The 56,714-nt window shown below is 60.0% G+C and carries 51 protein-coding genes and 1 pseudogene (2 of these 52 running past the window's edge); 31 read left to right on the top strand and 21 right to left on the bottom strand.

The genetic code is table 11. The features are described 5' to 3' along the window. The 8 genes and pseudogenes from OKC28_RS02270 to hdfR form a co-directional block, all read left to right on the top strand. Positions 1–635 carry the end of a TonB-dependent hemoglobin/transferrin/lactoferrin family receptor gene (locus OKC28_RS02270; RefSeq protein WP_270687088.1) on the top strand. Its footprint begins 1,531 nt before the window's first position, so the window shows 635 of its 2,166 coding nt (coding positions 1,532–2,166); its start codon lies off the left edge, out of view; its stop codon occupies positions 633–635. Further along, positions 635–2,696 (top strand): annotated as a pseudogene (locus OKC28_RS02265) (prolyl oligopeptidase family serine peptidase). The gene OKC28_RS02270 and the pseudogene OKC28_RS02265 overlap by 1 nt, the downstream one beginning before the upstream one ends. 38 nt (positions 2,697–2,734) lie before the next feature. Continuing rightward, the gene (locus OKC28_RS02260) at positions 2,735–5,149 is read left to right on the top strand and encodes a proprotein convertase P-domain-containing protein (RefSeq protein WP_256688105.1); all 2,415 of its coding nucleotides are present in this window, start codon (positions 2,735–2,737) and stop codon (positions 5,147–5,149) included. A gap of 55 nt (positions 5,150–5,204) precedes the next feature. After that, positions 5,205–6,572, top strand: coding sequence for an Lcl domain-containing protein (locus OKC28_RS02255; protein ID WP_256688104.1), 1,368 nt, complete (start codon positions 5,205–5,207; stop codon positions 6,570–6,572). Then, positions 6,569–7,126 (top strand): Lcl C-terminal domain-containing protein, encoded by a 558-nt coding sequence (locus OKC28_RS02250; protein WP_256688103.1) that lies wholly within the window; start codon positions 6,569–6,571, stop codon positions 7,124–7,126. The genes OKC28_RS02255 and OKC28_RS02250 overlap by 4 nt, the downstream gene beginning before the upstream one ends. A 221-nt stretch (positions 7,127–7,347) precedes the next feature. After that, positions 7,348–7,830: a serine protease inhibitor ecotin gene (gene eco, locus OKC28_RS02245; protein WP_005310087.1), complete on the top strand. Its 483-nt coding sequence runs from the start codon at positions 7,348–7,350 to the stop codon at positions 7,828–7,830. A gap of 301 nt (positions 7,831–8,131) precedes the next feature. Beyond that, complete coding sequence (gene maoP, locus OKC28_RS02240) at positions 8,132–8,494, top strand: DUF413 domain-containing protein (RefSeq protein WP_256688102.1); 363 nt, start codon at positions 8,132–8,134, stop codon at positions 8,492–8,494. Further along, the gene (hdfR, locus tag OKC28_RS02235) at positions 8,494–9,369 is read left to right on the top strand and encodes an HTH-type transcriptional regulator HdfR (protein ID WP_017412115.1); all 876 of its coding nucleotides are present in this window, start codon (positions 8,494–8,496) and stop codon (positions 9,367–9,369) included. Before maoP ends, hdfR begins: the two co-directional genes overlap by 1 nt. Positions 9,370–9,440: 71 nt before the next feature. On the opposite strand, the gene tyrA is transcribed toward hdfR, so the two are convergent. The 6 genes from tyrA to glpT form a co-directional block, all read right to left on the bottom strand. After that, positions 9,441–10,568, bottom strand: coding sequence for a bifunctional chorismate mutase/prephenate dehydrogenase (gene tyrA, locus OKC28_RS02230; RefSeq protein WP_113720671.1), 1,128 nt, complete (start codon positions 10,566–10,568; stop codon positions 9,441–9,443). Between the two features lie 118 nt (positions 10,569–10,686). After that, positions 10,687–11,760 carry a 3-deoxy-7-phosphoheptulonate synthase gene (locus tag OKC28_RS02225; protein WP_021138526.1) on the bottom strand — a complete coding sequence of 358 codons (1,074 nt, stop codon included), beginning with the start codon at positions 11,758–11,760 and terminating at the stop codon, positions 10,687–10,689. Positions 11,761–12,111: 351 nt separating this feature from the next. Beyond that, positions 12,112–13,194, bottom strand: a complete 1,083-nt coding sequence (gene glpQ / locus OKC28_RS02220) for a glycerophosphodiester phosphodiesterase (RefSeq protein WP_219593665.1) — start codon at positions 13,192–13,194, stop codon at positions 12,112–12,114. 102 nt (positions 13,195–13,296) lie between these two features. Continuing rightward, the gene (gene glpD, locus OKC28_RS02215; RefSeq protein ID WP_270687076.1) at positions 13,297–14,784 is read right to left on the bottom strand and encodes a glycerol-3-phosphate dehydrogenase; all 1,488 of its coding nucleotides are present in this window, start codon (positions 14,782–14,784) and stop codon (positions 13,297–13,299) included. 311 nt (positions 14,785–15,095) lie between these two features. Next, positions 15,096–15,854 carry a DeoR/GlpR family transcriptional regulator gene (locus tag OKC28_RS02210; protein WP_005310067.1) on the bottom strand — a complete coding sequence of 253 codons (759 nt, stop codon included), beginning with the start codon at positions 15,852–15,854 and terminating at the stop codon, positions 15,096–15,098. Positions 15,855–15,955: 101 nt separating this feature from the next. Next, on the bottom strand, positions 15,956–17,314 hold the full coding sequence (gene glpT, locus OKC28_RS02205; RefSeq protein ID WP_021138522.1) for a glycerol-3-phosphate transporter: 1,359 nt from the start codon (positions 17,312–17,314) through the stop codon (positions 15,956–15,958). Between the two features lie 488 nt (positions 17,315–17,802). On the opposite strand from glpT, the gene OKC28_RS02200 reads away from it, so the two are divergent. Together OKC28_RS02200 and glpK are read left to right on the top strand one after the other, a co-directional pair. Beyond that, positions 17,803–18,651 carry an MIP/aquaporin family protein gene (locus OKC28_RS02200; protein ID WP_021138521.1) on the top strand — a complete coding sequence of 283 codons (849 nt, stop codon included), beginning with the start codon at positions 17,803–17,805 and terminating at the stop codon, positions 18,649–18,651. A gap of 54 nt (positions 18,652–18,705) precedes the next feature. Next, on the top strand, positions 18,706–20,208 hold the full coding sequence (gene glpK, locus OKC28_RS02195) for a glycerol kinase GlpK (protein ID WP_005310059.1): 1,503 nt from the start codon (positions 18,706–18,708) through the stop codon (positions 20,206–20,208). Between the two features lie 265 nt (positions 20,209–20,473). Here the strand turns inward: glpK and OKC28_RS02190 are convergent, their stop codons facing one another. Continuing rightward, positions 20,474–21,376 (bottom strand): LysR substrate-binding domain-containing protein, encoded by a 903-nt coding sequence (locus OKC28_RS02190; RefSeq protein WP_256688100.1) that lies wholly within the window; start codon positions 21,374–21,376, stop codon positions 20,474–20,476. Positions 21,377–21,568: 192 nt separating this feature from the next. On the opposite strand from OKC28_RS02190, the gene OKC28_RS02185 reads away from it, so the two are divergent. The 8 genes from OKC28_RS02185 to OKC28_RS02150 all read left to right on the top strand — a co-directional run bounded on the left by OKC28_RS02185 (position 21,569) and on the right by OKC28_RS02150 (position 26,976). Continuing rightward, positions 21,569–21,955, top strand: a complete 387-nt coding sequence (locus tag OKC28_RS02185; RefSeq protein WP_270687071.1) for a DUF6404 family protein — start codon at positions 21,569–21,571, stop codon at positions 21,953–21,955. A 74-nt stretch (positions 21,956–22,029) separates the two neighbouring features. Further along, complete coding sequence (locus OKC28_RS02180; protein WP_256688098.1) at positions 22,030–22,248, top strand: hypothetical protein; 219 nt, start codon at positions 22,030–22,032, stop codon at positions 22,246–22,248. A 245-nt stretch (positions 22,249–22,493) separates the two neighbouring features. Beyond that, a complete protein-coding gene (locus OKC28_RS02175) occupies positions 22,494–22,865 on the top strand; it encodes a DUF6404 family protein (protein WP_219598711.1) in 372 nt (123 codons plus the stop codon). A 50-nt stretch (positions 22,866–22,915) separates the two neighbouring features. Continuing rightward, on the top strand, positions 22,916–23,521 hold the full coding sequence (locus tag OKC28_RS02170) for a DJ-1/PfpI family protein (protein ID WP_005310045.1): 606 nt from the start codon (positions 22,916–22,918) through the stop codon (positions 23,519–23,521). A gap of 40 nt (positions 23,522–23,561) precedes the next feature. Continuing rightward, entirely contained in the window at positions 23,562–23,924 is a 363-nt protein-coding gene (locus OKC28_RS02165) for a VOC family protein (RefSeq protein ID WP_256688097.1), read from the top strand. Positions 23,925–24,112: 188 nt separating this feature from the next. Beyond that, positions 24,113–24,409, top strand: a complete 297-nt coding sequence (locus OKC28_RS02160) for a putative quinol monooxygenase (RefSeq protein ID WP_270687066.1) — start codon at positions 24,113–24,115, stop codon at positions 24,407–24,409. Positions 24,410–24,524: 115 nt separating this feature from the next. Then, a complete protein-coding gene (gene dkgB / locus OKC28_RS02155; RefSeq protein ID WP_099992527.1) occupies positions 24,525–25,328 on the top strand; it encodes a 2,5-didehydrogluconate reductase DkgB in 804 nt (267 codons plus the stop codon). A gap of 475 nt (positions 25,329–25,803) precedes the next feature. After that, the gene (locus OKC28_RS02150) at positions 25,804–26,976 is read left to right on the top strand and encodes an MFS transporter (RefSeq protein WP_256688095.1); all 1,173 of its coding nucleotides are present in this window, start codon (positions 25,804–25,806) and stop codon (positions 26,974–26,976) included. Positions 26,977–27,045: 69 nt separating this feature from the next. Here OKC28_RS02150 and cydX read toward each other — a convergent pair whose 3' ends face one another. From cydX to OKC28_RS02135, 3 genes are read right to left on the bottom strand one after another with little or no spacing between them, the layout of a single operon-like run. After that, the gene (gene cydX, locus OKC28_RS02145) at positions 27,046–27,159 is read right to left on the bottom strand and encodes a cytochrome bd-I oxidase subunit CydX (RefSeq protein ID WP_005310033.1); all 114 of its coding nucleotides are present in this window, start codon (positions 27,157–27,159) and stop codon (positions 27,046–27,048) included. Between the two features lie 24 nt (positions 27,160–27,183). Continuing rightward, a complete protein-coding gene (gene cydB / locus OKC28_RS02140) occupies positions 27,184–28,311 on the bottom strand; it encodes a cytochrome d ubiquinol oxidase subunit II (protein WP_270687060.1) in 1,128 nt (375 codons plus the stop codon). Further along, positions 28,311–29,882: a cytochrome ubiquinol oxidase subunit I gene (locus tag OKC28_RS02135; RefSeq protein ID WP_270687057.1), complete on the bottom strand. Its 1,572-nt coding sequence runs from the start codon at positions 29,880–29,882 to the stop codon at positions 28,311–28,313. The genes cydB and OKC28_RS02135 overlap by 1 nt, the downstream gene beginning before the upstream one ends. A gap of 120 nt (positions 29,883–30,002) precedes the next feature. On the opposite strand from OKC28_RS02135, the gene OKC28_RS02130 reads away from it, so the two are divergent. Next, positions 30,003–31,445, top strand: a complete 1,443-nt coding sequence (locus OKC28_RS02130; RefSeq protein ID WP_270687055.1) for an aminotransferase-like domain-containing protein — start codon at positions 30,003–30,005, stop codon at positions 31,443–31,445. 42 nt (positions 31,446–31,487) lie between these two features. Here OKC28_RS02130 and OKC28_RS02125 read toward each other — a convergent pair whose 3' ends face one another. Continuing rightward, entirely contained in the window at positions 31,488–32,138 is a 651-nt protein-coding gene (locus tag OKC28_RS02125; RefSeq protein ID WP_005310022.1) for a tellurite resistance TerB family protein, read from the bottom strand. Positions 32,139–32,339: 201 nt separating this feature from the next. On the opposite strand from OKC28_RS02125, the gene OKC28_RS02120 reads away from it, so the two are divergent. From OKC28_RS02120 to OKC28_RS02110, 3 genes are all read left to right on the top strand, one after another. Further along, positions 32,340–32,810, top strand: coding sequence for an acyl-CoA thioesterase (locus OKC28_RS02120; protein ID WP_021141144.1), 471 nt, complete (start codon positions 32,340–32,342; stop codon positions 32,808–32,810). Positions 32,811–32,894: 84 nt separating this feature from the next. After that, positions 32,895–33,050, top strand: coding sequence for a pleiotropic regulatory protein RsmS (rsmS, locus tag OKC28_RS02115; RefSeq protein ID WP_005310018.1), 156 nt, complete (start codon positions 32,895–32,897; stop codon positions 33,048–33,050). 40 nt (positions 33,051–33,090) lie between these two features. Further along, on the top strand, positions 33,091–33,558 hold the full coding sequence (locus OKC28_RS02110) for a GyrI-like domain-containing protein (RefSeq protein WP_256688091.1): 468 nt from the start codon (positions 33,091–33,093) through the stop codon (positions 33,556–33,558). A 31-nt stretch (positions 33,559–33,589) separates the two neighbouring features. Here OKC28_RS02110 and OKC28_RS02105 read toward each other — a convergent pair whose 3' ends face one another. Beyond that, complete coding sequence (locus OKC28_RS02105; RefSeq protein ID WP_005310011.1) at positions 33,590–34,432, bottom strand: LysR family transcriptional regulator; 843 nt, start codon at positions 34,430–34,432, stop codon at positions 33,590–33,592. A 109-nt stretch (positions 34,433–34,541) separates the two neighbouring features. On the opposite strand from OKC28_RS02105, the gene OKC28_RS02100 reads away from it, so the two are divergent. The 3 genes from OKC28_RS02100 (at position 34,542) to OKC28_RS02090 (ending at position 38,524) form a co-directional block, all read left to right on the top strand. Then, on the top strand, positions 34,542–35,066 hold the full coding sequence (locus OKC28_RS02100; RefSeq protein ID WP_256688090.1) for a nucleoside deaminase: 525 nt from the start codon (positions 34,542–34,544) through the stop codon (positions 35,064–35,066). Beyond that, positions 35,059–36,294, top strand: coding sequence for a cyanate transporter (locus OKC28_RS02095; RefSeq protein WP_270687049.1), 1,236 nt, complete (start codon positions 35,059–35,061; stop codon positions 36,292–36,294). Before OKC28_RS02100 ends, OKC28_RS02095 begins: the two co-directional genes overlap by 8 nt. A gap of 349 nt (positions 36,295–36,643) precedes the next feature. After that, complete coding sequence (locus OKC28_RS02090; protein WP_333562720.1) at positions 36,644–38,524, top strand: exotoxin A binding domain-containing protein; 1,881 nt, start codon at positions 36,644–36,646, stop codon at positions 38,522–38,524. 87 nt (positions 38,525–38,611) lie between these two features. Here the strand turns inward: OKC28_RS02090 and rluF are convergent, their stop codons facing one another. Beyond that, the gene (rluF, locus tag OKC28_RS02085; RefSeq protein WP_059168555.1) at positions 38,612–39,646 is read right to left on the bottom strand and encodes a 23S rRNA pseudouridine(2604) synthase RluF; all 1,035 of its coding nucleotides are present in this window, start codon (positions 39,644–39,646) and stop codon (positions 38,612–38,614) included. Beyond that, entirely contained in the window at positions 39,636–39,758 is a 123-nt protein-coding gene (locus tag OKC28_RS02080) for a hypothetical protein (RefSeq protein ID WP_256688087.1), read from the bottom strand. Before OKC28_RS02080 ends, rluF begins: the two co-directional genes overlap by 11 nt. A gap of 557 nt (positions 39,759–40,315) precedes the next feature. On the opposite strand from OKC28_RS02080, the gene gdhA reads away from it, so the two are divergent. Both gdhA and OKC28_RS02070 read left to right on the top strand, forming a co-directional pair. Continuing rightward, positions 40,316–41,662, top strand: a complete 1,347-nt coding sequence (gene gdhA, locus OKC28_RS02075; protein ID WP_256688086.1) for an NADP-specific glutamate dehydrogenase — start codon at positions 40,316–40,318, stop codon at positions 41,660–41,662. A 229-nt stretch (positions 41,663–41,891) separates the two neighbouring features. Further along, a complete protein-coding gene (locus OKC28_RS02070) occupies positions 41,892–43,481 on the top strand; it encodes an alpha/beta hydrolase (protein ID WP_270687041.1) in 1,590 nt (529 codons plus the stop codon). Between the two features lie 141 nt (positions 43,482–43,622). On the opposite strand, the gene OKC28_RS02065 is transcribed toward OKC28_RS02070, so the two are convergent. After that, on the bottom strand, positions 43,623–43,991 hold the full coding sequence (locus OKC28_RS02065) for a VOC family protein (RefSeq protein WP_270687039.1): 369 nt from the start codon (positions 43,989–43,991) through the stop codon (positions 43,623–43,625). 164 nt (positions 43,992–44,155) lie between these two features. Next, positions 44,156–44,623 (bottom strand): hypothetical protein, encoded by a 468-nt coding sequence (locus tag OKC28_RS02060; RefSeq protein ID WP_270687037.1) that lies wholly within the window; start codon positions 44,621–44,623, stop codon positions 44,156–44,158. 154 nt (positions 44,624–44,777) lie between these two features. Here OKC28_RS02060 and OKC28_RS02055 point away from each other — a divergent pair, with 154 nt between their 5' ends. After that, positions 44,778–47,921, top strand: a complete 3,144-nt coding sequence (locus OKC28_RS02055; RefSeq protein ID WP_059113612.1) for a DUF3427 domain-containing protein — start codon at positions 44,778–44,780, stop codon at positions 47,919–47,921. Between the two features lie 49 nt (positions 47,922–47,970). On the opposite strand, the gene OKC28_RS02050 is transcribed toward OKC28_RS02055, so the two are convergent. After that, the gene (locus OKC28_RS02050) at positions 47,971–48,558 is read right to left on the bottom strand and encodes a histidine phosphatase family protein (RefSeq protein ID WP_270687035.1); all 588 of its coding nucleotides are present in this window, start codon (positions 48,556–48,558) and stop codon (positions 47,971–47,973) included. Between the two features lie 401 nt (positions 48,559–48,959). Between OKC28_RS02050 and OKC28_RS02045 the strand changes: the two genes are divergently transcribed. Then, positions 48,960–49,247: a hypothetical protein gene (locus OKC28_RS02045; RefSeq protein ID WP_059113593.1), complete on the top strand. Its 288-nt coding sequence runs from the start codon at positions 48,960–48,962 to the stop codon at positions 49,245–49,247. Between the two features lie 119 nt (positions 49,248–49,366). Here OKC28_RS02045 and OKC28_RS02040 read toward each other — a convergent pair whose 3' ends face one another. Beyond that, positions 49,367–49,555: a hypothetical protein gene (locus OKC28_RS02040; RefSeq protein ID WP_005309974.1), complete on the bottom strand. Its 189-nt coding sequence runs from the start codon at positions 49,553–49,555 to the stop codon at positions 49,367–49,369. A 286-nt stretch (positions 49,556–49,841) separates the two neighbouring features. Next, a complete protein-coding gene (gene speA / locus OKC28_RS02035; protein WP_017411628.1) occupies positions 49,842–51,743 on the bottom strand; it encodes a biosynthetic arginine decarboxylase in 1,902 nt (633 codons plus the stop codon). A gap of 1,077 nt (positions 51,744–52,820) precedes the next feature. Between speA and pepT the strand changes: the two genes are divergently transcribed. Beyond that, positions 52,821–54,044, top strand: coding sequence for a peptidase T (gene pepT / locus OKC28_RS02030; RefSeq protein WP_270687031.1), 1,224 nt, complete (start codon positions 52,821–52,823; stop codon positions 54,042–54,044). Positions 54,045–54,213: 169 nt separating this feature from the next. Then, positions 54,214–55,980, top strand: a complete 1,767-nt coding sequence (locus OKC28_RS02025; protein WP_270687029.1) for a lysophospholipid acyltransferase family protein — start codon at positions 54,214–54,216, stop codon at positions 55,978–55,980. Between the two features lie 107 nt (positions 55,981–56,087). Here OKC28_RS02025 and OKC28_RS02020 read toward each other — a convergent pair whose 3' ends face one another. After that, a complete protein-coding gene (locus OKC28_RS02020) occupies positions 56,088–56,399 on the bottom strand; it encodes a SelT/SelW/SelH family protein (protein WP_005309953.1) in 312 nt (103 codons plus the stop codon). A gap of 91 nt (positions 56,400–56,490) precedes the next feature. After that, positions 56,491–56,714: the end of an adenosylhomocysteinase gene (locus OKC28_RS02015; protein WP_021137850.1), read on the bottom strand. It continues 898 nt past the right edge of the window; the window shows 224 of its 1,122 coding nt (coding positions 899–1,122); the start codon falls outside the window, past its right edge; the stop codon is at positions 56,491–56,493.

Raw genomic sequence — 56,714 nt, 5'->3', positions numbered from 1 at the left:
AAACCAGCCACAGCTTCGAGTGGGGTGTGAGCGGTGAAGGGGATGAGTGGAGCATCAAGCCGGCGCTCTTCTACAACCGCTACTACAACTTCGTCGACTGGCGCCAGGTGGGCTTCCGTCTGAGCGACGGCGTCATGCTGCGCCAATACCGCAACGTGGCCAAGTCCGAGACTTGGGGCGCCGAGATCGCCGCCAGCTACTGGCTGACCCAGCAGTGGGAACTGGCCACCAAGTTCGGCTGGGTGGATGGCAAGGACAGCCAGGGCGAGTCACCGCGCAACCTGACCCCGCTGGAGGGCAATACCCGCCTCAGCTATCAGGCCAACGACTGGAGCCTGGGGCTGCAAGCCGATTATGCCGCCGCCATGAGCCGGGTGCCCACTTGCGGCAACAGCCTGACCCAGCAGCAGAGCGAGTGCATGAAGAGTGCGGGCTGGCTCAGCTTCGCCCTGACCGCCGACTGGCAGATCACAGACGCCCTCAAGGCCAACCTCAAGCTCGATAACCTGCTCGATACCCGTTACACCCGCTATCAGGATGTGGCTGGGCAGGAAGCGGGCAGCGATGCGGGACTCTACACCCAGACGGGCCGCTACCTGAGCGCCAGCCTGCGCTACACCTTCGTGGGGATCTGATGCACGCGCTATTGATAATGACGGCTCTGCTGGCCAATCCGGCAGCCTCCCCCACCGAGGCCGCGGGCATGACGGCAACCACCACGGCACCACAGCGCGCGCCAGCCATTGCCAAGCGTCCCCTGTTGATGAAGGGCAAGGTAGCGCGGTGGGATCCCTATAGCGGCTGGCGTGACGACAGCCGCCAAGATCCCGCCCTGCTGGCCATGCTGGCCGAGCAGAACCGCTGGACCGAGCAGCAGCTCGCCAGCCAGCGGCCGCTGGAGCAGGCGCTGCAAGCCGAGTGGCAGACACAGCCGCGCGGCGAGCCCATGCCCGCCGAGTGGCACACTGAAGCGGGCAGCCAGTGGCGGATGGAGGCCGACGGCAGCCTGTGGCAACGGGCTGATGACAAGGCGCAGCCCCGTCAGCGACTGGCGCCGCGTCAACCGGCGAGCGGCTATTACGAACTCGCCGGCTGGGCACTGCACCCGAACGGACGCCGGCTGGCCCTGGCCGAAGATCTGCGTGGCGATCTGGACTACCGCATCACCCTGCTGGATCTGGATAGCGGCAAGACACAAACCACTCTGGCGCACAGGGCCGCCGATCTGCTCTGGAGCCTGGACGGCAAGACCCTCTACACCCTTGCCAACGAGCGCCGCACCCTACGCCCATGGCAGCTGTGGGCCTGGCAGGATGGCAAGGAGCGGCTAATACACCAGGAGGCCGATCCCGCCTGGCTGCTCAGCCTCTATGGCACCACTGACAAACGCCACCTGCTGCTGCAGAGCAACAACCACGACAGCTCGGAGCAGTACCTGCTGGACGAGGGAACCCCCTCTCTGCTCAAAGCCCGTCAGGCCGGTGTCGAGTACTACCTGGATACCCAGGGGGAGCGAGTGCTCATCAAGAGCAACAAAGATGGTGCCCTCGGCCTTTATCAGGTGACCAGTCTGGCACAGGTGGCCGAGGGGCACTGGCAACCCCTCTGGTCCGGCGAGGACAAGAGCCTGGAGAAGTGGCGCCTGTTTGCCGACCATACTGTCCTGCAATACCGCAAGGCAGGGGACGACTGGCTCGATGTGCTGGATTCAAGCGGCCAGCTCAGCCAGCGTGTGCATCTCACCGAGGGGGCTGGCACGGCCTGGATCCAGGGCGCTCATGACCCGGCCAGCCAGCAGATCCTGATCCGCCGGCAAGGGATGGCCGAGCCGCCGCACCAACGCTGGCTCAATCTCGCCAGCGGCCAGTGGCAAGCTGGCGCCCAGGCGCAGGCCCCCTCCCCCTACCGAAGCGAGCGACGCTGGGTGGTGGGCAAGGATGGCGTCAAGGTGCCCGTCTCTCTGGTATGGCGCACCGACATCACCAAGCCCAAGGCGCTGCTGCTCTACAGCTACGGCGCCTATGGCACCCCCATGCGCCCCTACTACCAGCCCCAGGTGCTGAGTTTGCTGGATCGCGGTTTTGTCTACGCCATCGCTCACGTGCGCGGCGGCGGCATGCTGGGAGACGACTGGTATCTGGCAGGTCGCGGCCGGCAAAAACAGCACAGCGTGGACGACTTCCTGACCGTGGCAGAGGCGCTGGCCCTGGATCCGGCCATCGATCCTGCCCGGCTGTTCGCCATGGGCGGCAGTGCCGGCGGTCTGCTGGTGGCGGCGGCGCTCAATCAGGCGCCAACCCGCTTTGCCGGCGCCGTGTTACAGGTGCCCTTCGTCGATCTGCTCGGCACCATGAGCGATCCCGAACTGCCGCTCACCCGCCAGGAGTACGCCGAGTGGGGCAATCCGGCCATCCCCGCCGACTATGCTGCCATGCGTCGCCTGACGCCCCTATGACAACCTGCAACGACAGCCCTATCCCCCGGTTTATGTGACGGCCGGGCTGCACGACAGCCAGGTGCCTTACTGGGAGCCGCTCAAATGGGTCGCCCGGCTGCGGGAGCACAGCACGGGCACTGGCCCCTATCTGCTGAGTACGGCTCTCGACAGCGGCCACCAGGCCAGTACCGGCAAGGCCCACCAGCAGGCAGCGCGCGAGTATGCCTTCCTGCTCACCCTGGCTGGCGCTACCCGCTGATGACGCATCCTTTTCTCATTTTTGTGTTGGAGTAAACCATGAAACCCTCTTCCCTGGCCCTCTGGCTGGCGGCAACCTTGCTCTCACAGCCCCTGCTGGCGGCCGAGTTGCAGTTCGTCGATGAAAAAACCATTGCCACCACGCCGCAGCAGTGGCTCGAACAGCGCCTCGGCGTGACGCTCGCCCCCGACTACGACAGGGCCAGCCTGCTCGGTCATCACTACAGCTTCCGCCAACTGGTCAAGGGCCTGCCGGTGGCCACCATCCAGGCTGCCGTCAGTGTCGACAAGACCGGCAAGCCCTGGCGCCTCTATCACAACAGTCGGCCGCTGCAGAGCAGCGAGCCAGGCTGTGATGTGGGCGGCAATCTGGCTCCTCTGATCGAAGAGTTGCAGGCAGCGGGCAGCGAGATCGACCCGCTGGGAGCGGTCGAAGCCTGGTACTGGCGCGACGGCGACACCCTGGTACCCGCCCTGCGCCAGCGGGTGCGCGAACACCAGGCAGGCAACGCCAAGGCTACCTATATACAGCTGTTCGCCAGTTGCGACGGCAGCCGGGAGCTGGGCCGCTGGATGGATGCGGCCAGCACCCAGGCCAGCCGCACCGCAGAGACGGGGGATGTCGTCGTCGAGGCGCGGGTGTTCGACCCTGACCCCCGCACCCAGCTGCAAGACGCCAGCCTGGTCTGGCACGACGAACTGGTACTGGCGGACGCCGCCTATCAGGACAGAGTTCCCCTGCCGGTCACACTGCAAGGGGGACGCTATCTGCTGAGCGGCCCTCACGCCCGGGTGGTGGATGCCATGGAGCCCGATACCGCGCCTTTCAGCAGTGATGACCCGCAAGCATTCCGGTTGACCCGGGACGATCGGGGCTTTGCCGACATCAACGCCTATTACCACCTTGACTTGGCCCAGCGCCACATCAAGAAGCTGGGCTTTACCGGGCTCATCCCCGGGGCCCTCGACATCGACACAGAGGCCGGCTATCAGGACAACTCCCTCTATGATCCGTTCGAGCGCAGGTTGGAGCTGGGCCGCAGCGGCGTGCCCGATGCCGAGGATCCCATGGTGATCTGGCACGAGTTCGGCCACGCAGTGCAACACCACATAGTGCCGGATCTCGGGGAGGAGGCAGACTGGGGTGCCATCGGCGAGGGCTTCAGCGACTACCTGGCCGCCAGCCACCGCCAGCGCAGCGAGGCGGGTCGCCAGTTCGAACCGGCCATGGTGTTCAACTGGGATGCACGCTTCACCGATCGTACCCCGCGCCAGCTGGATGATCTGCGGGCCCGCTACCACCCGGACTACAGCTATCCGGCCCACCGCACCATCAACGGCAGCAACGGCGATCAGTTGTGGGGCACACCGCTGTTCCAGGCCCTGCTGGCGTCGGTGACCGAGCATGGCGAAGGGGCCCGGGACGAGTTTGACCGCGTCATCATCGAATCCCACTTCGGGCTGGGCCCGGCCATTCGCATGCCACAGCTGGCCCGCATCACTGTGGACACGGCGGCGCGGCTCTACCCTGCCCGTCACTACGCCAGCCATCTGGAGCACGCCTTCCGTCAGCACGGCCTCTTGCTGGCGCCGGTCAATATCGCGCTGGTCGAGGGCAGCGCCATCGAGCTGGGACAGCGTCAATCCGTGCAACTGACCCTCACCAACCAGGGCTCGGCGCCGGTGACCCTCAATGCGCTGACCCTGACCCTGCCCGCCGGGCTGCAGGCCGATCCCTACCAATGGCAAGCCACCACACTGGCGGCAGGTGCCAGCACCACTACCACGCTGCGACTGCTGGCCCAGAGCCCGCTGGCCTGCGGCGATGAGGTGAGCCTGCCGGTAAGCCTCGTCATGACGGGGACCAGTCCGACCGAGCGCCAGTGGCAGCAGCCACTGAGCCTGCCCATAGGCACGCCCATCATCAGCCGCGCCACTGGCCAGCCGCTGCTCCTCAGCGATGCCCAGAGCGAGGAGGTACGTGGCTTGAGCCAAGCCAGCCTGCTGCTGGAGAAGACCAACGCCAAAGTGAGCGAGCAGTTGCAACTGACCTTGGATCTGCAACACGACGCCCTGGATGAGCTGGAGATCTGGCTCAACTCCCCCTCCGGCACCCGCATCCAGATCTGGGACAAGGGCTACAGCCCACTGCCACGGCTGAAAGGTGTCTTCCCTACCGAGCTGCTGCCCCTGCAAGCCTTCACCCCCTTGCTGGGAGAGCCGCTGGCCGGCAGATGGACGCTGGAAGTGGTGGACAGCAAACCCGGGCATCAGGGCCGCATCAATGGCTGGAGCATCAGCCAGCGCATCGGCGCCCAGTGTGGTGAACCCATAGCCCCGCCGGATGACGGCATCATCCACTTTCAGGTGGACGACAGCAGTGGCGGCGGTGCGGCCAACCTGCTCTGGCTGCTGCCGCTGGCGATCTGGCGCCGCCTTCGCCAGCGCGGCTGAGTAACCCACCCATATATAAGAAGAAGGGGCCCAGGCCCCTTCCCAAGGACAAGAGATGAATCCAACCTATTCCCGCCTGGCCTGCCTGCTGGCCCCCCTGCTCACCGCCTGCGGTGGCGGCGGCTCGGATGAAGCGCCGCTGGCGGCACCTGCCTATACCCTGAACGTCAATCTGCCCGAGAGTGGCACCCTGTGCGTCAATCTCAACCAGAACACCCGCTGTGACGAGGGGGAGCCCAGCGTCAGCGGCGTAGCCGGTGCCCGTCAGCTGAGCAGCACCTCCCCCGCCCTGCTGACCAGTCCGCTGCTGTTCCTGCCAACCACGGCGGCGCCGGCGCTGCTGCATCCGGCCGCCCGACTGGATGGCCAGACCCTGACTCCCAGCCTGCTCAGCACCCTGCTGCAAAGCCGCATCGCCGAGGGACATCCGCCCAAACAGGCACTCGACGAGATGCTGGCCGCGCTGGCGCCGCTGCAACCAGGCCAGGGGCTGGCCGCCCTGTCGCAACTGGCCGACTTCAACCTGGCGCTGGGGCAACTGCTGCTGGCGGTAATCGATGCCGAGCCGGAGATATCGGACCTTTCGCCCGTCCTCCTGCAAGCCTTGGTGTGGCCGGCCCTCGGCAGCCTGCTGCCCGAGCTGGCCAGCCACTTTGCCCAGCACGGCGAGCTGACCAGCCTGCAGGAGAGCGTCACCCGCCTGCTGCAACAGCAATACTCCCATCCCCTGGTCACCGGCAGCGGCGTCACCACCTACACGGATGGTGTCGACTACCTGCTCACCGAGGAGCCCGCCGACCACCCGGGCCAGGAAGCCAGCCTGAACAAGGCCCCCCTGCGCTATCGCAAGCTGGATGGCAAGGGCAAGCCCCTGCCGGATGACGCCCCCCAGTGGGAATGTGTGGAGGATCTCACTACCCGCCTCGTCTGGGAGAAGAAGCTCGATGATCCTGCCAGCCCCCGCGATCTGCACCGCACCTTCGCATGGGAGCTTGGCGACTATCACCCCACCCAGCACGAGCTTGACTACGCCTGCCCGCAAGGCGAGGCCATCTGCACTACAGAGCAATATCGCCAGTGGCTCAACACCCAGCAGCTGTGCGGCATCACCAGCTGGCGCATGCCCCACTCGCGCGAGCTGATGAGCCTGCAACACTACGGCTCGCTCGCCCGCCAGTATGGCCAGCTGGTCACCATGGATGTGCGCTACTTCCCCGATGTCGGCACCACCACCAAGGATTTCAGCGGCTACTACTGGAGCCAGACCCTGACCCCGTCCCGTCGGCTGGAGAGCGCCCCCCTGAGCGCCATCGCCCATATCTTCCTTGGCGATGACGCCGGTACCGACTACGCCACCACAGTTCAAAACAGCGATGATGCCAACGGTCTGCAACTGCGACTGGTGGCGGAGGTAACCCGATGAACCGCTTGATGCTGACCCTGCTGCTGACCCTCGGCAGCCCTCTCGCCCTGGCCACCGCCATCTGCGACGACACCATGCCCAGAACCAGCCCCACCGCCCGCTTCATCGACCGCGGCAACGGCACAGTCACGGACAGAAGCACGGGCCTGACCTGGATGCGCTGCCAGCTCGGCCAGAGCTGGCGCAACCAGAGCTGCAGCGGCGAACCGACCCGACTTTACTGGCAGCAGGCCCTGCTGACGGCAGAGCGGATCCGCACCGAACCTAGCCATGCCCTGCACAACTTTGGCGGCTACCGGGATTGGCGCCTGCCCACCATCAAGGAGCTGACCAGCGTGCTGGAGTCCGCCTGCTACAAGCCTGCGCTCAACGAAACCATCTTCCCCCGCGCCATGGCCGGTGAAGGAAAAGAGGTGAACGACGGTTACGTCTACCTCTGGTCCTCGACCCCGGTGCCGGCCAGCAAGAGCGTCGCTTATCTGGATATCACCAGCGGCGCCGTCGGCATGCGGGCGCCCGGCGCCTGGGCCAAACAGCTGCTCCTGGTGCGTTGATTGCGCGGGGGTGGCCACAGGATCCCGCTGAAAAGCGGATCCTTGTCCGGCCACCTCCGAGCTGTGCAAAAGCGCTGTACACCGAATGTGCGCCTTGTCAGAAAATAACCAGAAGACGTCATCCTGTGCCGGATCTGGCAGGATTTGCACCCCGGATCGCTGGCATGAAACGGGCAGAGCGGTTAGTCTAGCGGCGTTGAACCAATCCCCATGAGGTACAGATGAAAACCGTATTGCGTTTTAGCCTGCTGGGCGCCTTGTTGCTGGGCGGCCATGCCTTCGCCGCCGAACCGAAAAAATTTGATATCAGCATGTTTCCGGCCGCCGAAGTAAACCAGGAACGTGTCGTGATCCGCCTGCCGGAAGTCGAGAACGAAGCCGACATGATGGTCGAGCTGCAGGTCGGCAAGAAAATGATGGTCGACTGCAATGTGCCGCGTTTCGCCGGCAACCTTGAGCAGCACAGCGTCAAGGGCTGGGGCTACAACTACCTGATGCTCGGCAAGGTATCCGACCCCATCAGCACCCTGATGGCCTGCCCGGATGTCCAGAAGAAAGAGACCTTCGTCCAGATCTACGGTCAGGGCTTCTTCGTGAACTACAACTCCAAGCTGCCGTTCGTGCTCTACGTCCCGCAGGAGTATGAAGTGCGCTACCGTCTGTGGCGTGCGGACAACCTGGCCCAGCCAGCCATGATAGAGTAAGTCTCTATCGAGACCAAACCTCCCGCTTTGGTTCATGAATGACACAAAATAGAGCGCCAAATGGCGCTTTATTTTTAACCAATTTCGTCGCCCCAGACGGCCGAACCTTGACATAACCTGACATAACTCCGCTTTTTTTCTCGCTTTTTTGCTCTTGCCCTCCCCGAATGTCCACTGGATCATGGATAAATCACTTTCGATGAAAATGATTTATCCATATAGTGAAAAAATTGATTTTGCACTCTGCGACGGCCTGATGATACTTGCCCGCAAAGGTCAAACTAACCAGAAAAAGAGCACTATGAGCTTCGAATCCGACAAGCGTTTCAACGACTTCAAACATTTTCCCCGTGGCCTGCGTCGCAGTGGTGAATTCACTGTTGCCGAAGCGGACAGTCTGGAAAAATACGGCACCGCCATGCTGGCGCTCTATCAGGGCAACCTGGCGCCGCGCGATGACGTAGAAAGCGCCTTTATCGAACAGGTCAAATCCGGTGCTGCCGGCAGCAATCCCCACGCCAAGGTGTGGTTCAAGTATCTGAAGGTGATAGGTCCCAAGCGCGTGCATCGTCTGTGCACAGTCGCAGGCGGCGCCAACGAGGAAACCGGCGGCGGTGGTTTTGACGGCGGCAACGGCGGCGGCAGCAACGAGTCCATCGATTAATGGATACCGAACTGCTTCGGACCTTTATCGAGGTCAGCAAGACCCGGCACTTTGGCCGGGCTGCTGAGAATCTCTATCTGACCCAGTCAGCGGTGAGCTTTCGGATCCGCCAGCTCGAGCAGCAACTCGGGGTCAGTCTGTTTGCCCGTCATCGCAACAACATCCGCCTTACCGCGTCCGGTGAGCGTCTGCTGCCCTATGCAGACGCCATCTTGCATACCCTGGGTCGGGCCAAGCAGGACGTGGCGCTCTCCCCCGGTTTCAGCCAGCAGCTCGCCATAGGCGCGCCCGCCGTGTTCTGGGAGCTCGATTTCAACGACTGGCTCAACCATGTCTATGCGCTGGCTCCCGGCCTCGCCGTGCGGCTCGAAACCGCCTCCCGCGAGCACCTGTGCCGCCAGCTGCTGGAGCGCTCCCTCGACTTGGCCCTGCTCTCCGAGCCAACCAAGATCGACGAGATTGCCCTGCATCCCATCGGCGAACTGGTGTTTGAACTGGTGAGCCGGGATAGCACAGCCAACGCCGACAGCCTGATGCAAATGCCCCACATTCACCTCGACTGGGGCACCAGTCTGGAGCCGCAACCCAGCCGCTTGCAGAGCCTGCAAAAAACCCCCGTGCTGCACTCGAGCTCCGCCAACATGGCGCTGCAGTTCGTGCTGGCCAATGGGGGGGCCGCCTACCTGCCACGGCGGATGGTGAGTCCCTTCCTGGAAAAGGGGCAGCTGCATCTGGTGGAGGGAGGCCAGCCACTGAGCCGCCCGCTCTACCTCGCCTATCTGGAGAAATCCGATCGTCGGGAGCTGATCGATCGGCTGCTGACCCTGCCCCTTGGCTGGGATGGCGCCGATCTGCGCTTGCCGCAGCCTGAATAACCTCGGGCGATAGCACAGACAGAAAAGGGGCCGAAAAGGCCCCTTTTTTATGGTGCTTGTGTGCAATCGCATCAGCCGTGTTGGCGGCGATCGTTGGCCTGGGCCAGCAACATGCGGCTCTCGCGCAGAAACTCGTCGGCATGCTCGCCAAAGAAGCCTGATACCTGCGAGAAGGCATCGATAAAGCCGGCTCTGTCCCCCTGCTCCAAGAGCCCCAACACCTCTCCGAAGTTCTGGTAGTAGCGACGGATCATCGCCAGATTCTGCGGTGACGACAATATGATGTCGGCATAGAGCTCAGGATCCTGGGCAAACAACCGCCCCACCATGGCCAGCTCCAACCGGTAGATGGGGGAGCTTAAGTTAAGCAGGCGGTCGATGTTGGCCTGCTCCCGGGAGAGGTGCCAGCCATAGGCAAAAGTGGCGAAGTGGCGCAGCGCCTGAATGAGGGTCATGGCCTCATCGTGGGCTTTGGCTTCCACCTGCTGCAAGCGCGCGCCCCAGATGGTCATCTGATCCAGCAACCACTGACTGGCGGCCGCATCACGGCCCTGACAGCAGACGATCACCTGCTTGGCAAGGCTCGCCACATCCGGTCCGAACATGGGGTGCAGCCCCAGAACAGGACCTTTGTGCACTGCCAACATATGGGCAAGCGGCTCGCTCTTGACGCTGGTGACATCCACCAGCAGACAATCGGCGGGCAATGAACCGAGCCGGTCGATGATCTGGCAGGTGATGTCGATGGGCACGGCCACCATCACCAGACCCGCGTCGGCCAGGATCTCGTCAGCTCGCGGCCAGTCTGCTTGTTCGAGGGCCTCGACCCGGTAGCCGGAGAGGCTGAACATATGGCCGAACAAGCGGCCAAGTTGACCCTGTCCGCCTATGATGACCACTTTGCCAAGATCCGGCTTCATGCACTTGAAGCCGGTGTCTTTTTCGCTGGCATAAGATTCACGCATGACACGGCGCAGCACATCCTCGATAAGATCCCCCGGCACCCCCAGCAGTTCGGCCTCGGTACGACGGCGGGCCAACATGCTCGCCTCCCTGTCCGGTGCATAGATGGGCAGGCCGTGGCGGCTCTTCACCTCACCCACTTCCCCCACCAGGGCCAGCCGTGCGGCCAGCAGATCGATCAGCTGTCTGTCCACCGCATCAATCTTGTCCCTGAGGGCATTCAACTCTTCAGCCATATCCAGTCCCTGCTGGCGCCGCTGGCGGCGGCGCCCTGTGATTCAAGAGGCAACAAGGTATCACTGCGTGGGCAGTGATACCTCTATGGTTCAATCAGTTACGACAAGATACCACGGCTTACCGTGCAGTTCTGCCCTTGAGCGGCGCCGCCAGCTCGCGATGGCATCGCTCCAGCAGAGCGGCTGTGCTATCCCAATCGATGCAGGCATCGGTGATGGAGACGCCGTAGCGCATCTGCTCTTTGGGCTGCTCGCTGGACTGGTTGCCTTCGAACAGGTTGGATTCGAGCATCACCCCTATGATGGAGCGGTTGCCCTCCTGGATCTGGTGGATGACGTTGTCGGCCACCTTGGGCTGCAAGCGGTGATCCTTGCTGGAGTTGCCGTGACTGCAATCCACCACCAGACCGGGCAGCAGGCCCGCCTTCTCCAGCGCCTCCTCCGCCAGCGACACATTGACCGAGTCGTAGTTCGGGTGCTTGCCGCCGCGCAGGATGACGTGGCCATCCGGGTTGCCCTGGGTCTGCAGCAAGGCAACCTGGCCCTGCTGGTTGATCCCCATGAAGGCATGAGGGCTGGAGGCCGCCTGCAGTGCATTGATGGCGGTACCCAGGTTACCGTCTGTGCCGTTCTTGAAGCCCACCGGCATGGAGAGGCCGGACGCCATCTCCCTGTGGGTCTGGGATTCTGTGGTACGGGCGCCGATGGCCGACCAGGAGAAGAGCTCGGCCAGGTATTGCGGGCTGATGGGGTCGAGCGCTTCAGTCGCCAGCGGCAATTCCAGCTCCGCCAGCCAGCAGAGCAGCTCACGGGCGCGATGCAGCCCCAGCTCCACATCGAAGGTGCCATCGAGATTCGGGTCATTGATAAAGCCCTTCCAGCCGACCGTGGTGCGCGGCTTCTCAAAGTAGACCCGCATGACAATGTAGAGAGAATCCTGATAGGCATCATGCAGCGCTTTGAGTCTGGTTGCGTACTCTTTGGCGGCGTCCATGTCGTGGATGGAACAGGGTCCACAGATCACCAGCAGGCGGTGATCACGACGGTGGATGATGTCGGCGATGGTAGTGCGGGCCCCTTGCACGAAAGCCAGCGCCTGGTCGGAGATGGGTAGCTTCTCCTTGAGCTGGGCAGGCGTGATCATCACTTGTTCGGATTGGATATGGATGTTGTTCAGGGGGTCTCTTTGCATGATCTCATTCTCTCTACAGTATTTAAGCCAATTGCACTGGATGTATCAATTTATTTACACAAGTCAGTGCTTTGTTACGCAACCGCCCTCACCTTACCAAGGAAAAACAAACAATCAAGTGAAACTAGCGGATTAACTGTCTAGCAGGTGAATAAACGACCAGTGAAGCGACCTAAACAACCAGAAAGTAGCGAGTAAAAAGCCCCTGACCCGACAAAATCGTAAATATATAGTTACACCCTGATGCTGCCGTCAGTACTGCTCGACCACTATCCGACCCCTGCCCTTGCCTCCATTTTATGAAAAAAGCGGGGCACCTGGCCCCGCTTGCGTTCCCGTCTTGCTCTTCTTTTATGATTTGCCGTGTGCCTTGATGGCGTCGACCGCCTTGTCCGGGAAGTCGCTGAACACCCCGTCCACATCGGCCTGATAGAGGAAGATGTTGAGCAAATCGCTGAAATCCTTGGCGTAGGCCGGGATCTGCCCCTCATCCTGACGGAAGGTATAAGGGTGTACTTTAAGGCCAGCGGCGTGGGCCTCTTTCACCATGCCGGTAAACACAGGTTTGCCCGGGGTGCCCGGCTCCGTGACTATCATCGGCTTCCAGGGGCCTATGCCTTCCGCGTAGCCGGCGATGGTCTTCATGGCGCCCGGCTTGAACATCCAGTCATAGTCGTAAGGGGTTGCCTGGCCCTTGGCGTCATAGACCATGGTCTCGTTCCAGTCGGTCTCGGCCATCAGCTGCACCAGTTTCAAGTCCATGCCTAAGGCGGGCATCAGCTCGCTGTTGATGCGCTTGAGCTCGTTGGCATCGAAGCACTGCAGATAGACCTTGTCATCCTTCCCTGTGTAACCGTACTCCTTGAGCACGTTCAAGACGGCCTTGGAGATGTCCTTGCCTTCGTGGCGAAACAGCCAGGGGGCCTTGATCTCCGGATAGATACCTATGTTCTTGCCGGTGCTCTTGTTGAGCCCCTGGATCATCTCTATCTCTTCCTGGAAGGTGTGGATCTTGAAGCTGGACTTCCACAGCGGGAAGCGGGCCGGATAGACAGGTACCTGCTTGCCATCCACCAGCTGGAACGGCTCCGTCATGCTCAGGGAGCGCACCTCGGCCAGGGTGAAGTCCACCACATAGTAACGACCGTCCGGGCGGGCCCGACCGGGGAAGCGCTCGGCCACGTCCGTGATGCCGTCGAGGAAGTGATCGTGCATCACCACCAGCTGGTCATCCTTGGTCATCACCAGATCCTGCTCCAGATAATCGGCTCCCATGCCATAGGCCAGCGCCTTGGATGCCAGGGTGTGCTCGGGCAGATAGCCCGAAGCGCCACGGTGGGCGATCACTATCTTGCCTTCGTCGGCAGCAAGAGCGGGCAATGCAAGGGCGGCCCCCAGGCCAAGGGCTATCAGGGAGAGAGAGATTTTTTTCATGCGAGGTGCTCTTTGTTATTGTTTATTTGGTGTAGGTGTTTGTTATAGCAGAGGTTTGTTGCATTTTAACGACGGGCGGCCAAGGAGCCGCCCGCTTCTTCATCAGCTTGCCTTGGGCAGGGCGTGCTGATGTTGTTCCAGCCAGGCGTGCAGCTGCTGCTGCTCAGGCTGGGAGAGGCGAAGCCCCAGCTTGCTGCGACGCCACAGTATGTCTTCCATCGAATGGGCCCACTCGCGGCTCATCAGATAACGCACTTCCGACTCGTACAGGCCGGCGCCAAAGTGCTGGCCGCGCTCCTCGTGCAACCAGAGGCGGGCGTGGCTGCCATAGGCCTCGGCGATGCGACGGGCGTTGCGCTCATCCAGCCAGTCGAATTCGAGCATATAGGCGCGCGCCAGCTCGGTAGTGGAGCAATCAAATTCGCCACCGGGCAGACGGCTGGTGGCGGTCCAGTCCTCACCCATCTGGCTGAACCAGGGCTTGAGCTTGTTGCAGGCGGCCTGGGCCAGTTTGCGATAGGTGGTGAGCTTGCCGCCAAACACGGACAAGAGTGGCGCGCCGTCGGATTCACCGGAGAGCTCGAGGGTATAGTCACGGGTCACGGCCTGGGGGGAATCGGACTCGTCATCGCAGAGCGGTCGCACGCCGGCATAGGTCCAGATGACATCTTTGGGCGCTATCTGGCGGGTAAAGTGAGCGTTGACCACCTTGCACAGGTAGTTGATTTCGGCGTCGCTGATCTTCGCCTCGCGCGGGCTGCCCTTGTGCTCCACGTCCGTGGTGCCGATGAGGGAGTAATCCTGCTGATAAGGGATGACAAAGACGATGCGGTTGTCTTCGTTTTGCAGGATATAGGCCTCTTCGCGCTCATGGATACGCGGCACTATGATGTGGCTGCCCTTGATGAGGCGAATACCGCGCGGGGATTTCTCGTGCAGGCTCTCGTCATAGAAGGTCTTGACCCAGGGACCGGCTGCATTGACCAGACCACGGCAGGTGACGGTGAACTGCTCGCCCCCTTCCCGCTTCAGAGTCAATGTCCAGTGCTTGGAGCCGCGCACCGCCTTGATGCAGCGGGTGCGGGTCTGTACCTCGGCCCCTTTATCACGAGCCATCATGGCGTTGAGTACCACCAGGCGGGCGTCATCAACCCAGGCATCCGAGTACTCGAAGCCTTTGTTGATACCGGCGGTCAAGCCGTCCTGGGGCAGGAAGCGCACGCCGCAGCTGCCCTTGAGCTTGTCGCGCTTGGCCAGGTTGTCATACAGGAAGAGACCGGCGCGTATCATCCAGGCCGGGCGCAGGTGCGGGCGATGGGGCAGCCGAAAGCGCATGGGACGGGCGATGTGGGGAGCCATGCCGAGCAGCACTTCCCGCTCCGCCAGCGCCTCTTTCACCAGCCGGAATTCGTAATGTTCGAGGTAACGCAAACCACCGTGGATCAGCTTGCTGGAGTTGGAGGAGGTGGCAGAGGCGAGATCCTTTGCCTCGAACAGGGCAACCTTCAGACCCCGACCCGCTGCATCAGCCGCAATGCCCACCCCATTGATGCCGCCGCCAACGACGACCAGATCATAATGTTCGCTCATGTTCACCTACTCTTTCTTATTTTGTGTTGCCATGACAGCAATGTTTGATTTCGCTCATATTAGAGCATGAAAAAATGATAAACGAACATTTTATGGAGAAAATGTGATCGCGATTGTTTTGGCAATGCTAAAAATGCTGCCAGTCGGTGATCAGGACGTCAGCAAGGGGCTGGCTGGCAAAATAGCGTGCGTGGGATCGCGCTCATACCCAGGGTGGTGGTAAGCCGGAAAACAGCAGGAGGAAGAGGAAAACAGGGGAAAAAGCGGCCGCCGTCATGGCGGCCTGGTGCCAGATAGGGGTTAACGGTGACTCAGCAGATATGGCATTCGATCTGGTGCTGGGACATGAGCCGCATCAGCTTCTCCGGTGGCTCCTGATCGGTGAACAGGGCGTGGATCTGGTTGAGATTGCCCAGATTGACCATGGCATTGCGACCGAACTTGGTGTGGTCGGCGGCCAGAAACACCTGGCGGGAGTGGGCTATGATGGCCTGGGCAATCTTCACCTCGTGGTAGTCGAAATCGAGCAGAGAGCCGTCATTGTCGATGCCCGAGATACCGATGACACCGTAATCCATGCGGAACTGACCGATGAAGTCGCGGGTCGCCTCCCCCACTATGCCGCCATCCCGGTTGCGGATCTCGCCACCGGCGATGATGACGGTGAAGTCATCCTTGGCGGTGAGAATGCTGGCGACGTTGAGGTTGTTGGTCACCACGCGCAGCTCGCGGTGATCGAGCAGGGCGCGGGCGATGGCCTCCGTGGTGGTCCCTATGTCGATGAAGAGGGAAGAACCATCGGGAATATTGGCGGCCACTTCGCGGGCGATACGCTCTTTCTCCTTGAGCTGCATCACTTTGCGGGCGCTGTAGGCGGTATTGACGGTACTCGAATGCAGGGAGGCACCGCCATGATGGCGCCGGATCTTGTTCTGTTCGGCGAGATCGTTCAGATCACGGCGAATGGTCTGGGGACTGACGTCAAAGTGGGTCACCAGATCCTCCGTCGAGACAAAGCCCTGCCGCGTCAGGACGTCCAGTATCTCCAGATGTCGTTGGGTTTGCTTCACGCTTGAACTCCGATGATGAGACGAAAAAAGGCCCCGGCAGATGCGGGGCCTTTGGCAGTTTACCTGATCCCTTTTCGGATCGATAAGGGCAGGATCACGTTTTATGCCTTATCGGCAGCCGCCTTCTTGGCAGCGACGGCGATGTTCTCATGCTTGAGGGTCATGGCCAGCAGTATGATGGAGATAACGCAAGACGCGGTCAGCACCATGAAACCGCCATCCCAGCCGAAGTGGTCAACGGTATAGCCCAGCATGGCGTTGGCCGCCACTGCACCACCCAGATAACCGAACAGCCCGGTGAAGCCTGCCGCGGTACCGGCTGCCTTCTTGGGTGCCAGCTCCAGTGCATACAGACCGATCAGCATGACAGGGCCATAGATCAGGAAGCCGATGGCGACCAGAGCCAGCATGTCGACGGTGGGGTTGCCCGCCGGGTTGAGCCAGTAGACCAGCACAGCCAGGGTGACCAGCACCATGAAGAGGATGCCGGCCGGGGCACGGCGGCCCTGGAACATCTTGTCAGAGATCCAGCCGCACAGCAGGGTGCCCGGAATACCGGCCCACTCGTACAGGAAATAGGCCCAGGAGGAGTTGTCGACAGTGAAATCCTTGGCCTCTTTCAGATAGGTCGGAGCCCAGTCCAGCACACCGTAACGAATGAGGTAAACGAAGGCGTTGGCAATGGCGATGTACCACAACAGCTTGTTGTGCAGCACGTACTTCATGAAGATTTCCTTGGCGGAAAACTCCTTCTCGTGGCTGGCATCATAGTCCTTCGGATAGTCGTCCTTGTACTCCTCGATGGGCGGCAGACCGACCGATTGCGGGGTGTCACGCATCACGAAGAAGGCGATCACCGCAATGGCGGCAGCGGCAGCAGCCGGTACATAGAAGGCACTGCGCCAGTCATTGAACCAGCCCATCCCCAGGATGAACAGCGGACCAATCAGGCCACCGCCGACGTTGTGCGCCACGTTCCAGACCGCGACCACTTCGCCACGCTCTTTCTGTGACCACCAGTGCACCATGGTACGACCGCAGGGCGGCCAGCCCATGCCTTGTACCCAACCGTTCAGGAACAAAAGCACGAACATGATGGCGATGCTGGAGGTAGCCCAGTGCACAGTCCCCATCATGAACATGATACCGGCCGACAACAGCAGACCGGCAGAGAGGAAGTAGCGGGCGTTGGATCGGTCAGACACGTTCCCCATCAGGAACTTGGACAGACCATAGGCAATGGAAACCCCGGACAGGGCCAGGCCCAGATCACCGCGGGAGAATCCCTGTTCGATCAGGTAAGGCATCGCCAGACTGAAGTTTTTCCGTACCAGGTAGTAACCGGCATAACCGAAGAAGATCCCGAAAAACACCTGCCAACGCATGCGTTTGTAGAAGGGATCGACCTTGTCGGCCGGGAGCCTGTCTATGTGTGGTGCAGGCCTGAAGAGACTAAGCATGTTCTGCTTCCTTATTGTTGTTGTGGGCGGTTGAGGGTGCCCTGTCCATGCTGACCAACCAGAGGAGTCCTGATTCGAAAGCGAGCCTATTGTGCTCATATGTGAACATTTAATCTGTGATGGAGGCTCAAATATTGCAGTTTTATTACAAAATAAAGCGCCGGATGAGTAAACACTCATCAGCGGCTATCCCTTGCAGGGTAAGGGATAGCGGCACTCACTAAGTGGTATAACCCCTGTTACAACTTGCTTTCCGTCACATTTTTTTAGCAATGAATGGGATCTTGTCCACACTTCCTGCGGGGAGGGAGTGGTGAATGGCCGATTTAGGTTTATTTTCTCTCTCGTCCGAGAACGAGCGCAAACGAGCATAACGTTTGCGTCAGCTCAAAAAACAAGAAAAAACGTTTTCGGATGCAGTAATGGGACTGAAAAAACAACAAAACGGAACATCAAACCTACTCTGGGTGGATATAAGGAATAAAAGTATGAGCATACAAAGACCCAATACCCTGCTTGGCGAGTGCATCGCCGAGTTTATCGGAACCGGCCTGCTGATATTTTTCGGCGTCGGTTGTGTGGCCGCCCTGGTGCTGGCCGGTGCCAACTTCGGACAATGGGAAATCTCCATTACCTGGGGTCTGGGTGTCGCGATCGCCATCTATGTGACCGGCGGTATTTCAGGTGCCCACCTGAACCCGGCCGTGACCCTGGCGCTGATGACCTTCTGCGGGTTCGACAAGCGTAAAGTGGTGCCCTACATCATCGCTCAGGTCGCTGGCGCCTTCAGCTTCGCCGCCCTTGTCTACTTCCTTTATGGCGGCCTGTTCACCCAGTGGGAAGTGACCCACAACGTGGTACGCGGCAGCGTCGAGAGCCTCGGCTCCGCCGGCATCTTCTCCACCTACCCGAACGCCCTGCTCTCCAACATGCAAGCCTTCGCGGTCGAGCTGGTGATCACCGCCGTTCTGATGCTGGGCATCATGGCGCTGGGTGACAACAACAACGGCGCCCCCAAAGGCTTCGCCGCCGCCCTGCTGATCGGTATCCTGATCGCCGTGATCGGTGCCTCCCTCGGCCCGTTAACCGGCTTTGCCATGAACCCTGCCCGTGATTTTGGCCCCAAACTGTTTGCCTTCCTGGCAGGCTGGGGTGACGTGGCCATGACTGGTGGTCGTGACAACCCCTACTTCTGGGTGCCCATCCTTGGCCCCATCGTCGGTGCCCAGCTTGGTACCGCCCTGTATGTGAAAGTGTTGGCTCCCTGTGTGCCTGGCAACCGTGTTGCCGCCACCGAGCAAGCTGCCCAAACCGCCAAAGAAGAGGCCGCCGCATAAGAGCGGCCCTCCCCAACGTGTAACAACGTGGCAAATAAAAACGTGGAGAACATCATGTCTGCTGAAAAAAAATATGTCGTCGCTCTGGACCAGGGTACTACCTCCTCCCGCGCCATCGTGTTTGACCAGGATGCCAATATCGTCGGCACCTCCCAGCGCGAATTCACCCAGCACTACCCGAAAGCGGGCTGGGTAGAGCACGACCCCATGGAGATCTGGGCGACCCAGTCCTCCGTCTTCACCGAAGTACTGGCCAAGACTGGCCTGCGCAGCGAAGAGATTGCCGCCATCGGCATCACCAACCAGCGTGAAACCACCGTCGTCTGGGAAAAAGCCACCGGCAAGCCCATCTACAACGCCATCGTCTGGCAGTGCCGCCGCACCGCGGCCATCTGTGAAGAGCTCAAGGCCCGTGGCCTGGAAGAGTATGTGCGCGAGAACACCGGCCTGGTGCTGGATGCCTACTTCTCCGGCACCAAGGTGAAGTGGATCCTCGACAACGTCGAAGGGGCCCGCGAGAAGGCGATGAACGGCGAACTGCTGTTCGGCACCATAGACACCTGGCTGGTGTGGAAGATGACCAACGGCGAAGTGCATGTCACTGACCCGACCAACGCCTCCCGCACCATGCTTTACAACATTCGCGACCTGAAGTGGGACGAGAAGATGCTGGACGAGCTGGGCATTCCCTTGTCCATGCTGCCAGAGGTCAAGCCCTCCTCCGAAGTGTATGGCTACACCACCCGTGGCGGCGGCTCCCGCATCCCCATCGCCGGTATTGCCGGTGACCAGCAGTCTGCCCTGTTCGGTCAGCTCTGCTTCGAAAAAGGGATGGCCAAGAACACCTACGGTACTGGCTGCTTCTTGCTGATGAACACGGGCACAGAGCCGGTTCGCTCCAGCAACGGCCTGCTGACTACCGTCGCCATCGGCCCGAAAGGGGAAGTGAACTACGCGCTGGAAGGGGCTGTCTTTATGGGCGGCGCTACCGTGCAGTGGCTGCGTGACGAGCTGAAGCTCATCCATGATGCCCGCGATACCGACTACTTCGCCTCCAAGGTGGGTGACACCAATGGCGTCTATCTGGTGCCGGCCTTCGTCGGCCTGGGCGCCCCCTACTGGGATCCCTATGCTCGCGGCACCATGGTCGGCCTGACCCGTGGTGCCAACCGCAACCACATCATCCGTGCCGCGCTGGAATCCATCGCCTACCAGAGCCGCGATGTGCTGGATGCCATGCAGCAGGACTCCGGCATCAAGCTGGCCGCCCTCAAGGTAGACGGCGGCGCGGTTGCCAACGACTTCCTGATGCAGTTCCAGTCCGACATGATGCACACCCCTGTGGTGCGTCCGACTCGCATCGAGACCACCGCCATGGGCGCCGCCTTCCTGGCCGGTCTGGCCGTCGGCTTCTGGAAGAGCTCTGACGAACTGGAAGACAAGTTCAGCGTGGATCGTGAATTCATCCCGCAGATGAGCCACGAAGAGCGCAACAAGCTCTACCACGGCTGGCAGAAAGCGGTTGAACGTTCACGCCGCTGGGCCGAAGAGGATTAATCGGGCAACCGACATCTTTCCGAGATGAACAAACAAAGAGGCCGACAGCGATGTCGGCCTCTTCTTTGAGCTCTATATCCACTCCGGCCATTGGCAACGTATATCTGCCGGCCAGTCAAATCCCTTCCCCTTGTCACGGCTGGGTGCCAGCGACACCTCTTCCCTTGCCAGCGGATCCCAGCCCTCTGCTTGTCAGAGACGGAAGCCAACTTCTACTCCCCTTGCAAAGGGGAAGCCGGGAGGGGGCGCCCTTCCCACTCCCCCCTCACAGGGTATGGCTGCCGATCTGCTCCTTGATAAAGTCGAGCCAGACCCGCAACCGGATATCCCGCTGGGCATCGGAGTAGAAGACCGCATTGACGGGACGCGAGGCACCGCTGTTGCTGCGAGCCAGCACCTCCACCAGGGCGCCGCTTGAACGATCAGGCCCTGTCATAAAGTCCGACAGACAGACGATCCCCTGCCCCGCCAGCGCCAGCTGACGCAGGGTCTCGCCGCTGCTGGCCCGCAGGGTCGGGGTGATGGCGAAGCGATCCCCCTGCTCGGCACTGAGCAGCGGCCAGTGATTGAGGTGATCAGGATGCAAAAAGCCCAGCAGTTCGTGGCCCGCCAGCAGATCCGCAGGTTGGCGCGGTGTGCCGCGTTCGTTCAAATACGCAGGGGATGCCAGCAGCCGCAGGCGCGTGCGACCGAGCGGCAAGGCACGCAGGGAAGAATCCGTCAGCTCGCCGATACGAATGGCCATGTCTACCCGCCGCTCCATCAGATTGATGAAACCTTCCGAGCTGTGCAGTTGCAGCTCGATGGCGGGATAGCGGCGGCGAAACTCGCCTATGATGGGCACCAGTCGATGCAGGATAAAGGGGGTGGCCGCATCGACCCGCAATATTCCCTCCGGCTGCTCCTTGCGGCTGAGCAGGTGTCCCTCCGCCTCGCTCATCTCGGTCAGGATATTTACCGCCCGCTGATAGAACCAGCTCCCCTCCTCGGTCAGGCTGACTCGGCGGGTGGTACGGTTGAGCAGCAGGGTGGCGAGCTTCTCCTCCAGCCGCTTGATGCCGCGGCTCACCACAGAGTTGTCCATGCCGAGGTTCTCCGCCGCCTGGCGAAAACTGCCCGCCTCCACCACGGCCACGAACAGGGTCAGTTCATCAGAATGGGTCTTCATTGCTGTTATCCAGGCAAGAGTATTGGGTCTTTATAGGTGTAATCGCTCAGGGTTGGCAAGGGCACTCTGACAGCGGATCTTGTTTTTTAAAGAGAAACAACCAGAGATAAGCACTATCCCTCCGCCGACTTAATCAGTAGAATGCCGCCAAAAAAAGCACCGTATGGAGCCATTCCAGCATGAGACAAATCAATGACATTTGAAGAGCGGCTGACCATCGCCCATCAGACTTTGGCTGACAAAGGCATCAAGGAATGCAACTACAACCCGTGGATTTTCAAACTGCTGCGTAAAATTGGCTGTACCCTCAAGCCCCCTTATTACGCGGGCTGGCTGGTCAATTTCCTCTGTGCCGGCCTGAATCTGGCGCCGATCTATGGTCTGACGATGTGGATTTTCGTCTGGTACCCAGAGGGAAGGGATCCCGTATCTGCCTTGTACAGCACAGCGCTATCCGCCGTCATATTTGACCTCTTGACCTTAATCAGGCTCTGGCTGGCACTCAGACAGCTTGGTTTGACCACCTGGGAGCAGCTGGAATGCCAACCAATCAGTGAAGGCGCGGCAGGAGAAGGCTGAAGCCCCTCTTCGGATTTGAGCCAAGTGCAGCCCACGCGCTGAAAAGCAAATTTCACAGACACGGACTCTCAACCTTGCCCGATTTCGTCAAAGTCATGATCAGTTTTTCAGTTAACTGCTTCATTCAAACCGCAATTTGTCTTGTTGTTCTCACCTACCGGCTTTTCCGCCACCACAATGGCAACTGGCGCAGCTATCGACGCAGCCGGGATCCTCTCCCTCTCTTCGTCTCCATTTTCCTTGGTATGGTGATCGCAAGAAGGCTGCATCCAGTCATCATTGCCGCCCTGTAGTGATTGGCAACGGGTCGGGCTATGTCAATCACTGATCAGAATAGGGATTCATTGCTGCAATCCCGACAGGAGCAAGGATCTTAATCGTTGCAGCAGATCTGGCTTGGCAAGTGTGCCGTGACGCCAGAGCTTACAGTGCGCAGACAAATAACGTGACAGAGAGCTCACATCGCGTTGATGGTTTGCCAGTAGAATGCAGCCAAAACGGCATCGTATGACACCAAGTTGTGACAAGGATGAACACCATGACATTTGAAGAGCGGCTGACCGCAGCCCATCAGGAGCTGGCCAGCAAAGGGGTATGGCATGCCAACTACAATCCGCCACTGTGCAGATTGCTGCGCAGGCTGGGTTGCCCAGTCAAACCACCTCACTATCAGGGCTGGCTAAGCAATACGCTCTGGTTTGGCGTGAGCGCCGGGCTGATCTGGGGCTTGTTTATGTGGTTTTTCAGCTGGCAACCCATGGGGATGGATCCGCTATTTTCCCTGCGCCAAACAGCCCTGTTTGCCGGATTATTCGGTATTTTTATGGCAAGTTGGCTCTGGCTTAGGCGCAAGCAGCTGAAATTGATCCCTTGGGAACGACTGGAAAGCCATGGTGAAGAATTCAAATAGCCAACTCCCACCATCGCTCATTCCCCCAGACAAAACAGCAGGAAGCTCGGATGCATACCATCGCCATTGTTCTTTTTGACGATTTTACCGACATCGATTTTTTCTTGATAAAAGACATTCTTGGCAGAACCAGGCACGACTGGGTGGTGAAAGTACTGGGCACCAAGCCAAGCCACCATTCCGTACTGGGTAACACTGTCACCACCGATGACCATCTTATGGCAGCTAATGATGCCGACGCCGTCATTTTCTGTAGCGGACAACAAGGTATTCCGGCCGTGCTGGCCGACCCGCAATTTATGTCCTCTTTCAAACTGGATCCTGCAAAACAGTTGATTGGTTCGATCTGCGCAGGCTCCTTTATTTTGGCGAAACTGGGTCTGCTCGATGGCAAGCAAGCCACGACTCATCCGGATGCCAAGCCCGCCCTGCTCACCTTGGGGGTAGATGTGCAAGATAAACCACTGGTGGTCGAGGGCAATATCGCCACCGCAGGAGGTTGTCTATCATCGATCTATCTGACCGGCTGGTTAGCCGAAAGACTCTGCAATACCGCCAAACGTCGCGAGATTCACCGGCAACTCCTGCCAGCTGGACAAGCGGATATCTATGAAGAACTGATCCAGTCATCAATTGCTGCAGCCTGTCGCAGCTAACTCATAATATTGTGCAGCGACGCCAACGGAGATAACCCATATGAAAACCCATGAAAAACTGAACTATGTGGAGTTTGCGGCCAGTGATCTCGCGGCCACCAAAGCCTTCTTTCAAGCCGTATTTGGCTGGCAGTTCGCCGACTACGGTCCCGACTACTGCGCCTTTGCCGATGAGGGGCTGGACGGCGGTTTCTATAAAGCGGAACTATGCAGCCACACGGCTCAGGGAGGCGCGCTCTTGGTGTTCTACAGCGCCGATATAGAGGCAACCCAGGCCAAGGTGAGCCAGCATGGCGGCACCATCAACCGTCCCCTGTTTGATTTCCCCGGTGGCCGCCGTTTTCACTTTGTTGAACCCAGCGGCAATGAATTTGCGGTCTGGTCCGAGCCAGCCAATGCCTGATGGCAAGGGGGCGCGCCAACCGTCCCCTTCTCTATTTCCCCCTTATTAACCCTTCACCCATATCGGCCTCTGGCGCAGCGCCTGCTCTTTCATTGCTGCTCTTTTCTCAATAGTGTTTTGCGACTGTTGCCCTATTCCCCTCCCCTTGCGGCAGGCATACTGACCTTCGTTTTAGCAAGGAGGTTCAGATGTCATCACCCGTGATTGTGATTGCCCAACTTGAAGCCAAACCCGAATTTTCCGCCCAGTTCCGGGCCGCCCTTGAGCCGCTGATTGCGGCCACCCTGCAAGAGGCGGGCTGCCAGCGCTACCAGCTGTATCAGGATAGGGACAATCCCCATAGCTGGATGCTGCACGAAGAGTGGGAGAGCGAAGCCGCGCTCAAGGCCCACCAGCAGCAAGCTCACTTCCTCGACTTTATCGCCAGGGCCGAGCCCTGGTTTGCCAGCAGTAATATTCGCAATTACCGCCGACTGCCGGCCTGAGTATCCCGAGACTCGTTGACGATGGCGCTGCCAACTTGCACCGCCGCCACGGCTTTTGCACCGAGCCAACGCCTTTGCTCTGGGCAAGGGCCAAACACCCCATTTGAGGAAATAGATGATGAAAATGCCCGCCATGGGTCTGGGCACCTTTCGCCTGAAAGGTGAGCCACTGCTTGCAACCCTGAATACCGGCCTGGCGCTCGGCTATCGCCATATCGATACCGCCCAGATTTACGACAACGAAAGCGAAGTGGGCGAGGTGCTGGCGACAACCTCGGTGCCCCGCTCAGATATCTACCTCACCACCAAGGTGTGGACCAGCGAGTTTGCCGAAGGCAAGCTGATCCCTAGCCTGAAAACCAGCCTTGAGAAACTGCGCACCGACTATCTGGATCTGGCGCTGATCCATTGGCCTTCCCCCAACGACGAGGTGCCGATGGCGGTCTATCTGGAGCAGCTGGCCGAAGCCAAATCCCTGGGCCTGACCCGTGAAATTGGGGTCTCCAACTTCACGGTTGCCCAGCTTAAAGAAGCCATCGACATTCTGGGTCCCGGCGCCATCGCTCACCAGCAGGTAGAGATCCACCCCTTGTTGCAAAACCGCAAGGTGGTGGAATTCTGCCAGGAGCAGGGCATCGCCATCACCGCCTATATGCCGCTGGCTTACGGCAAGGTGCTGGGTGAGCCGATCTTGATGGAGATAGGCAAGTACCACAAGGTGTCGGCAGCCCAGGTGTCGCTGGCCTGGCTGCTGGCCCAGGGCATGACGGTGATCCCGAGTTCCACCAAGCGGGAGAATCAGGCCGCCAATCTGGCTGCCCTCGAGGTTTCCCTGAGCAGTGAAGAGATGGCCCAGATCGCCACCCTGGAGCGGGGTGAACGCTGCGCCGACCCGGACTTTGCACCAGCTTGGGACTAAACAGGCTTTGTCCTCGCCCTGTGAGAGCGCGTGAGGGCAAAGCAACGTCTTGTCATTGCCTGTGCCATTCACTCATCCTCGGTCCTTCTCCCATTCGGGATGCAGGGCGTAAAAAAGGGTCTGAGAGAATCAGCAAAAAAACCAGCGGGAGGCACAGTGCCTCCCGCTTTCTATTGCCGCTCTTGCCACCCCTTGCTGCAGCGCCCGCCAATCCCGGTCACAGGTTATCCCGCCTTCTGCTGTCTGCTGCCACCCTCACTTGTCAGCCAGGTTTCGCCCTGCTGCTCTTACTCCTTGGTCATGCCGGCCTCCCGCTCGCGACCTGCGATCACGCGGGTCGATTGTGGTGCCGTCACGCCGCCTATTGATGCTCATTTGGCAAAAGTAATTTGACGTTACCGTCATTTTTGCCAACAAAGTGACTCGGCATACTGGCCACCTTCTCCCGTCGGGAGTCACTATCCAAGGAGTTTGTATGCCACTGGCATTATTTGCCCTCACCCTGAGTGCCTTTGCGATCGGCACTACCGAATTCGTGATCGTGGGGCTCATTCCCACCATCGCCGAACAACTCAATGTGTCGCTGCCCTCGGCAGGGCTGCTGGTCAGCCTCTATGCCATGGGGGTGGCCATAGGCGCCCCGCTGTTGACGGCGCTCACCGGCAAGTTGCCGCGCAAGTGGCTGCTGGTGGGCTTGATGGCGCTCTTTACCGCCGGCAACTTGCTGGCCTGGCAAGCCCCTGGCTATGAGAGCCTGATCGTCGCTCGGGTGCTGACCGGTCTGGCCCACGGGGTCTTCTTCTCGGTGGGCAGCACCATAGCCACCGGCCTGGTAGCCAAAGAGAAGGCGGCGAGCGCCATCGCCATCATGTTCAGCGGTCTGACAGTGGCGCTGGTGACTGGTGTGCCACTCGGCACCTGGATTGGTCAGGTGTTTGGCTGGCGTGAAACCTTTCTGGTGGTGAGCCTGCTGGGGCTGATCGCCATGGTAGGCAGCCTGCTGCTGATCCCCAATAACCTGCCCAAGGGGGCGGCCTCGACCATCCGCGAACAGCTCGCCGTGTTGACCAAGAAACCGCTGCTGCTGGTGTATGCCAAGACAGCCCTGGGTTACGGTGGCGCCTTCACCGCCTTTACGTTCCTCGTTCCCATCTTGCAGCAGGTGAGCGGCTTTGGTGCCGGTGCCGTGAGCCTGATCCTGCTGGTGTACGGTGTCTCTGTGGCCTTTGGCAATATCTGGGGTGGCAAGCTGGCAGACCGACTGGGCCCCCTGCCCGCCCTGAAACTGCTGTTCGGCGGTCTGGCGCTGGTGTTGCTGGTGCTGACCTTTACTGCGCCACACCCTGTGCTGGCAGTGCTGACCGTGCTGGTGTGGGGCGCCTTTGCCTTTGGCAACGTGCCAGGCCTGCAGGTGCTGGTGGTGCAACAGGCCGAGCGCCATACCCCCAATGCGGTGGATGTCGCCTCCGGCCTCAACATCGCCGCCTTCAACGTCGGCATAGCACTGGGATCCGTGGTGGGTGGCTTAGTGGTGGAACACCTAGGCCTGATGCACACCCCCTGGATTGGCGCCCTTATCGTGCTGCTGGCCTATGGGCTGACCCATGTCAGCGAGCGGCGCGAAGCCAGACTGGCGCTGGCACTCTAAACCCTTGTGCAGACAAAAGGCCGACACTGGGTGTCGGCCTTTTCCATATCCAAAACAGCGATAGCGGACTCAAGACTCCTTGAGATCCTCGTCAGCGGCCCAGCGGGCCTCCAGCCAGAGCAGGTTGACCAAGCCGCACAGCAGGGCAAACCCCAGCCCCAATATCCAGGTGAAATACCACATAGTCGAGATGTCCCTTTAGTTGAGTTAGTAGAGGCTATGGCCGTGCTGGCGCACCTGCTGGGTGCTCACCTTGCCCCGCACCACCCGGTAGACCCAGAGGGTGTAGCCGATATTGATGGGCATCAGCACGGCGACTATTCCCTGCATGATGAAGAGGGTGTGCTCGCTGGAGGTGCCATCCCACAGGGTCAGACTGCTCGACGGATCCAGCGACGAGGGCAGTACGAAGGGGAACAGGGCTATGGCGATGGTCAGCATCATGGTGGCGCAGGCACCGCCGCTGGCAAGGATGGCCAGCCGCGCCCGGCCAAAGCTGCTTGCCAGCGTGCTCACCATGGGCAGCAAGAGGCCGAGGACCGGCACACTCCAGAGCCAGGGGTGCGACAGGAAGTTGGTGAACCAACCCGCCGGCGCCAGCCCCACCTGCTTCATCAGCGGCGTGAGGGCACCATTGAGATCACCTATCTCATTGATCTGGTAACCCGCCATCTGGCTGAGCCAGACGCCGCCGAGGGCAAACAGGCCACTGGCAAGGGGGCCGAGCCAGAGGCTCTGACGGGCGCAGCGCTCGGCGATAACCCCTTGCGTCTTGCACTGCAAGAAGCTGGCACCGTGCAGCATCAGCAGGGCCAGTGCCGTACCCATGCAGGTCAACAGCAAGGGCCAGTGAAACTCAAAGGCACCGTAGTGGATGCGCAGGGCAGCGTCGAAGCGAAACGGCAAGCCTTGCAGCAGAAAACCGAGCGTCGCACCAAACACCAGGGTCGGCAGCAGGGCCCCCGTCACCAGTGCTCTGTCCCACCAGCGTCGCCAGCGGGGTGAGGCCAACTTGCTGCGATAGTCAAAGCCGACCGGGCGCAGAAAGAGCCCAAACAGCAGGAACATGAAGGGCACGTAGAGCGCCGAGAAGGCGGCGGCATAGACCAGGGGCCAGGCGGCAAACAGTGCGCCTGCACCGGCAATCAGCCACACCTGATTGCCCTCCCACACAGGGCCCACACTGTTGAGCAACACCCGCCGCTCATCGTCTGTTTTGCCGACCAGGGGCAACAGCAAGCCAACCCCCAGGTCAAAGCCATCCATCACCACGAAGCCGATGAGCATGAAGAGCACCAGCCCCCACCAGACCAATTTCAGGGTTTCGTAATCCATCAGGCAGGACTCCCGTTTTGCAACACTTCACCTTGATAACGACCCGTCTGCAGGCTGGCAGGCCCTTTGCAGATCACATGACGCAACAAGAACAGCTCAACCACCAGCAGGCTGGTGTAGATGAGACAGATGGCGATGAGACTGAACCAGAGCTGGCCCGGTTGCAGCAAGGAGACGGAGGCAGACACCGGCAGCACGTCGCTGATGGTCCAGGGCTGGCGGCCGAACTCGGCCACGAACCAGCCCGCCTCTATGGCAATCCAGGGCAGGGGTATGCTCCAGAACAGTACTTTGAGCAGGCGCGGCGACTGCACCAGTCTGCCACGACACAGTTGCAGGAAAGAGGCGGCAAACAGCACCAGCAGCACTATGCCAATCCCCACCATCAGCCTGAAGCTCCAGAACAGTGGCGCCACTTGCGGGATTGAGTCCGCCACGGCCCTGGCAATGGCCCCTTCATCTGCTTTGCCGATCTCCCTGGCATAGGGGGTGAGCAGCAGGCCGTAACCGAGATCATGACGGTGACGATCGAAGGTGGCCTGCGCGGCTGTGTTGCTGCCGTCTGCCCTCAGCGCTTCCAGCGCATCATGAGCCAGCATGCCGCTGCGGATCCGCGCCTCGTGCTGCACTTTAAGATCCTTGATGCCGGTCACCACCTCATCGAGGGAACGGGTGGCTATGATGCCCATCAGGTAGGGGATTTTGACGGCGGCATGGGTGGTCTCGGCATCCTGATCGGGCCAGCCGAACAGGGTGAAGGCGGCCGGGGCTGGCTCTGTCTCCCACTCCGCCTCGATGGCGGCGAGCTTGACCTTCTGCGCCTCCCCCGAGGTATAGCCTGACTCGTCACCCAGTATGATGACCGAGAGGATGGCGGCCAGACCAAAGCCCGAAGCGATGGCGAAGGATCGCAGGGCGAAGCGTACTTCCATCCGGCGCAACAGATACCAGCTGCTGATCCCCATCACGAACAGGGACGCCGCCACATAACCCGCCGCCACCGTATGCACGAACTTGACCTGAGCCACAGGGTTGAACAGCACGGCGGCGACATCCACCAACTCCATGCGCATTGTGACGGGGTTGAACTCGGCGCCAACCGGGTTCTGCATCCAGCCGTTGGCAATGAGGATCCAGAGCGCGGAGAGATTGGAGCCGAGCGCCACCAGCATGGTCACCAGCAGGTGTTGACCGCGGGAGAGCTTGTCCCAGCCGAAGAAGAAGAGCCCGACCAGAGTCGACTCGAGGAAGAAGGCCATCAACCCCTCCACCGCCAGCGGGGTACCGAAGATGTCCCCCACATACTGGGAGTAGTAAGCCCAGTTGGTGCCGAACTGGAACTCCAGGGTGATCCCCGTGGTCACTCCCATCACGAAGTTGATACCAAACAGCTTGCCCCAGAAGCGGGTAATGTCCTTGTAGATCACCTTGCCGGTCATCACGTAGGCCGACTCGGCGATCGCCAGGATCCAGGACAGCCCCAGGGTGAGGGGCACAAACAGAAAATGGAACATCGCCGTCGCACCGAACTGTATTCGGGACAGGCTGACCACATCATCCAGGCTTATCATGCATGACTCTCTATGTTGCATTTAACAGACAGGTTCTCGTCCGTTAAGTACACCATGGGTCATGACACCTATAACAGATGCAGTTATAGTAAATTACACCTATAACAGTTTGAGTGCCCCATGTCCCTCTACGGCCAGCTGGCAGATCAGTTGCAACAACAGATAGCGAGCGGCGTCTGGCAAGCGGGGGAGCGCATTCCCTCCATCCGCCAGAGCTGCAAGATCCACCATCTGAGCCCCATGACGGTGCTGCAGGCCTATCAGCTGCTGGAAAGCCGCGGTCTCATACTGGCGCGGCCCCAGTCCGGCTACTACGTCAAGGCCGCCCCCTCCCCGCTGCGAGCCAGCGCACAGCAGCAAGCGCACTACACAGGCTCGGTGGACATCAACGATCTGGTGTTCGAGGTGCTGCAGGCGAGCAAGTCGCGAGAACTGGTGCCCCTTGGCATGTCGGTGGCCGACCCGACCCTGTTCCCCCATCCCCAGCTCGGGCGCGCACTGGCCAGCTGCATGCGCAAACTCGATCCCTTCAGCACGGTAGCTGATTTGCCTCCCGGCAACGAGGCGCTGCGCCGCGCCATCGCCCAGCGCTACGCCAGTGATGGCCTGGCGGTGAGCCCGCAGGAGATCATCATCACAACCGGGGCCATGGAGGCACTCTCCTTGAGCTTGCAGGTACTGACAGAGCCGGGGGACTGGGTGGTGGTGGAATCCCCCACTTTCTATGGCGCCCTGCAGGCCATAGAGAGGCTGAAACTCAATGCGGTGGAGATCCCCGTGATCCCGGGGGTGGGCATCGATCTCGCCCTGCTGGCCGAGGCGCTGGCCCAGCGCCCCATCAAGGCGTGCTGGCTGATGGGCAATGTGCAGCACCCCTTGGGCCACACAATGCCAGACGGCCACAAGCAGGCGCTGATGCAGTTGCTGAGCCAGCATGAGGTGCCACTGGTGGAGGACGACGTCTACGCCGATCTCTACTTTGGCCGTGAACGGCCCAAGCCGCTCAAATGCTGGGATGTGCGGGGCGACAGCCTGCTGTGCAGCTCGTTTTCCAAATGCCTGGCCCCTGGCTTTCGGGTCGGCTGGGTGGTGGCAGGGCCCCATGCCGAGCGCATTCAGCGGCTGCAACTGATGTCGACCCTGTCGACCAATGTGCCAAGCCAGCTGGCACTGGCCGAGATGTTGCGCCAGGGCGGGGTAGATGCCCATCTTCGCTGTCTGCGCCACACCCTGGCCCAGCGCCAGCAACAGATGCGGGCCGCCCTGCTGCGCCTCTTTCCGGATGAAGTGCGCATCAGCGCCCCCGATGGCGGCTACTTCCTCTGGCTGGAGTTTGACCCCCGTCTCGACAGCCGGGCACTGCACGCCCGGGCGCTCACCTGCGGCTTCTCGCTGGCGCCCGGCGCGCTCTTCTCCAGTCAGGGGCAGTACAACCACTGCCTGCGCCTCAACAGCTCCCATCCTTGGAGCCCTCAGCTGGAAACCGCCCTCGCCCAGCTGGCTGAACTTATTCACCAGCAGCTCGCTCCCCATCTGGATGCCGGAAACAACAACGCCCCGTGACAGGGGCGTTATCGGCTATCGATGGTATTGATCCCTGCCCTGTCAGGCGGGAGCGCTCAGCTGGGCTACCTGCCGCTCTATGCTGCTCTTGAGGTTGTCATCGAGCTTGAGCGCCCGGGCCAGCTCGTCGAGATAACCGCGCTCCATAAAGTGATCCGTCTCGATGGCGAGCAGGGAGGCAAGGTACACCTCGGTGGCCAGCTCCATGTCGGTCACCTCACGCGCCAGGGCATGGGGGTCGAGGGGGCGGGCAAGCTCGGTGTCAATCCAGCGCGCCGTATCACTTTGACCCTGCTCGGTCAGGTACTGCTGGATCTTCTCGCGCTCGGCACTGTCGATATGACCGTCGGCCCGGGCGGCCGCCACCATGGCGCGGACCAGCAAGGCTGCACGGGCATCCAGCGCATTGCCCTGCAGAGTATCGAGGGGCTGGGTCGGTTGCGCCGGGCTCGACTGCTGGGCCTGCCAATCCTGATAAAGCTTGTAGGCCAGCCCGCCGAGGGCCGCTGCACCGCCCACCGCCGCCACCTTGCCGCCATACTTGCGGATCTTCTTGTTGCCAAGCAGCAAGGCCATGGCACCGGCAGCCAGGCCGCCCTGCGCCACACCCTTCATCTGCGCCTTGCGGCTGTCGCCGCCTTCGTTGAGCCAACCTTTGCCAGCGCCCAACAACTGATCCAGCATTTGTTTCATCATGACTCCTCGCAATTGACCCCCCATGCTTGCGCCGAGTTTATGAACCAAGAGTGAATACGCGCCCAATATCACGCCGGGCGCTGTGCATCTTGTCGCCATTCGCGGTATACCTGACATAAATGCTGGCCAGCTTCTCAGGCCCGCCATGGCGCCAATGAACCAACCGGTACCGCGACTATGTCAAGACAAGGAGAGAGCATGACCCCACCCCGCGAGCTGACCCTGCAGTTTTTGGCCGAGCCCGCCGACGTCAATTTCGGCGGCAAGGTGCACGGCGGCATGGTGATGAAGTGGATCGATCAGGCCGGTTACGCCTGCGCCGCCGGCTGGTGCAGCGGCTATGCTGTCACCGTCTACGTGGGGGGGATCCGCTTCCTGCGGCCCATCCAGATAGGCCAGCTTGTGGAAGTACACGCCCAGGTGATCCACACAGGCACCACCAGCATGCACCTGGCGGTGGATGTCTACAGTCGCCATCCAGCGGACCGGCAGCGCCACAAGACCACCCACTGCATCATCATCTTCGTCGCCATGGACGAGACGGGCACGCCAACCAGGGTGCCCCAGTGGCAACCTGTCTCGGCCGCCGATCTGAGCTTGCAGCAATACGCCAAAAAACTGATGGCCCTGCGCGAGGAGATAGACAAGGAGATGCGTCAGCACCTCTGAACCCTTCATCCCCTGTGATACAGGGCCGGTCCCTATCCGGGTGCGGCTCTGTATAATGGCGCTTTTCCCATTACGGAGTCTGTCATGTCATTGGAAAATGCCCCGCCCGAGGTCAAGCTGGCGGTGGATCTTATCGAGCTGCTGGAAACCAACCGGATCGATCCCGCGCTGGCGCTGGCGGCGCTGGCCATCGTGTCCGAGGACTATCAACGCAAGCTCAAGGAAGGCAAGGATCACTGAACGCGGCAGCGCTGCCGCCCCACCCTACACAGGAGGTGTCATGACAGGCCCTATCCGTTTCGAAACCGGCCGCCCCATGCTGTTTGGCGGCCTGCGTCGCCATCATGCATTCGCGCACGCCGACTTCGGCGGTCAGTGGCGCGATTTCAGCGCCCTGGGTCCACTGCCGGGCCAGCTGGGGGAGCATGCCTATGGCGTCATTTGCGGCGTGACCGCCACGGAATGCGAATATATGTGTGCGGTGGAAGTCGCCGCGCTGGAGGTACTGCCCAAGACGCTGGGGCGGATGCGCATCCAGCCCCAGACCTATGCCGTCTTTTTGCATCAGGGTCATGTCTCGACCATGCCGCACACCTGGCAGCAAGCACTGGACTGGCTGGCGCAATCGGATTACCAGTCTGCCCACCAGCCCGACTTCGAGCGCTATGGCGCCGAATATGACCCCCACACCGGCAGCGGCGAAGTGGAACTCTGGCTCGCCGTTGTGCCGCGCCAGGCCATGGCCTGAGGCGGGCCCCTCAACAGCGCGCCCGAACCATTCAGGCAGGCCCCATCACCTGGTCGCACAGGGCAATCAGGGCCTCGCTGAGGCGGGCCAGGGGTTCGCCCCGCTCCGCCCCCAGATGCAGGGCCAACTCGACCGGATTGATCCTGGGCCAGTGCGAAAGAGCCACCTGATCCGGTTGCAGCAGGCGTGTTGGCAGCAGACTGACCCCGATCCCGGCGCTCACCGCACCCTGCAAGCTGGCGAGGCTGGCACTGACATAGGCGATGCGCCAGCGCCGCCCCTGCCCATCGAGCGCATCCGTGATCTGGCGTCGATAGAGCCCTTCACTTGGGAACACCACCAGCGGCAGGGGATCGCGATCACAGGCAGGCCAGTCGCGGCTGTCGACCCAGGCCAGAGGTTCACGCCAGCTGGCGAGTGGTGCTCCTCGCCCGCGGCCCTGCTTGACCAGCGCCAGATCCAGCTCGCCGGCCTCGAAGCGCTGCCAAATCCCGTGGCTGAGGCCACTTTGTACCTCCAGCCGCACCTGCGGATATTGGCGGGCAAATGCGGCCAGCACGGGGGCAATGGCGCCGGCGGCGAAATCCTCCGGCACCCCCAGGCTCAATTGCAGGCTCGCTTCTGTCACCTGGGCCTCGGCTTCTGCCAGCAGCGCCAGAATGCGGCGGGCCAGCCCCAACAGCTTTTCACCTTCCGCCGTGGTCACCACCTGACGACCACTTCTGTCCAGCAACGGGCAGCCGAGCTGCTGCTCGAGGCGCCGTATCTGCTGGCTGATGGTGGACTGGGTCAGGTGCACCCGCTCACCGGCACGGGTGAAGCTGCCCGTGTCTATGATGGCGACGAAGCTGCGCAGCAACAGGGGATCCAGCATGGCATTCTCCATTTACAAAATTACTGGATGTCATTCTATCATTTAATTTCCAAATGATTGATGGCACCACTAGGCTGGTCTGCTCCCCCATAGGTTCAAGGTTTCTCTCATGCCCCACTCTCCTGCCGAGCCCTCAGGCTCCTACCTTGTCTCGTCGCTGACCGCCCTCACGGCCCCTTCCCATCCAGAGTGGCTGGAGCAGGCGCTGCAACTGGCCCTGCAGAATCGGCAGCGAGGAGGTCGCCCCTTCGCGGCCCTGCTGGTGCAAAATGACCGACTGGTGGCAAGCGCCGTCAATGCCATGCATCTGGAGGGTGACCCCACCCGCCATGCAGAGCTGGAAGCCCTGCGCCAGGCCAGCCAATCCGGGCCGCTGGCGGGCGCCATCGTCTATGCCAGCGGCCACCCCTGCCCCATGTGCCTGAGTGCGCTGGTGATGAACGGCATCTGCGCCGTCTATTACGCCTTTGATAACCATGATGCAGCCCCCTTCGGCTTTGACAGCACATCGAGCTATGACAAGTTGCGACTGCCCCTCAGCCCGCCACCTCTGCCCCTCATCAAACTACCAGTCGCCCTCGCCGCCGCCGCGCTCTATGGAGACAACTCAGAGGCGGAACCAGCCCATGAGTAAGGACCTGCCCGCCAGCACCCTGCACCACAGCAAGCAGGATCTGGCCCTGCTGGTGCTGGTGATCCTGATTGGCCTCAATCTGCGTCCCTTTCTCACCGCCATAGGGCCGCTGGTCCAAGCGATAGACAACCGCCTTGGCCTCGGCATGGATACCCTGGCCTGGCTCACCCTGCTGCCCCTCTGGCTCATCGGCGTCGGCGTGCTGATCACCCCTGGCCTGCGCCGCCTCACGGGTCCAAGTCAACTGCTGGGGGCCGCTCTCTTGCTGCTGGGGATGGGAAACGCCATGCGCTTTGATGCCCAAAGCGGCGCCCTGCTGATCGCCAGCGCGGCGCTTTGTGGCCTCGGCTCGGCGCTGGTGCAAGGGGTGCTGCCCGGCCTTATCAAGCAGAGCTTCGCCCACAAGGTGCCGCTGGTGATGGGGATCTTCTCGGCCTGCATGATGGGGGGCGGAGCGCTGGGAGCCAGCCTCACCCCGCAACTGGCGGCAAGCCTAGACTGGTCGCAGGCGCTTGCCCTGTGGAGTCTGCCGGTGCTGTTGGCCATGGTCTGGCTGGCGTGGAAAGTCCGCCTGCCAAGCGCCGCCGTGGTGGCTATTCCACACGGTGAGCAGCGGCTGATCACCCTGCCCCGCAGCTGGTTGCTGATCGGCTGCTTTGGCATCATCAACAGCGGCTACGGCATAGTCGTCGCCTGGCTTGCGCCCGCCTATATGGCGCAAGGGTGGAGCGCCCAGCAAGGGGGCGAGCTGGTGGCCTGGCTGGCACTGGCCCAGACCGCCAGCGGTCTCGGCCTGCCCCTGCTGGCGGCACGCAACACAGATCGCCGCCTCTGGATGGGCCTTGCCATCATCATGCAGGTAGCAGGATTTGGCGGCCTCTGGCTCGCCCCACAAGCCGCCCCCATCCTCTGGTGCATGCTGTGCGGCGCCGGGCTTGGCGGCAGCTTCTCCCTCATCATGGTGATAGCGCTGGATCACCTGCCCGACCCACGCCGCGCCGGCACCCTCAGCGCCCTGATGCAGGGGTTCGGCTTTATGCTGGCGGCAACCGGCCCCTGGGTTGCGGCCTGCCTCCATCATCTGAGTGGCGACTTCGCGGCCGCCTGGCAGTGGCAACTGGGGGGATTGGCGCTGATGAGCCTGCTGGTGCTGCGCCTGGATCCCCGCCACTACCCCAGCGTAATGGGGCTGGCCAAGCCGGCCCCCAACCACGTCACCGTCAATTGACCCTTCTGCGTCATCACATCCTCACCCCGACCGGGTGAGGATGTCTCCTGCCTGCCCGCTTCCTCGCTGACAAAGCGGTTGCCCTTCACCACTGCCAGCTGTGTAAATCATCAACAAGTGATTTCATATCACATTGATTTTAAACACATTAATCGACCCCATATGGAGGGTTGCCCCAGCATTATGGGCCGTTATGGTGATGATCTCAGACGAGTATAATTCTCATTTCGTCTGGCAGGGATGATGTCGTATTCACCAAGGAAGACAACGCCACACACCAGTGGCCCTGATATCACCAGAAGGTAAAAACATGCGGAAAAATACAAAATGGGCTTCTCTACTCAGTGGCTTGGCCATGTTAGGCGGTGTCATCTCACCGGCCATGGCTGAAGAGTCATTCAATCTGTGGCAGGAGTGCGCAACCCGCTGCAACCTGGACCTTGGCCAAGGTGTCAGATCCAGCCAACTCGATCTCTCCACTTTGCTTGATGAACAAGCAGAACAAGGCGTATTGCACTACTCCATGGTGCTGGGTGAAGGAAGCAACAGCCTCAAACTCGCCATCGACAATGCCCTGACCCTGCGCAGCGATGGCTCGAGCATCACGCTAACCAGCGCCACCGCAGGCAAGGAGCCTCGCAGTTACAGCTACCACAGACAGGAGAAGGGCAGTTGGTCCCTGCACTGGCTGGTGCCCGTCGGGGATGAAGCGCCCGCCAGCATCAAGGTCTTCTTCCATGAACTGGATGCAGGCTCCGACATCAGCCATATATCCCCCATTTACAGCATCGAAGTCAGTGACGCTCTGCTGCGCAACATGGCAAAAAACGCGACACTCTATGTCAGACATGTTGAAAACAACGAAGTCAACCGCACACTCACCCTCAGCGCTGCGGGAGTCGGCTTCGTGGCCGCGCCGACCCATCACAGTCGCCAAAAGCGCTGGAGCGAGTGGCATACCGGCAAGGTGCTTTGCCTCCTGGACCCGCTGGATGCGGTTTACAACTACCTATCTCAACGCAGCTGTAATCTGGGTGATACCTGGGAAGGCAAGGTTTATCGGATACTGGCTGGGGCTCCGGCTTCTCACGACACCCATATTGTCCCTACCGCCATCAGCCATCGCCTCCATTTTGCCAAGGCCGACAGCCTGGCAGCCCTGACCACCCATCAGGTGTGTGCCATTCCGCTCGAAGCGTTGGCGCGCAGTCGTCAACCCAGAGGCTGGGAAGAACTGAGCCAATGCGGCTACCCGGTCCACAATCTGATCACCCTTTATGTCCTGACACGCTTGCCATGGTCCCAGCTTGATTCCGTGATTGCCCAGGCGCTGAGCCATACCACTCCCGAGGAGGATTCAACCCCCCGAGGGCAGCTGGCACAAGCCATTCGGGAAAACCCGGCCCAGGCGCGACTGGCCCTGACCATGGCCGCCGCCCAGAGTGACGCCTTTACCCGACAGCATGCAGACAATACTCAAGAGCAAGCCGCCAGCGCAGATGTGGTCAATCTCACCTGTCCGGCTGCAGATCTCAATTGCCTTTCTCCGGCCGACAGTACCAATGCCCTGCAAGAGCGAGATTATCCGAATGGTGCCAGCTTCCTGGGTGAGGGGGAGAGCGTCCGTTTTACAACGGCTGGCACCCAGAATTGGTCGATGGCCCGTCTAAACCAGGCCCATCAACAGTTGATTGACAGTGGCTACGCCTTTGTCGGCTACCACGGCACTTTTATCGAAGCGGCCCACAGCATAGTGTTTGAAGGTGTTCACGAGCGCGATCAATCCTCGATAGCCCCCTGGCAAGGCTTCTATGTCGCAGGAGATCCTGCCCTCGCCTATGGCTACGCCCAGGATCAGGACGCAGATGAGCGGGGACGGATCCGCAATGGCGTCCTGTTACGGGTCTATGTTCCCCGTACCGCCCTGCCCCGTCTCTATGCCACTTCGTTGACACTGGCGTCCCCTGATGCCGTTGATGAGGTCAGTCGCCTGATTGGGCATCCCTTGCCGCTGCAACTGAACTCCATCACAGGGCCGGAAGAAGAAGGTGGACGCCTCGAAACCATATTGGGATGGCGCCTGGCGGAGCAGGCGGTGGTGATCCCCTCCACCATACCGACGGATCCGCGCAATGTGGGTGGAAACCTTGATCCTGCCACTGTGTTACAAGAGGAGCGCGCTATCAGCACACTACCTGACTACGTCACCACACCCCGCGACGAGCTGTAATCCCTGTATGCAGATACCAAAACACCGGCCTGAGGCCGGTGTTTTGGGGGATAACAAGGGGAGGCTGACGCCGCTCAGGATTGCGCCTCAGCGCCCCTTCTTCTGGCGGCCGGACTGACCGGCGCGCGGTTTGGCTGCGGCCGGTTTGCTGCCCTTGTTGGGCGCCCCTTTACCTGCACTGCCTTTGCCCGCGGCGGCTTTCCCTGCGCCGCCTTTGCCAACAGCCCCCTTGCCCACGGGGATCTTCTTCTCGAAGGCTTCCGGGCCCGGCACATTGGGGCGGCCGCCAATCTCGTGGTCATCATCGCGGCGCGGCTTTTTGCCTTGCGCCGCTTTGCCGGTTTGAGCAACAGCGGCTTTGGCCACCTTGGGCTTGTCGCCTTTGGCCGGTTTCACTTCGGAGGAGGAGTCCTCAATCAGCTTGAACAGCTCGATCAGCTCATCGTCGGTCAGATCGCGCCACTCGCCCACCGGCAACCCCTTGAGGCTGACGTTCATGATGCGAATGCGCTCGAGCTTGGTCACTTCAAAACCGAAGTGTTCGCACATGCGGCGGATCTGGCGATTCAGCCCCTGCACCAGGGTGATGCGAAACACGAAGGGCGCCTCTTTCTTCACCTTGCACTTCTTGGTGACGGCGCCGAGGATAGGCACACCGGCCCCCATCCCCTTGATGAAATCGTCGGTCACCGGCTTGTCGACGGTCACCAGGTACTCTTTCTCGTGATCGTTGCCCGCCCTCAGTATCTTGTTGACCAGATCCCCGTGGTTGGTCAGGAAGATGAGCCCCTGGGAGTCCTTGTCGAGCCGCCCTATGGGGAAGACGCGGGTACTGTGGTTGACGAAGTCGACTATGTTATCCTTCTCGCCCGCCTCAGTGGTGGAAACTATGCCCACCGGCTTGTTGAGCACGATGAAGACCAGACTGTCGGCTTCCCGCGCCTCGATCACCTGACCATTTACCTTGACCAGATCCCCGGCAAACACCTGATCGCCGATCCCGGCCCGCTTGCCGTTGATAAAGACCTGACCCTGCTCGATAAAGCGGTCGGCCTCGCGGCGCGAGCAGATGCCGCTCTCGCTGATGTACTTGTTCAGGCGCATGGATTCATTAGCCAGCATGGGTCACCTGCCACAGGCTGATAGCCCCATCCAGTTGCACGGTTGCCGGTGCCGGCATCGCTAGGGAGGCTGTTTGCTGCATCAGCCGGTTCACTTCGTCAAAGTTCTGCATACCATTCCATCTTCAAAAAGGCCAAGGCCAGCTTAACCATCAAAAAACGCTGATACAGTAGCATATTGCCCCGTCCAGCACGCCGGATACTTGTCACCCACTCCGGTCCTGTGTACCTGGATCCCACTCTCATCACCTCATACCGCAAGCCCATTTCCTGATAACGCGGACCAGGCAACGGGGTCAGGATCCAGAGGGCTGAGAAAAAAACACAAAATACGGTCGCAGGCCGGACAGAAAAACGGCGCTCGGCGCGGGCATGTAACATTCACACAATATGCAGCCAGCTTGCCATCACGCCACATCTGATAAAGAAGCACCTTGCTATTTATTAAATAAAAACGCATAAAAAGATTCGAATCTGCGCGAGTTATCTTGCCATGACCCTGTCTGCATTCTGTCGTTTTCGGCGGCTAATCCAACAATCGTTGGCAAACTCGGTACAAGATAGAATTTTTGTCCGCATTCATCCCCAACACAAATCATAAATTTGGATGCACGGCATGCGCTTTTCTCTGGCAAGAGGCCAATTTCATCATTCACTACAGGAGTTACAGATGAGTCATTCCCTATCCCAGGCGGATTTTCTGGCCCAGGTGGCCAGCCGCAATCCCCATCAACCGGAATTTATTCAGGCAGTGAGCGAGGTGATTGCCTCCATCTGGCCTTACGTGGAACGTCACCCCCGCTACCTGCAACAGGGCCTGCTGGAGCGGCTGGTGGAGCCGGAGCGACTGATCCAGTTTCGGATAAGCTGGGTCGATGACAAGGGTAAGGTGCAAGTCAATCGCGGCTATCGCATCCAGCACAGCTCGGCTATCGGCCCCTTCAAGGGGGGCATGCGTTTTCATCCCTCAGTGGATCTCTCTGTGCTCAAGTTCCTCGCCTTTGAGCAGACCTTCAAGAACGCCCTCACTACCCTGCCCATGGGTGGCGGCAAGGGCGGCAGCGATTTTGACCCCAAGGGCAAGAGCGAGGGGGAAGTGATGCGCTTTTGTCAGGCGCTGATGCTGGAGCTCTACCGTCATCTGGGGGCCAATACCGATGTGCCTGCCGGCGATATCGGGGTGGGCGGGCGCGAGGTGAGCTACATGGCAGGCATGATGAAAAAGCTCACCAACAGCGCCGAATGTATCTTCACCGGCAAGGGGCTCTCGTTTGGGGGCAGCCTCATTCGCCCCGAGGCCACCGGCTACGGCCTGCTCTATTTTGTCGAGGCCATGCTGGCCAACCGTGACCAGTCGCTGGCGGGCATGACTGTCTCTGTGTCGGGCTCCGGCAACGTGGCGCAATATGCCATCGAGAAGGCGATGGCGCTGGGTGCCAAGGTGATCACCGCCTCCGACTCGGGTGGCACAGTCCATGATCCTGACGGTTTCACCCCCGACAAGCTCGCCAGATTGATGGAGCTCAAGAACGAGCAACGCCAGCGTATCGCCGATTATGCCCATGATCAGGGGCTGGAGTTTTTCAGTGGCCGCACACCCTGGCACCTGCCAACCCAGATAGCGCTGCCCTGCGCCACCCAGAACGAATTGGGGGAAGAGGACGCCAGACAATTGGTGGCCAACGGCGTACAGCTGGTGGCCGAGGGCGCCAACATGCCGAGCTGCGCCGCCGCCATCAAGGTCTTTCATGAGGCAAAGGTGCTGTTTGCCCCAGGCAAGGCGGCCAATGCAGGGGGCGTCGCCACCTCCGGGCTTGAGATGAGCCAGAATGCCCAGCGCCTCTCCTGGACACGGGAGGAGGTGGATGCCCGCCTCAAGGGGATCATGACCAGCATTCACGCCACCTGTGTGCGTTACGGTGAAGAGGAGCAGGGCCACGTGAACTATGAGAGCGGCGCGAATATCGCCGGTTTCGTCAAGGTGGCCGATGCCATGCTGGCGCAGGGAGTCTGCTAGTCCCGGCAAGGATGTGCCATCAGCAAGCATTGAGCACGACGTGCAACAGCAGACGGCAGCCCATGGGCTGCCGTCTTTTCATGGTCTTTACCAGAACCCGCCACCTGTACTTATCACCTTGTTTACATTAGGCTTTAAGCCTTACTTCAAGGTTTGAAGTGCTCAGACAGACACGGCGAGCCAGCTTGACTGCGGTTCGCCCCGACCGCCATCGTCCAGGGATCACACCATGCTGGCTCGTACCCGTCGCCTCCTTCGCCGCTCTCTTCTGACCCTTTTGCTTGCGCTGCTGGTCGCTTGGGGGGTAATCGCCTACTTCGCCTGGCAGGCCGTGCCGCTGCAGCTGTGGCATACCTTTATTCCCCCCGAGCTCAGCGCCGATGAACTGGATAGCAGCGACTGGCCAGCCTATCTGGCTCGCGAGCAACAGTTGTTCGATCTGGTGGAACAGGAGGTTGTCGCCAAGACGCCGCCGGAGCAACAGCTGGCGGGCAATCGCTACTATCAGGGTTCGCCCATCAACCCTGCCCGCTTTCAAGACGACTGGAATCGCTCCTACCTGCTGCGCCCCGAGGGCGAGGTAAAAGGGGTAGCCGTGTTCCTGCATGGCCTGACCGATTCCCCATACAGCCTGCGCCACCTGGCCCAGCGCTATCGCGAGCGGGGCTTTATCGCCCTTGGTTTGCGCATACCCGGTCACGGCACAGTGCCCGCCGGGCTGGTCAATATGGCGTGGGAGACCTGGCTGGCGGCGACGCGACTGGCGGTGCGCGAGGCTAGAGCACAAGCCCCGGGCCCGCTGCCGCTGCATCTGGTGGGTTTTTCCAACGGTGGCGCGCTGGCGGTGAAATACGCGCTGGATGCGCTGGAAGACAAAACGGGGACATTGGCAAGGCCGGATCGGCTGGTGCTCATCTCCCCCATGATAGGGGTGACCCGCTTTGCCCGTTTCGCCGGATTGAAGGCAGTGCCCGCCCTGCTGCCCGCCTTTGCCAACGCGGCCTGGCTTGGCATCATGCCCGAATTCAACCCGTTCAAATACAACTCCTTCCCGGTCAACGGGGCACGTCAATCCTACCGGCTGACCCACGCCATTCAGCAGCAGGTGCGCCAACTGGCAATCAGCGGTGAACTGGCGGCCTTCCCGCCGGCACTCACCTTCCAGTCGGTGATGGACTACACGGTCAGTACCCGCTCCATCATCGCAGATCTCTATCACTTTCTGCCGGCCAACGGCAGCGAGCTGGTGCTGTTCGACATCAATCGCGGCTCTGTTTTCGGCCCCTTGCTCAACACAGCCTCCGAGCTGGCCCTGAGCCATCTGCTGCCGAGCCAGCCCCAGCCCTATGCGCTGACGGTGGTAGGCAACGAGGCGGCGTCCAGCCCCCAGACCCAGGCAAAAACGATGGTCGCAGGCAGCACGCTCGAGCAAGTTCGCCCCCTTGGCATCGACTACCCCAAGGAGATCTACTCCCTCTCCCACGTGGCGCTGCCCTTCCCCATGGACGATCCCCTCTACGGCATGGCGCCGCGCCCGGAGCAGATGAACCAGTACGGTATCAACCTGGGCGGGCTGGCCCTGCGCGGGGAGCGCGGCATGTTGATCGTCAATCCAGGTGCCCTCACCCGCACCTCCTCCAACCCCTTCTATCCCTATCTGCAAGAGAGGGTCATGGAGACACTGGCGGCGCCAACCCAGCCCCCGTCGGCGGCCATGGAGCAGCCGGCACAGGTCGGCAACGATCGCAGCGATGCCGACTATCGGGCCGACATAGACACGTTCTTGGATGAAGCGGATACGCCGGACTCGCCCTTTTAGGGCGGTCGGCCGACAGTCAGCGCAAGCCGTCAGCCGAGGGGCGTCATCCCCCCTCCAGAGGCGGCTGATTGCGATAGGGTCTGACGGGGCCAAGCCATGGCAGGGCCCACAGCATTCGCCGGCAGGGATAAGACCGCGCCATCAGGGATAGCGGCTGATCTCGACCAGGTTCTGATCCGGATCCAGGCAGTAGACGGATTCGATGGGCCCGCAGGCGCCGCTTTTCGTCACCGGCCCTTCGACTATCGCCACCCCGTGGCTGGCAAGCTGGGCGATGACCTGTGCCAGCGGCCAGCGAGTGATGAGGCAAAGATCCCCCGCCCCCACCTGCGCCCGGTTGCGCGGCTCCTGCCCCGGCAGTTGCAGATTGATCTTCTGGTTGCCAAAGCGCAGCGCCCGGCGACCCTTGCCAAAGGTGATGGCCTCCATGTTGAGCACAGAGCTGTAAAACGCGACGGCCCGCTCTATGTCGCTCACCGTCAATACCAGATGGTCGATATGGTTGATCATGGTTCCTCCTGGTGGTGATCTGGCCGATGTAGCAGGCATATGCCCATGAATGCCCGACGCTTTCCACAACCGTGGGCAACCCCATCATACCCGGCAAGGGGAGCTGATGTGTGTCGTGGCACGCACAGACAAGCCAAGTGAGTATGTTGCCAAATAAATCCGCCTCACTGCACCGCGGCACACGCTTTGTCGCGCTGGGCCAGTAAGGTCTCATCGTCACTGTCCATCGCAGCCAGAATCGCCTGATTGCAGGCGCGCTCCGCCAGCTTGGCCGGACTCTGTTTGGCATCCCCAATCTCCGCAATCATTGGCCGATAGCTGATAGCCGCCGAGCAGTACATGGTGCGAAATTTGGGCAGTTGCCAGCTGCTGTCATCCTGCTTGGTCAGGTCATCACACAACTTGTGAAACAGGGCGGACGCCTTGACCGTGCACTGGCTAAAGCGCCGCACATCTTGCTCGTAGGGACGGCAGACGCTTTTGGGTTGGATCTGCCAGAACTGGAAGGCAAAGGGCACCTGCTCCCCCTCATATTCCACCACCAGCGTCTTGGGCTCTGTGCCGTAGTGATCCGACACCTGCTGCTGTACCAGATTGAGATAGGCCGAAAAAAGATAAGAAACCGGATCCATCACCACCTCCCTGTGGTTGTCACTGCCGAGCAGTGTTACCGAAAACCAGAGCGATTTTCAAACGAGTAACAGGCGACAACAGCTTACTGATTTGGTTGGAAAAAATGATACTCTTCTCGCCACCCTCATGTACAACGTTCAAGGCCAGTGTGCGATGCAACAATGCGGTATTTATGAACAACTCATTACTCAACTGCTGACATCTCGACTCGACCGCGAGCGCTTTTACGTAGGGGAACGCCAGCTTGAACCTGCCGAAGCGGCAGTCTGGTTATCACGATTTCTGAGTCGTGTTTTGGAATATGCGGTGGGCTCGGTCACTGGAGAGGATCAGCTGCAACGGCAGATTGAGCTGGCTAACCAGTTATTGCTTTGGCTAAAGGATCGCACGCAAGACCCAGATTTTATTGGCGAGAACCTCATCGATAGTCAGGGGAAAATCCTGACGGCGCTCTACCAGTTGGATAACCCCATCTCAGCCAATTTAAAGCAATATGCCGAAGATGTTTTCCCTCTGACCGGTCTAACGCAAAGTGAGCTGTTCTGCGGCAGCAATGCGGGGTTGTCGATGGAGTCGGAGATTAAACGGGAGATATTATCGGCAGATAGCATCTGCTGGCTGGTCTCATTTATCAAATGGGCAGGTATCCGTATTTTCCGTCATGAGCTGGAAGAGTTCACTCGCAGCGGCCGCCAATTAAAAGTAATTACTACCTCTTATATGGGGGCAACCGACGCCAAGGCAGTTGAATTTTTAGCCACCCTCCCCAATACCGAAGTCAAACTTAGCTATAACACCCAGCGAGAGCGGTTGCATGCCAAGAGTTATCTCTTTTGCCGAAATACTGGCTTTCATACCGGCTATATAGGTTCATCCAACCTCTCTCATTCTGCCCTCACCAGTGGCTTGGAGTGGAACCTAAAAATTACCTCGCAAGAGATCCCTCATATTATCGAGAAATCCCTGAGTACCTTTGAAACCTATTGGGAGTCCGATGATTTTGAGCTGTTCGATGGCAAGCTCGAAAGCCGCACGAAATTAAAGCATGCGCTGCAAGAGGCCCGTGGGGATGGTGACAAAAATAGTCCTGCCTATTTCTTTGATATCACGCCGTTTCCCCATCAACAGGAGATCCTTGAGCAATTGGCGATGGAGCGCTCTTTACACCAGCGCTTTCGTAACTTGGTGGTTGCGGCCACCGGTACAGGGAAAACCCTGATCTCCGCCTTTGATTTTGCACGTTTTCTGAAAACCAAACCCGACGCCAAGTTTCTGTTTGTCGCCCACAAAGAGGAGATCTTGCGCCAAGCATTGGCCTCGTACCGCGGTGTGCTCAAGCAATCCAATTTTGGCGAACTCTTGGTCGGCGGCGCCGTGCCAACCCACTACCGTCAGCTATTTGCCTCGGTGCAATCCTTGAATAACCAGCTGGCTACGTTGCGCCTTAGCCCAGACTATTTCGATTACATCGTCATCGATGAGGTTCACCATATTGCGGCGGCCAGTTATCGTGGTTTGCTCGCAGCCTTTGATCCTCACATTCTGTTGGGATTGACCGCAACGCCAGAGCGCCATGATGGCGGTGATATTCTTGCGGACTTTTGTGGTGTGATCGCAGTAGAAATCCGCTTGCCCGAGGCCATCAATCGTCGCCATCTCTGTCCATTCCAATATTTTGGCATCGATGATAATACCGACTTGCGCCAAGTTGCTTGGAAACATGGTCGTTATGACATCACTGCACTGACCAATATTTACACTAAAAATAACAACCGGGTTCAGAGGATAGTCCAGAGCCTCTATGAGATCGTCACCGATATTACCAAGATCAAGGCGCTAGCATTTTGTGTGAGCCGTGAACATGCCGAGTTTATGCGCGAGGCTTTTTCACGGGAAGACATCAAAACCGATATACTCACCAGCGATAACCGAGACGAGCGGCATAGCAAACAACAGGATTTGCGTACCGGCGTTATCAATATTCTCTGCGTGGTGGACATCTTTAACGAAGGTGTCGATATCCCGGAAGTCGATACCTTGCTGTTTTTACGACCAACGGAAAGCCTCACCATCTTCTTGCAGCAATTAGGGCGGGGCCTGCGGCTGGCGAGCAATAAAGAGTGCTGCACCGTGTTGGACTTTGTTGGCAATGCCCATGCGGAATATGACTTTGCCCAGAAATTTCGGGCACTGGTGGGTAAAACCAATAAGGCGATCAGCCACGAAATCAAACAGGGCTTCCCTCACGCGCCCTTGGGCTGCCGCATCGAGCTCTCAAAACAGACCCAAGAGTTAATTCTGAGCAATATCAAGAAGGCGACCCTCAATACCTCGCGACTCATGGGCCTGATCCGCCGTTTCTCGCAGGATTGCGATTTACCGCTGACGTTGGCGAACTTTTTGAAGTTTTACCCTCATATCAGCATTGAGGAGATCTACAAGCGCGGTAACTGGAGCACCTTGGTCAAACAGGCCCGCAACCATAGCGTTTCTGAAATGAGCGATGAGAAGCTATCAACCCTCTACACCCGGGCCATCAAAACCCGGCTATTGGGCTGCGATGCGCTCCATTACTTGAACTTCTTACAAACCTTGGTGGCAGACGCCTTTACCTTAACGGCCGAACACGATGAACGTATGGCCTTGATGTGCCACTACGACTTCTGGCAACAGAGCGGCCCCAACGCAGGCTTTAGCTCCTTGGCGCACAGCCTGAAACAACTCAATCAACCAGCGTTAAGGGCCGAGCTGGCAGACCTGCTGCCCATGCTGATCAATCGGGTGCAGCACGAACAACTAGCCATGCCTGACCTTCCCGGCAATCCGCTGCAACTGCATGCCCGATATGCCAGAGAGCAGGTGCTGGTTGGCTTTGGTGCTACCAGTTTCGAGCAGCAACCACCAGCCAGAGAAGGGGTGTATGTCATCGCAGAGCAAAATATCGAGTTGCTGTTCGTGACCCTGAACAAAACGGAGCAGCACTTCTCCCCTACCACCCGTTATCACGACTACGCCATCAATGAGTCACTGTTCCATTGGCAGAGCCAAAACAGCGCTCGCCCCGAGCGGGGTAAGGGCCTGAGTTACATTCAACACAGAGCAGAGGGTAAGCGCTTGTTTTTGTTCGTCCGTGAGCAGAGCAAAGATGAATTTGGCCGCACCCTTGGCTTTGTGAACTTTGGCGAAGTGGAGTACATCTCCCATAGCGGCAGCCAGCCGATGAACATCAAATGGCGGTTGGCTACTCCGATGCCTCCCTTCATGTGGAAAGAAGCAGCAAAGTTGGCGGTTGGCTAACTCCTGTTAAAGAAAACGGCTCGCCAGTGGCGAGCCGTTTTCGTCGGGGTCAGCACTCAATCCGCTCGATTTGGCCGTCATTTAGCTTGAAGAAAGCATCCTGCGGCAGGTCTTGTGACCAGGTGGTGGTGTAGTCGATGTCGGCATAGGCACCGCGCAGCATGGCGCCAAACAAACCGTGGGAAACCACGATGGCACGCTCGGCAATGCGATCATCCTGCAGCCACTGTTGGGCCCGGCGCTGAATACATTGAAAATCTTCACCACCGGGCGCCTGCAGATACCAGTCCGGCTGGCTGATATCAAGCTCGGGGTGAGCTGCCACCAGATCCGATACCCGGCAGCCCTCCCACTCCCCCATGTTCAACTCCATCAGTCGCTCATCCCAGACGATGCGCTCACTATCGAGCCCCAGCTGCTGGCACACCAACAGCGCCGTCTGGCGCGCCCGGCCAAGGGGGCTGGCGTAGAGAGTCCAGCGTGCAGGTTCGTCCAGCACGTCGCGCAGACGAGCCCCCATGGCGGTGGCCTGCGCCTCCCCCTTGTCAGTCAGGTCGGAATTGCAGCGCCCCTGTAACCGCTGCTCGGCGTTATAGCGGGTCTGGCCGTGACGAAGCAGATAGAGGGTTCGAGACATGGTTTCTCCAGCAAGTTCAATTAGATAAGTGGCATAAAAGGCCATGATGATAACAGATGTGCCGTACGGACACAGATACAAACGGGACAAGACGAGCAGGACCCAGGCTTCAATCGGCCGGGGCAATCCCTCAAGCAATGCGCGCTGAAACAGGGCGGCCATGAAAACCTGACCAGAGTGGGCCTGATTTTCACTGTCAGAAGGAGGAGATCACTTCATTTTTTTCTTGGCGAAAAAAGTCGCATATTTTCGTTGTGCTGTGCTTTGGGTCAGGGTAATCTCGAGCAAAATACAAGACTCGAACGTTACTTTTTTTAGCCATTCTGCCATGGCGCCCAAGGGGACAGTTCGACGAAAAGAAGGTCACATCATTTATCACCCGTTCAGGCGAGGAATCGCACATGGCTAGATACCAGTTTTTCTCCATTCCGGCATCCAACCGGCAGCAGTACACCTTTATCGACATGGCCTCCCCCACCTTTCTGACCGAGAAAGAGGCGCTGCTGGCGCAGGGATTCGAGGTACAAGAAGACTTTATCGATGCTGCGAGTCGCAGTGAGGCCGTCGAGAAATACAAGTCCAACTTCCTCTACGTGGCGGACGAGATGGGCAAATCAGACAGTGGCTACGCCGCGGCGATCGCCCTGACGGAAGTCGGCAAGGGGTTGTTGGGCGGCAAAACGCGCTGACAAGACTCGTTAACCGAAGTCGCCAGCAGGCATCGTTAGCAGAAAACCAACAAGAGACGATAAGTGGCCATCGCGGCAAGGTGCCCGATGGCCATGTGACGAGCAGCAGACAACCTGCGTCAGAAGCGGGCCAGTTGCTGGAGCATCTCGATCAGCTCCTCTTCGCTGCGGGGCTCGTGGGTCAGCTCCAGACTCGGGGCCGCGCCCCCCATCAGCATGTAGACATGTGTGCTGCAGTGGTCATAGTGATACCACTTACCATCGATACAGAGGTCGGTATAGCATCTCGGGTCCCTTTCCAGTTCCATAGTCACATCCTTTTGTTACATACCACCCACATCACTCCTGACCGTAAAATAACCCGCCCACTACAGGCTTGATGCAGATCAAGGGAAGAGGCTGGCTGAGGCGGATATCTGCCGGATCCGGGCCCTGAGCCGCGCACTACCGCCATCCACCACTCATATGAAGATGGCTCTCCGCCTCTCTGCTCTCGGAAAGGGCATAAGATGCCATCAACAAAAACGGCGCCCGAAGGCGCCGTTTTTTCATTCCCGTCTTTTTTTTCACCGACGGGGCGAACAAGCCAGAGGCTTATTCGTCTTCCAGATAGGCGTAGCCTTGCAGACCCAGCTCCAGCTCGTCGAGCAGGGCTTTGCGGGTCGCGTCATCCAGCGCCGGGTGGGAGACGATACGCTGGTAGTTCTCGCGAATGACGGAGGGGTCGATGTTGACGTAACGCAGCAGCTGGTCGACGGTATCGCCGCGCACCACATTGCGAATGTCCATCTTGCCCTCTTCATCGAGACACACTTCCGCGCAGTGAGTGTCACCGAACAGGTTGTGCAGATCCCCCAGGATCTCCTGATAGGCACCGACCAGGAAGAAACCGACGTAGCACACTTCGTTCTCTTCATATTGCGGCATCGGCAGCGTGCTCTCTACCCCCAGACCGTCGACGTAGTGTTCAACCTGACCATCGGAGTCACAGGTAATATCCATCAGGATGCCACGACGACTGAGCGGACGATCGAGCCCGGTCAGCGGCATCACGGGGAACACCTGACCGATACCCCAGGCATCCGGCAGGGACTGGAACAGGGAGAAGTTGGCAAAGCACTTGTCAGCCAGTTTCTCGGAGAGCTCATCGGCCAGGGCGCGGTGGTTGCGGTTGACCGGGTTGAGCATCTCTTTCAGTGCCAGACAGGTGTTCTGGTGCAGCATCTCGGCCCAGGCGCGCTGCTCCAGATTGAGCAAGCCCATGGTGTACTGGGTGTTTACATCGCCCAGATCCGCCACTGAGTCGTGGAAGATCTCCAGCAAAGAGGGATCTTCACCGCGCAGGTCCAGCCACCCTTGCCACATGTTCTGCAAGAGGGTCGGCGCATCCTCATCCGGCGCGCTGATGTCGCTCATCTCCACCCCTTCGGCACCAATCAGATTGGTGACCAGCACGGCGTGGTGAGCGGTCAGGGCACGGCCGGACTCGCTGATGATGGTCGGGTGCGGCAAGTCAAACTCGCGGCACACATCGCCGATGCCCCACACCACGTTGTTGGCGTACTCGGACAGGCTGTAGTTGGCGGAGCAGTGACTCTGGGAGCGAGTGCCCTCATAGTCCACACCCAGGCCACCGCCGACGTCGACCACGTCGATGGGCACACCCAGACGACGCAACTCGGAATAGAAGCGACCGCACTCGCGGATACCGCCCTGAATGTCACGGATGTTGGCGATCTGGGAGCCCAGATGGAAGTGCAGCAGTTGCAGGCAATCCAGCTTGTCCAGGCTGCGCAGACGCTCGACCAGCGCCAGGATCTGGGAGGCGGAGAGACCAAATTTGGACATGGAGCCGCCGCTCGATTCCCACATGCCGGAGCCGGTGGACGCGAGCTTGGCACGCACCCCGATATTGGGCTTGATGTTGAGGCGAGCTGACTCGTCCAGCACCATTTCCAGTTCGGAGGGTTTTTCCACCACTATGTAGACCTTGTGGCCCATCAGGTTGCCGAGCAGGGCGTGGCGGATATATTCGCGGTCTTTGTAACCGTTGCAGACGATCACCGAGCCTTGCTCATGGTGATGGGAGAGCACGGCCAGCAGCTCCGGTTTGGAGCCCGCTTCCAGGCCAAGCCGTGGCTTGTCGCTGTAAGACTGGCTGATGGTCTCGATGACTCGACTCTGCTGGTTTACCTTGATCGGGTAAACACAGAGGTAATCCCCTTCATAGCCTGACTTCTCGATGGCCTGACCAAAAGCGTTGAACAGTGCATCGACCCGACTCTTGAGGATGTCGGGGAAACGCAGCAACACGGGAGTGGTCAAACCGGACTGGCGCAACTGTTCGATGGCATCAGAGATGACAATGTGTGCATCAGGGCGCGATTTGTCGGGAGCGACGGTCACATGACCGGCGTCATTGATGTTGAAAAAACCCGCACCCCAGTAGGGAACGTTGTAGACCTTCAAGGAGTCCTTGCTGGACCAGTTAGTCATGGGCTATGCCTCGCAAATGAGCGACCAGTGGCCGCCTTCGTTACCCTCAATCACATCCAGACCATCGATTGCAAGTTGCGGCAAGCCAAGGCTGCCTGGTGGGATCTGAACAGCAACGAGTCATGAAAGCGCGACGGATGACCGCCTTCGTTTCACCACTTGTTACCTTCCATCACATCCAGCTATTGCACATCGCGGCAAGCCAAAGGCTGCCTGGTGGATCTTGGGAAGTAACGAGTCTTGATGTGGGGCTGGTGGCTTTACATCAAGCTCAACGGTATGCGGTGCCGCCTTAGGGGCGCCGCGGTACTTTGATGACAGACAGCATCAGCCACGCCGTCAGTTCATCATTCGGCACCATCACAACGACAAGGGAGGTTTCAAGGAAGAGAAGCGAAGGCGTCAGCACGCAAGCGTGTTGATAGACGACAACAACCACAGCCTACCCAACACCAGTGACCGCCCATGACAAGGGAAGATGATGAGCCGCTGGCTCACTCGGTCAGATGGTTAATGAGTGTCCGTTGTTCTCCCTGATACCGGAGCCTAACCGGTATTAAAGAAACCATACCCCAGCAGTGTCTGTCGTTTCTGCGTGCCTCGCCCTATAGGCGTATGATCTTTCAGGTTTCTGGTGGCGTCTGCCTGCTTCAGAGTTACCCTTGGATCGGCGCGGAGTGTACACACTTACCGCCAGCGGTGACAATAAAAAATAGTGTTCAAAAACTGCTTTTAATAAGGTGAGCAAATCTTGCTGCCAGGCAGGCTGGCTCTGGGATGGCGCAGAATATTCCCCTGCGGTTGTTCCCCATGAAAAGCCTGCTCTCGGGGCATGGCAGGCTGCATGCCTTGTCAGGGGGCAGTTCAGGGGATTTCCTGTCGTTATGGCGATGCTTGCGTATCAATAAAAACGCTATTTTTATGCATGAAAAATGGCAACAAACTGCCCCCTCCGACTCAATTCCTCCCAGGCCGCTGCGTCAGAAAATGGGGAAAACCTGCGCTGACGCAATAAGACACGCAACCTGATTGGCCAAAATGGCCCTTCATTACCGGTTTGAAGTGTGAGGCTTGCCAATGGATACCCTGCTTGAGCGTTTTCTGCGTTACGTGACTTTTCATACCCGCTCCGATGCGACCAATCCCGCCTGTCCCAGCAGCGAGGGGCAACTGATCTTTGCCCGGGCCCTGCGAGATGAAATGGAGCAGATGGGACTGACCCGGGTCACCCTGGACGAGCACGGCTACCTGACTGCCTGCCTGCCGGGCAACCAGCCGGATGCCCCTGCCATCGGCCTCATCGCCCACATGGACACAGCCGATTACGCCGCCGAGCAGGTGGTGCCCCAGATCATCGAAAGCTATCAGGGAGGCGATATTTGCCTTGGCAAGGGGGACGAGGTACTGGCCATTCGCCAATACCGCTGCCTGAAAAACTACCTGGGGCAGGATCTTATCACCACCGACGGTTCTACTCTGCTGGGGGCCGATGACAAGGCCGGGATCGCCGAGATCCTCACCGCCATCGACTATCTGCTGGCCCATCCAGAGATCCCCCGTGGCGATCTCTGGGTCGGTCTCACCCCGGATGAAGAGATAGGCCGTGGCGCCGATCTCTTCCCCCTGGACAGATTCCCGGCCAAATGGGCTTATACCGTCGATGGTGGCGAGCTGGGGGAGCTCGAATACGAGAACTTCAACGCTGCCAGCGCTACTGTGCGCATCACGGGCAACAATGTTCACCCCGGCACCGCCAAGGGCAGCATGATCAACAGCCAGACCCTGGCCGCCCGCTTTCATGCCGCCATGCCCCCCGAGCAGACTCCGGAGTGTACTGACGGTTACGAGGGCTTCTTCCACTTGGCCCAGATGAGCGGCACAGTTGAGGAGAGCACCCTGCACTACATCATCCGCGACTTTGATGATGACGCCTTCGCCGCCCGCAAGGCCCAGCTCAAGGAGCGGGTCGCCTCCCTGCAGCTGGATGCCCCCAAGGCCCGCATCGAGCTCACCCTGACCGACAGCTATCGCAACATGCGCAGCCAGATAGAGCCGCACATGCACATAGTCGAGCTGGCCAGGGCTGCCATGCTGGCGGCCGACGTGGTGCCCAAGATCAAACCCATCCGTGGCGGCACGGATGGTGCCCGCCTCTCCTTTATGGGGCTGCCCTGCCCCAACCTCTTTACCGGCGGTCACAACTTCCATGGCAAGCACGAGTTCATCCCGCTGCAATCCATGGAAAAAGCGGTCGCCACCCTGGTGGCGCTGGTGCGGCTGACCTCAGCCTCGCGGGGATAACCCAGGTTCGGGCGGGGCGAGACAATGGGCTCGCCCCGCCATCACACGGCCATTAAAGAGAAGGAACAGGGCTAACAGGCAGCCCTGCCACAAATTTGTCATACCGCCGACACACAGCGGGAACAGAGGCGGCACATGCTGGGGCAAAGGATCACCGGAGCCCAGCCCCATGTTCAGCGTCGATACCCTGCTACGACAGCACCTCCCCCATCTTTCGAACAACCCAGTGCTGCGCCCCCTGCTTGGCCAGGGCCTGCGCTGGCTGCTGCACGAGAAGGCCTTCCAGCACTTTGCCAGCAGCTACCCCCATCTGCGCGGCCTCGACTTTGTCGAGCAGGCGCTGCAACAGATCGACTTTGACTACAAGGTGAGCGAGGCGGAGCTGGAGCACATACCCAGCAGCGGCCGGGTCATCATAGTGGCCAACCATCCCATAGGGTCGCTGGACGGGCTGGCACTGCTGCGCCTGCTCGGACGCATCCGGCCGGACGTGAAGATAGTCGCCAACCAGTTGCTGGCACAACTTACGGCGCTGCGCCCGCTGCTGCTGCCGGTCGACAACATGCATGGCAAGACGGACAGGCGCGCCATTCTGGCCATGGGCGAGCATCTGGCCAGCGAGGGGGCCCTGGTGATCTTCCCCGCTGGCGAAGTGTCGCGACTCGGCATCAAGGGGGTGAAGGATGGCCCCTGGCAAGGGGGCTTTATCAAGCTGGCCCAACGCACCCGCACCCCGCTGGTGCCCATTCACGTCGGCGGGCGCAATGGCCTGGGGTTCTATCTCGGCGCCTGGCTCAACAATGCCTGGGCGGGGCTCTTGCTGGTCAAGCAACTGTTTCGCCAGCAAGGGGGGCGCATCCCCGTCACCATAGGGGCGCGCATTCCCGTCGACAGCTTTCGCGACCTGCCCGCCAAGACGGCGGCGCAACTGGTGCGCAGCCACCTCTATCGCATCGGGAGAGGAAAGAAGGGCAAGCTGGCGACAGAGGCCCCCATTGCCCAGCCGGAGGAGCGCCGTCAGCTCAAGCAGGCCATAGAGGCGTGTGAAGCCCTCGGCCACACCCCCGATGGTCAGGGGATCTACCTCTACCGACGCCATGAACTGAGCCATTCGGTGATACTGCGCGAGCTCGGCCGTCTGCGGGAGATCGCCTTTCGCGCCGTGGGGGAAGGCTCTGGCAAACGGCGGGATCTCGATGGCTTCGACGATGACTATCACCACCTGATCCTGTGGGATCCGGCCAGGCTCGAGATCATAGGCGCCTACCGCTTCGCCCCTGTGGCCGAGCTGATGGCAAGCAAGGGGCTGGATGGCCTCTACAGCCACACCCTCTTCGGCTTTGAAACCAGGCTGCTGCCAAGACTTGAGCTGGCCATAGAGCTGGGCCGCAGCTTTATTCAGCCTGCCTACTGGGGCAAACGGGGGCTGGATTACCTCTGGTTCGGCATCGGCGCCTATCTGGCCCGCTATCCCCACTACCGCTACCTGTTCGGACCCGTCTCACTCTCCGGCAGCCTGCCGCCAGCGGCCAAGGATCTGCTGGTGAGCTTCTATCGCCAGCACTTTGCCCCCGAGCTGGCGCTGGCGCCCTCCCGTCGCCCCTATCCCGAGACGCTGCCGCTATTTGAGGGGCAGGATTACGGGACGGATCTCAAGGCGCTCAAGGCCCGGCTCGATAACCTGGGTTGCACCATCCCCACCCTCTACAAGCAGTATTCCGAGCTGTGCGAACCGGGAGGCGTACAATTTATGGACTTTGGCATCGACCCCGATTTCAACCACTGCATCGATGGCCTGGTGTGGGTGGACGTGAGCCGCATCAAACCCCACAAGCGGGCCCGCTATATTGGCAGCCAGCAGATTGACGACCAGCCCGACGGCCCCCATCTGGATGAACAAGGCAGGACACCCGCTGTCACAGCGGCGCGCGCCTGAGCATACGCCACAGACAGTGACGGGCAGACAGCAAACAGGGAGGCCGCCGCCTCCCTGTTTGTATCCGAATCGCTTATATCCACATTTTTATATTCGATCCCCGGCCATCACTCACCGGCGGGCTTGCGATCCGAGTGACCCAGATCCCGCTGTGGGGCAATAATGTCGCGCACCCGCTGCTTGATCTCTTTCGCCTCGGGAAAACCCTCGTCGGCCACCCTGTCCCACACCAGCACGCCATTCACCAGGATGCGAAATTCCCCCTTGCTGGCAGGCACCAGCGCCACCTCGCCAAGATCGCTGTCAAATGTGGATAGCAGCTCCTGGGCCAGCCAGGCAGCGCGCAGCATCCAGCGACAGAGGGTGCAGTAACGAATTTCGATACGGGGCTTGCTGATGGGGCTCTGTACGTCGGTCATTGAATCACTCCATAAAAATCGGCCAGCGGATGATAAACCAATAACAGCCCGCCATGCCTTGCTCAAAAAGCAGATGCGCGACCTGCCTCGATTATTGGCTGACCCCGTGAAAATCGGCCAACCAGTGGCGGGCTATGGTGCGCATGGTCGATTGCGGCAGATCGAACAGGCCGGGGGCCATGGATTGCTGCGCCAGTTGACGCACCCCTTCGATGATCTCCGCCAGCACCAGATAGACATATTCGCCGATGACAGCGCCATGGACGAAGTTGACCGCCTCCCCCCGATTGAGCAAAAAAATCTGACTGCCATCCG

This window comes from Aeromonas sp. D3 (genome assembly GCF_027705025.1).
GTDB lineage: Bacteria > Pseudomonadota > Gammaproteobacteria > Enterobacterales > Aeromonadaceae > Aeromonas > Aeromonas salmonicida.
This window is presented reverse-complemented; position numbering and strand designations above follow the sequence as displayed.

What these genes read in the sequence shown, in the direction of transcription:
- OKC28_RS02260 (WP_256688105.1), top strand. Translation starts at nt 2,735, where the DNA reads ATGAAACCCTCTTCCCTGGCCCTCTGGCTGGCGGCAACCTTGCTCTCA.
- OKC28_RS02255 (WP_256688104.1), top strand. Translation starts at nt 5,205, where the DNA reads ATGAATCCAACCTATTCCCGCCTGGCCTGCCTGCTGGCCCCCCTGCTC.
- OKC28_RS02250 (WP_256688103.1), top strand. Translation starts at nt 6,569, where the DNA reads ATGAACCGCTTGATGCTGACCCTGCTGCTGACCCTCGGCAGCCCTCTC.
- eco (WP_005310087.1), top strand. Translation starts at nt 7,348, where the DNA reads ATGAAAACCGTATTGCGTTTTAGCCTGCTGGGCGCCTTGTTGCTGGGC.
- maoP (WP_256688102.1), top strand. Translation starts at nt 8,132, where the DNA reads ATGAGCTTCGAATCCGACAAGCGTTTCAACGACTTCAAACATTTTCCC.
- hdfR (WP_017412115.1), top strand. Translation starts at nt 8,494, where the DNA reads ATGGATACCGAACTGCTTCGGACCTTTATCGAGGTCAGCAAGACCCGG.
- tyrA (WP_113720671.1), bottom strand. Translation starts at nt 10,568, where the DNA reads ATGGCTGAAGAGTTGAATGCCCTCAGGGACAAGATTGATGCGGTGGAC.
- OKC28_RS02225 (WP_021138526.1), bottom strand. Translation starts at nt 11,760, where the DNA reads ATGCAAAGAGACCCCCTGAACAACATCCATATCCAATCCGAACAAGTG.
- glpQ (WP_219593665.1), bottom strand. Translation starts at nt 13,194, where the DNA reads ATGAAAAAAATCTCTCTCTCCCTGATAGCCCTTGGCCTGGGGGCCGCC.
- glpD (WP_270687076.1), bottom strand. Translation starts at nt 14,784, where the DNA reads ATGAGCGAACATTATGATCTGGTCGTCGTTGGCGGCGGCATCAATGGG.
- glpT (WP_021138522.1), bottom strand. Translation starts at nt 17,314, where the DNA reads ATGCTTAGTCTCTTCAGGCCTGCACCACACATAGACAGGCTCCCGGCC.
- OKC28_RS02200 (WP_021138521.1), top strand. Translation starts at nt 17,803, where the DNA reads ATGAGCATACAAAGACCCAATACCCTGCTTGGCGAGTGCATCGCCGAG.
- glpK (WP_005310059.1), top strand. Translation starts at nt 18,706, where the DNA reads ATGTCTGCTGAAAAAAAATATGTCGTCGCTCTGGACCAGGGTACTACC.
- OKC28_RS02190 (WP_256688100.1), bottom strand. Translation starts at nt 21,376, where the DNA reads ATGAAGACCCATTCTGATGAACTGACCCTGTTCGTGGCCGTGGTGGAG.
- OKC28_RS02185 (WP_270687071.1), top strand. Translation starts at nt 21,569, where the DNA reads ATGACATTTGAAGAGCGGCTGACCATCGCCCATCAGACTTTGGCTGAC.
- OKC28_RS02175 (WP_219598711.1), top strand. Translation starts at nt 22,494, where the DNA reads ATGACATTTGAAGAGCGGCTGACCGCAGCCCATCAGGAGCTGGCCAGC.
- OKC28_RS02170 (WP_005310045.1), top strand. Translation starts at nt 22,916, where the DNA reads ATGCATACCATCGCCATTGTTCTTTTTGACGATTTTACCGACATCGAT.
- OKC28_RS02165 (WP_256688097.1), top strand. Translation starts at nt 23,562, where the DNA reads ATGAAAACCCATGAAAAACTGAACTATGTGGAGTTTGCGGCCAGTGAT.
- OKC28_RS02160 (WP_270687066.1), top strand. Translation starts at nt 24,113, where the DNA reads ATGTCATCACCCGTGATTGTGATTGCCCAACTTGAAGCCAAACCCGAA.
- dkgB (WP_099992527.1), top strand. Translation starts at nt 24,525, where the DNA reads ATGATGAAAATGCCCGCCATGGGTCTGGGCACCTTTCGCCTGAAAGGT.
- OKC28_RS02150 (WP_256688095.1), top strand. Translation starts at nt 25,804, where the DNA reads ATGCCACTGGCATTATTTGCCCTCACCCTGAGTGCCTTTGCGATCGGC.
- cydX (WP_005310033.1), bottom strand. Translation starts at nt 27,159, where the DNA reads ATGTGGTATTTCACCTGGATATTGGGGCTGGGGTTTGCCCTGCTGTGC.
- cydB (WP_270687060.1), bottom strand. Translation starts at nt 28,311, where the DNA reads ATGGATTACGAAACCCTGAAATTGGTCTGGTGGGGGCTGGTGCTCTTC.
- OKC28_RS02135 (WP_270687057.1), bottom strand. Translation starts at nt 29,882, where the DNA reads ATGATAAGCCTGGATGATGTGGTCAGCCTGTCCCGAATACAGTTCGGT.
- OKC28_RS02130 (WP_270687055.1), top strand. Translation starts at nt 30,003, where the DNA reads ATGTCCCTCTACGGCCAGCTGGCAGATCAGTTGCAACAACAGATAGCG.
- OKC28_RS02125 (WP_005310022.1), bottom strand. Translation starts at nt 32,138, where the DNA reads ATGAAACAAATGCTGGATCAGTTGTTGGGCGCTGGCAAAGGTTGGCTC.
- OKC28_RS02120 (WP_021141144.1), top strand. Translation starts at nt 32,340, where the DNA reads ATGACCCCACCCCGCGAGCTGACCCTGCAGTTTTTGGCCGAGCCCGCC.
- rsmS (WP_005310018.1), top strand. Translation starts at nt 32,895, where the DNA reads ATGTCATTGGAAAATGCCCCGCCCGAGGTCAAGCTGGCGGTGGATCTT.
- OKC28_RS02110 (WP_256688091.1), top strand. Translation starts at nt 33,091, where the DNA reads ATGACAGGCCCTATCCGTTTCGAAACCGGCCGCCCCATGCTGTTTGGC.
- OKC28_RS02105 (WP_005310011.1), bottom strand. Translation starts at nt 34,432, where the DNA reads ATGCTGGATCCCCTGTTGCTGCGCAGCTTCGTCGCCATCATAGACACG.
- OKC28_RS02100 (WP_256688090.1), top strand. Translation starts at nt 34,542, where the DNA reads ATGCCCCACTCTCCTGCCGAGCCCTCAGGCTCCTACCTTGTCTCGTCG.
- OKC28_RS02095 (WP_270687049.1), top strand. Translation starts at nt 35,059, where the DNA reads ATGAGTAAGGACCTGCCCGCCAGCACCCTGCACCACAGCAAGCAGGAT.
- rluF (WP_059168555.1), bottom strand. Translation starts at nt 39,646, where the DNA reads ATGCTGGCTAATGAATCCATGCGCCTGAACAAGTACATCAGCGAGAGC.
- OKC28_RS02080 (WP_256688087.1), bottom strand. Translation starts at nt 39,758, where the DNA reads ATGCAGAACTTTGACGAAGTGAACCGGCTGATGCAGCAAACAGCCTCC.
- gdhA (WP_256688086.1), top strand. Translation starts at nt 40,316, where the DNA reads ATGAGTCATTCCCTATCCCAGGCGGATTTTCTGGCCCAGGTGGCCAGC.
- OKC28_RS02070 (WP_270687041.1), top strand. Translation starts at nt 41,892, where the DNA reads ATGCTGGCTCGTACCCGTCGCCTCCTTCGCCGCTCTCTTCTGACCCTT.
- OKC28_RS02065 (WP_270687039.1), bottom strand. Translation starts at nt 43,991, where the DNA reads ATGATCAACCATATCGACCATCTGGTATTGACGGTGAGCGACATAGAG.
- OKC28_RS02060 (WP_270687037.1), bottom strand. Translation starts at nt 44,623, where the DNA reads ATGGATCCGGTTTCTTATCTTTTTTCGGCCTATCTCAATCTGGTACAG.
- OKC28_RS02055 (WP_059113612.1), top strand. Translation starts at nt 44,778, where the DNA reads ATGCAACAATGCGGTATTTATGAACAACTCATTACTCAACTGCTGACA.
- OKC28_RS02050 (WP_270687035.1), bottom strand. Translation starts at nt 48,558, where the DNA reads ATGTCTCGAACCCTCTATCTGCTTCGTCACGGCCAGACCCGCTATAAC.
- OKC28_RS02045 (WP_059113593.1), top strand. Translation starts at nt 48,960, where the DNA reads ATGGCTAGATACCAGTTTTTCTCCATTCCGGCATCCAACCGGCAGCAG.
- OKC28_RS02040 (WP_005309974.1), bottom strand. Translation starts at nt 49,555, where the DNA reads ATGGAACTGGAAAGGGACCCGAGATGCTATACCGACCTCTGTATCGAT.
- speA (WP_017411628.1), bottom strand. Translation starts at nt 51,743, where the DNA reads ATGACTAACTGGTCCAGCAAGGACTCCTTGAAGGTCTACAACGTTCCC.
- pepT (WP_270687031.1), top strand. Translation starts at nt 52,821, where the DNA reads ATGGATACCCTGCTTGAGCGTTTTCTGCGTTACGTGACTTTTCATACC.
- OKC28_RS02025 (WP_270687029.1), top strand. Translation starts at nt 54,214, where the DNA reads ATGTTCAGCGTCGATACCCTGCTACGACAGCACCTCCCCCATCTTTCG.
- OKC28_RS02020 (WP_005309953.1), bottom strand. Translation starts at nt 56,399, where the DNA reads ATGACCGACGTACAGAGCCCCATCAGCAAGCCCCGTATCGAAATTCGT.